This is a genomic window from Ningiella algicola (assembly GCF_028401415.2).
GTDB lineage: Bacteria > Pseudomonadota > Gammaproteobacteria > Enterobacterales > Alteromonadaceae > Glaciecola.
The window spans coordinates 3,466,200-3,523,870 of the sequence record NZ_CP171821.2; the positions used below are offsets into that span (position 1 = coordinate 3,466,200).

General features: G+C 45.5%; 49 protein-coding genes (2 of these 49 cut by a window edge). 26 read left to right on the forward strand and 23 right to left on the reverse strand.

Annotated elements, in window-relative coordinates; translation table 11 throughout:
- From PN836_RS15110 to uvrD, 3 genes are all read right to left on the reverse strand, one after another.
- Window positions 1-2,064: the 5' portion of an efflux RND transporter permease subunit gene (locus PN836_RS15110; RefSeq protein WP_395345683.1), read on the reverse strand. Its footprint begins 1,020 nt before the window's first position; only the first 2,064 of its 3,084 coding nucleotides appear in the window; the start codon lies at window positions 2,062-2,064; its stop codon lies beyond the left edge, outside the window.
- Between the two features lie 101 nt (window positions 2,065-2,165).
- Complete coding sequence (locus PN836_RS15115; RefSeq protein ID WP_395339751.1) at window positions 2,166-3,251, reverse strand: efflux RND transporter periplasmic adaptor subunit; 1,086 nt, start codon at window positions 3,249-3,251, stop codon at window positions 2,166-2,168.
- Between the two features lie 95 nt (window positions 3,252-3,346).
- Window positions 3,347-5,515 (reverse strand): DNA helicase II, encoded by a 2,169-nt coding sequence (uvrD, locus tag PN836_RS15120; RefSeq protein WP_395339753.1) that lies wholly within the window; start codon window positions 5,513-5,515, stop codon window positions 3,347-3,349.
- Window positions 5,516-5,683: 168 nt separating this feature from the next.
- On the opposite strand from uvrD, the gene PN836_RS15125 reads away from it, so the two are divergent.
- Genes PN836_RS15125 through PN836_RS15135 form a run of 3 tightly spaced genes read left to right on the forward strand, consistent with a single transcriptional unit; the run spans window position 5,684 to window position 7,206 of the window.
- Window positions 5,684-6,010 (forward strand): hypothetical protein, encoded by a 327-nt coding sequence (locus tag PN836_RS15125; protein ID WP_395339755.1) that lies wholly within the window; start codon window positions 5,684-5,686, stop codon window positions 6,008-6,010.
- A gap of 7 nt (window positions 6,011-6,017) precedes the next feature.
- Window positions 6,018-6,842 carry a serine O-acetyltransferase gene (gene cysE / locus PN836_RS15130; protein WP_395339756.1) on the forward strand — a complete coding sequence of 275 codons (825 nt, stop codon included), beginning with the start codon at window positions 6,018-6,020 and terminating at the stop codon, window positions 6,840-6,842.
- A gap of 4 nt (window positions 6,843-6,846) precedes the next feature.
- Window positions 6,847-7,206, forward strand: coding sequence for a DUF2750 domain-containing protein (locus tag PN836_RS15135; protein ID WP_395339758.1), 360 nt, complete (start codon window positions 6,847-6,849; stop codon window positions 7,204-7,206).
- Window positions 7,207-7,258: 52 nt separating this feature from the next.
- Here PN836_RS15135 and PN836_RS15140 read toward each other — a convergent pair whose 3' ends face one another.
- Window positions 7,259-8,278 carry a helix-turn-helix domain-containing protein gene (locus PN836_RS15140; RefSeq protein WP_395339760.1) on the reverse strand — a complete coding sequence of 340 codons (1,020 nt, stop codon included), beginning with the start codon at window positions 8,276-8,278 and terminating at the stop codon, window positions 7,259-7,261.
- A gap of 243 nt (window positions 8,279-8,521) precedes the next feature.
- On the opposite strand from PN836_RS15140, the gene PN836_RS15145 reads away from it, so the two are divergent.
- The 4 genes from PN836_RS15145 (at window position 8,522) to PN836_RS15160 (ending at window position 14,051) form a co-directional block, all read left to right on the forward strand.
- Complete coding sequence (locus PN836_RS15145) at window positions 8,522-10,702, forward strand: TonB-dependent receptor (protein ID WP_395339763.1); 2,181 nt, start codon at window positions 8,522-8,524, stop codon at window positions 10,700-10,702.
- A 15-nt stretch (window positions 10,703-10,717) separates the two neighbouring features.
- The gene (locus PN836_RS15150) at window positions 10,718-11,563 is read left to right on the forward strand and encodes an alpha/beta fold hydrolase (protein ID WP_395339765.1); all 846 of its coding nucleotides are present in this window, start codon (window positions 10,718-10,720) and stop codon (window positions 11,561-11,563) included.
- Window positions 11,556-12,722, forward strand: coding sequence for a M20 metallopeptidase family protein (locus PN836_RS15155; protein WP_395339767.1), 1,167 nt, complete (start codon window positions 11,556-11,558; stop codon window positions 12,720-12,722). The genes PN836_RS15150 and PN836_RS15155 overlap by 8 nt, the downstream gene beginning before the upstream one ends.
- A 105-nt stretch (window positions 12,723-12,827) precedes the next feature.
- A complete protein-coding gene (locus PN836_RS15160; RefSeq protein ID WP_395345686.1) occupies window positions 12,828-14,051 on the forward strand; it encodes a DEAD/DEAH box helicase in 1,224 nt (407 codons plus the stop codon).
- Between the two features lie 14 nt (window positions 14,052-14,065).
- Here PN836_RS15160 and PN836_RS15165 read toward each other — a convergent pair whose 3' ends face one another.
- The 9 genes from PN836_RS15165 to lptM all read right to left on the reverse strand — a co-directional run bounded on the left by PN836_RS15165 (window position 14,066) and on the right by lptM (window position 22,974).
- Complete coding sequence (locus tag PN836_RS15165) at window positions 14,066-15,946, reverse strand: M14 family zinc carboxypeptidase (protein WP_395339770.1); 1,881 nt, start codon at window positions 15,944-15,946, stop codon at window positions 14,066-14,068.
- The gene (locus PN836_RS15170; protein WP_395339772.1) at window positions 15,943-16,920 is read right to left on the reverse strand and encodes a hypothetical protein; all 978 of its coding nucleotides are present in this window, start codon (window positions 16,918-16,920) and stop codon (window positions 15,943-15,945) included. The genes PN836_RS15165 and PN836_RS15170 overlap by 4 nt, the downstream gene beginning before the upstream one ends.
- A gap of 261 nt (window positions 16,921-17,181) precedes the next feature.
- The gene (yghU, locus tag PN836_RS15175) at window positions 17,182-18,030 is read right to left on the reverse strand and encodes a glutathione-dependent disulfide-bond oxidoreductase (RefSeq protein ID WP_395339774.1); all 849 of its coding nucleotides are present in this window, start codon (window positions 18,028-18,030) and stop codon (window positions 17,182-17,184) included.
- Between the two features lie 10 nt (window positions 18,031-18,040).
- Entirely contained in the window at window positions 18,041-18,766 is a 726-nt protein-coding gene (locus PN836_RS15180; RefSeq protein WP_395339777.1) for an HAD-IA family hydrolase, read from the reverse strand.
- On the reverse strand, window positions 18,763-19,713 hold the full coding sequence (locus PN836_RS15185) for a tyrosine-type recombinase/integrase (RefSeq protein ID WP_395345689.1): 951 nt from the start codon (window positions 19,711-19,713) through the stop codon (window positions 18,763-18,765). Before PN836_RS15185 ends, PN836_RS15180 begins: the two co-directional genes overlap by 4 nt.
- Window positions 19,714-19,798: 85 nt before the next feature.
- On the reverse strand, window positions 19,799-20,569 hold the full coding sequence (locus PN836_RS15190) for a DUF484 family protein (RefSeq protein WP_395339780.1): 771 nt from the start codon (window positions 20,567-20,569) through the stop codon (window positions 19,799-19,801).
- A complete protein-coding gene (dapF, locus tag PN836_RS15195) occupies window positions 20,566-21,426 on the reverse strand; it encodes a diaminopimelate epimerase (RefSeq protein ID WP_395345692.1) in 861 nt (286 codons plus the stop codon). The genes PN836_RS15190 and dapF overlap by 4 nt, the downstream gene beginning before the upstream one ends.
- 154 nt (window positions 21,427-21,580) lie before the next feature.
- Window positions 21,581-22,840 (reverse strand): diaminopimelate decarboxylase, encoded by a 1,260-nt coding sequence (gene lysA / locus PN836_RS15200; RefSeq protein ID WP_395339782.1) that lies wholly within the window; start codon window positions 22,838-22,840, stop codon window positions 21,581-21,583.
- A 2-nt stretch (window positions 22,841-22,842) separates the two neighbouring features.
- Entirely contained in the window at window positions 22,843-22,974 is a 132-nt protein-coding gene (lptM, locus tag PN836_RS15205) for an LPS translocon maturation chaperone LptM (RefSeq protein WP_395339785.1), read from the reverse strand.
- 251 nt (window positions 22,975-23,225) lie between these two features.
- Between lptM and rraA the strand changes: the two genes are divergently transcribed.
- Window positions 23,226-23,714: a ribonuclease E activity regulator RraA gene (gene rraA / locus PN836_RS15210; protein ID WP_395339787.1), complete on the forward strand. Its 489-nt coding sequence runs from the start codon at window positions 23,226-23,228 to the stop codon at window positions 23,712-23,714.
- 6 nt (window positions 23,715-23,720) lie between these two features.
- Here the strand turns inward: rraA and PN836_RS15215 are convergent, their stop codons facing one another.
- The 3 genes from PN836_RS15215 to PN836_RS15225 form a co-directional block, all read right to left on the reverse strand.
- Window positions 23,721-24,521, reverse strand: coding sequence for a S1/P1 nuclease (locus tag PN836_RS15215; RefSeq protein ID WP_395339790.1), 801 nt, complete (start codon window positions 24,519-24,521; stop codon window positions 23,721-23,723).
- A gap of 154 nt (window positions 24,522-24,675) precedes the next feature.
- Window positions 24,676-25,470, reverse strand: a complete 795-nt coding sequence (locus tag PN836_RS15220; RefSeq protein ID WP_395339793.1) for a GntR family transcriptional regulator — start codon at window positions 25,468-25,470, stop codon at window positions 24,676-24,678.
- Between the two features lie 14 nt (window positions 25,471-25,484).
- Complete coding sequence (locus PN836_RS15225) at window positions 25,485-28,190, reverse strand: TonB-dependent receptor plug domain-containing protein (RefSeq protein ID WP_395339795.1); 2,706 nt, start codon at window positions 28,188-28,190, stop codon at window positions 25,485-25,487.
- 242 nt (window positions 28,191-28,432) lie between these two features.
- Between PN836_RS15225 and PN836_RS15230 the strand changes: the two genes are divergently transcribed.
- Together PN836_RS15230 and nagB-II are read left to right on the forward strand one after the other, a co-directional pair.
- Window positions 28,433-29,656, forward strand: coding sequence for an anhydro-N-acetylmuramic acid kinase (locus PN836_RS15230; protein WP_395339797.1), 1,224 nt, complete (start codon window positions 28,433-28,435; stop codon window positions 29,654-29,656).
- The gene (gene nagB-II / locus PN836_RS15235) at window positions 29,653-30,657 is read left to right on the forward strand and encodes a glucosamine-6-phosphate deaminase NagB-II (protein ID WP_395339800.1); all 1,005 of its coding nucleotides are present in this window, start codon (window positions 29,653-29,655) and stop codon (window positions 30,655-30,657) included. The genes PN836_RS15230 and nagB-II overlap by 4 nt, the downstream gene beginning before the upstream one ends.
- Before the next feature lie 23 nt (window positions 30,658-30,680).
- Here the strand turns inward: nagB-II and PN836_RS15240 are convergent, their stop codons facing one another.
- Complete coding sequence (locus tag PN836_RS15240; RefSeq protein ID WP_395339802.1) at window positions 30,681-31,313, reverse strand: flavin prenyltransferase UbiX; 633 nt, start codon at window positions 31,311-31,313, stop codon at window positions 30,681-30,683.
- 38 nt (window positions 31,314-31,351) lie between these two features.
- Entirely contained in the window at window positions 31,352-32,722 is a 1,371-nt protein-coding gene (gene mpl / locus PN836_RS15245) for a UDP-N-acetylmuramate:L-alanyl-gamma-D-glutamyl-meso-diaminopimelate ligase (RefSeq protein WP_395339804.1), read from the reverse strand.
- A 430-nt stretch (window positions 32,723-33,152) separates the two neighbouring features.
- On the opposite strand from mpl, the gene PN836_RS15250 reads away from it, so the two are divergent.
- The 4 genes from PN836_RS15250 to PN836_RS15265 all read left to right on the forward strand — a co-directional run bounded on the left by PN836_RS15250 (window position 33,153) and on the right by PN836_RS15265 (window position 37,109).
- The gene (locus PN836_RS15250; RefSeq protein WP_395339807.1) at window positions 33,153-34,121 is read left to right on the forward strand and encodes a class 1 fructose-bisphosphatase; all 969 of its coding nucleotides are present in this window, start codon (window positions 33,153-33,155) and stop codon (window positions 34,119-34,121) included.
- Between the two features lie 158 nt (window positions 34,122-34,279).
- A complete protein-coding gene (gene ppa, locus PN836_RS15255) occupies window positions 34,280-34,816 on the forward strand; it encodes an inorganic diphosphatase (RefSeq protein WP_395339809.1) in 537 nt (178 codons plus the stop codon).
- A 145-nt stretch (window positions 34,817-34,961) separates the two neighbouring features.
- A complete protein-coding gene (locus PN836_RS15260) occupies window positions 34,962-35,423 on the forward strand; it encodes a DUF3299 domain-containing protein (RefSeq protein ID WP_395345695.1) in 462 nt (153 codons plus the stop codon).
- A gap of 54 nt (window positions 35,424-35,477) precedes the next feature.
- On the forward strand, window positions 35,478-37,109 hold the full coding sequence (locus PN836_RS15265; RefSeq protein WP_395339811.1) for a methyl-accepting chemotaxis protein: 1,632 nt from the start codon (window positions 35,478-35,480) through the stop codon (window positions 37,107-37,109).
- Window positions 37,110-37,212: 103 nt separating this feature from the next.
- Here PN836_RS15265 and PN836_RS15270 read toward each other — a convergent pair whose 3' ends face one another.
- The 3 genes from PN836_RS15270 to uvrA all read right to left on the reverse strand — a co-directional run bounded on the left by PN836_RS15270 (window position 37,213) and on the right by uvrA (window position 43,373).
- A complete protein-coding gene (locus PN836_RS15270) occupies window positions 37,213-40,056 on the reverse strand; it encodes a DUF5060 domain-containing protein (protein WP_395339814.1) in 2,844 nt (947 codons plus the stop codon).
- An 80-nt stretch (window positions 40,057-40,136) separates the two neighbouring features.
- Window positions 40,137-40,526, reverse strand: coding sequence for an acyl-CoA thioesterase (locus tag PN836_RS15275; protein ID WP_395345698.1), 390 nt, complete (start codon window positions 40,524-40,526; stop codon window positions 40,137-40,139).
- A 15-nt stretch (window positions 40,527-40,541) separates the two neighbouring features.
- Window positions 40,542-43,373: an excinuclease ABC subunit UvrA gene (gene uvrA, locus PN836_RS15280; RefSeq protein WP_395339816.1), complete on the reverse strand. Its 2,832-nt coding sequence runs from the start codon at window positions 43,371-43,373 to the stop codon at window positions 40,542-40,544.
- 236 nt (window positions 43,374-43,609) lie between these two features.
- On the opposite strand from uvrA, the gene PN836_RS15285 reads away from it, so the two are divergent.
- The 6 genes from PN836_RS15285 (at window position 43,610) to PN836_RS15310 (ending at window position 49,750) form a co-directional block, all read left to right on the forward strand.
- Window positions 43,610-45,031 carry an MFS transporter gene (locus PN836_RS15285; RefSeq protein ID WP_395339818.1) on the forward strand — a complete coding sequence of 474 codons (1,422 nt, stop codon included), beginning with the start codon at window positions 43,610-43,612 and terminating at the stop codon, window positions 45,029-45,031.
- Window positions 45,032-45,182: 151 nt separating this feature from the next.
- Entirely contained in the window at window positions 45,183-47,129 is a 1,947-nt protein-coding gene (locus tag PN836_RS15290) for a putative bifunctional diguanylate cyclase/phosphodiesterase (RefSeq protein WP_395339821.1), read from the forward strand.
- Window positions 47,130-47,334: 205 nt separating this feature from the next.
- Complete coding sequence (gene ssb / locus PN836_RS15295) at window positions 47,335-47,871, forward strand: single-stranded DNA-binding protein (RefSeq protein ID WP_395339824.1); 537 nt, start codon at window positions 47,335-47,337, stop codon at window positions 47,869-47,871.
- A 140-nt stretch (window positions 47,872-48,011) separates the two neighbouring features.
- On the forward strand, window positions 48,012-48,338 hold the full coding sequence (locus PN836_RS15300) for a hypothetical protein (protein WP_395339826.1): 327 nt from the start codon (window positions 48,012-48,014) through the stop codon (window positions 48,336-48,338).
- Window positions 48,339-48,405: 67 nt separating this feature from the next.
- Complete coding sequence (locus tag PN836_RS15305; RefSeq protein ID WP_395339829.1) at window positions 48,406-49,086, forward strand: hypothetical protein; 681 nt, start codon at window positions 48,406-48,408, stop codon at window positions 49,084-49,086.
- Between the two features lie 7 nt (window positions 49,087-49,093).
- Window positions 49,094-49,750 carry a hypothetical protein gene (locus PN836_RS15310; RefSeq protein WP_395339831.1) on the forward strand — a complete coding sequence of 219 codons (657 nt, stop codon included), beginning with the start codon at window positions 49,094-49,096 and terminating at the stop codon, window positions 49,748-49,750.
- Here PN836_RS15310 and PN836_RS15315 read toward each other — a convergent pair whose 3' ends face one another.
- Window positions 49,751-50,422 (reverse strand): tetratricopeptide repeat protein, encoded by a 672-nt coding sequence (locus tag PN836_RS15315; protein ID WP_395339834.1) that lies wholly within the window; start codon window positions 50,420-50,422, stop codon window positions 49,751-49,753.
- A 176-nt stretch (window positions 50,423-50,598) separates the two neighbouring features.
- Entirely contained in the window at window positions 50,599-52,473 is a 1,875-nt protein-coding gene (locus PN836_RS15320) for a glycoside hydrolase family 9 protein (RefSeq protein WP_395339837.1), read from the reverse strand.
- A gap of 586 nt (window positions 52,474-53,059) precedes the next feature.
- Between PN836_RS15320 and PN836_RS15325 the strand changes: the two genes are divergently transcribed.
- The 6 genes in view from PN836_RS15325 to PN836_RS15350 are tightly spaced (at most 3 nt apart) and all read left to right on the forward strand, a layout consistent with a single transcriptional unit that may run on beyond the window.
- The gene (locus PN836_RS15325; protein WP_395339839.1) at window positions 53,060-54,034 is read left to right on the forward strand and encodes a biogenesis protein MshI; all 975 of its coding nucleotides are present in this window, start codon (window positions 53,060-53,062) and stop codon (window positions 54,032-54,034) included.
- Window positions 54,024-54,662, forward strand: a complete 639-nt coding sequence (locus tag PN836_RS15330) for a PilN domain-containing protein (protein ID WP_395339846.1) — start codon at window positions 54,024-54,026, stop codon at window positions 54,660-54,662. Before PN836_RS15325 ends, PN836_RS15330 begins: the two co-directional genes overlap by 11 nt.
- On the forward strand, window positions 54,646-55,329 hold the full coding sequence (gene pilO, locus PN836_RS15335; protein WP_395339849.1) for a type 4a pilus biogenesis protein PilO: 684 nt from the start codon (window positions 54,646-54,648) through the stop codon (window positions 55,327-55,329). Before PN836_RS15330 ends, pilO begins: the two co-directional genes overlap by 17 nt.
- Complete coding sequence (locus PN836_RS15340; protein WP_395339850.1) at window positions 55,319-55,726, forward strand: hypothetical protein; 408 nt, start codon at window positions 55,319-55,321, stop codon at window positions 55,724-55,726. Before pilO ends, PN836_RS15340 begins: the two co-directional genes overlap by 11 nt.
- A complete protein-coding gene (gene mshL / locus PN836_RS15345; RefSeq protein ID WP_395339852.1) occupies window positions 55,723-57,456 on the forward strand; it encodes a pilus (MSHA type) biogenesis protein MshL in 1,734 nt (577 codons plus the stop codon). Before PN836_RS15340 ends, mshL begins: the two co-directional genes overlap by 4 nt.
- A 3-nt stretch (window positions 57,457-57,459) precedes the next feature.
- Window positions 57,460-57,671, forward strand: partial view of an ExeA family protein gene (locus PN836_RS15350; RefSeq protein ID WP_395339853.1) — the 5' end (the start) only. 751 nt of this gene lie beyond the right edge of the window; 212 of the gene's 963 nt are visible here — the first part of the coding sequence; the start codon lies at window positions 57,460-57,462; its stop codon lies off the right edge, out of view.

Consider the following 57,671-nt stretch of genomic DNA (forward strand, 5'->3'; position numbering starts at 1 on the left):
GGCAAATAGAAAGCGTCCTGAACTACTCGCGCTGGCCACGATTTCGTCAGCGTATTGTTTCATCACTGCATAGTCATCAGTGCTTTGTACGACCATTTCTACAGAGAAATTGCCTGCGGTTGGCAAGGCCGAATCGAGCACAGGAAAGGCCTTTACTCCGCTTACAGCGCCGAGGCTGCCGAATGCTTGCCAATACATCTCTTGAACGTTTTGACTGCGTTCGCTCAAAGGCACAAAGTCAACACCAGAAAATCCACCAGTGGGCGTCATGATTTGCCACATGAAGGTAGCACCTTCAAGCTGCTTCATTGTGCTTACCACGTCATCCATATAGTCCAAAGTGTAGTCTATCGATGCATCAGGCGCAGATTCAACAATGACTGAAATGCCCGATTGATCTTCAGTAGGCGCCAGCTCTTTAAGAGATAACATATAAAATGGCCCGCTTAGCAGAGATAAAAACACTGCAGAAAACAGAACTTGATATCGATACTCGATGGTTTTTAATAAGACCTTGCCATATTTTTGCTGCAATACCTCAAAGATACGATTCACTTTGCGTGTGATCTTACCTTCTTTACCGCCTCTAGGGCAGGCATATGCGCTCATAATAGGTGACAGCGTGACGGCCACAACACCCGATATCAACACTGCAATAGCTAGAGTGAAAGCAAACTCCTTAAATAGAGCGCCGGTGAGCCCGGAGAGTAAACCAATAGGTGCATATACCGCCGCCAGCGTTACCGTCATACTGATAATGGGTGACAAAAGTTGTCTGGAGCTGGCCAATGCCGCCTGCATGCGTCCCATCCCGGAGCGCATATAACGTGCTACGTTTTCGACCACGACAATAGCGTCGTCAACCACTAAGCCAACGGATAAGACGATTGCTAATATAGTGAGCAGGTTGAGCGAAAATCCCGCAAGCGAGATCGCTGCAATGGCGCCAAGAATTGAGATAGGTATGGTCACTAGCGGGACTAATGCTGTGCGAAATGAGCCCATCATCGACAACACAACAATGCCGACCAATACGACTGTTTCAATAAGCGTGATAAAAATTTCTTTGAGTGCATCACGCATATATATCGTGCCGTCATATCCATCTGTGATGCTCAAGCCTTTGGGGAGGGTGCTGTTGATTTCATCAATCATCACATACAGCGCATCGCCAATCGCTATTTCGTTGGCACCAGGAAGCGGCCACACTGAAATGTACAACACAATGTCCTCGTCGAGGCGTGCGGTGACCACACCCTCTTCCTCGCCCAGCTCGATGTCGGCAATATCCGCTAAGCTTATTTGTACACCGTCGACTTCTCTCACCACCAAGTTTTCGAATTCTTGCACGTTAGTTAAGTTAGTGTCGGTGAGCAAAGCGATGCGCTGCTGGTCGTTTTCGCTACTGCCAAATGTACCAATGAGGTTATTAGCTCTTAACGCGGCAGATACGTCAGTCGCGGCGATATCAAATGCAGCCATTTTTTTGGGGTCAAGCCAAACGCGCATGGCGGGATTGCGACTTCCCTCCAAACCAATTCGTTGAACACCCGGAATCGACGCCATTGTAGGTGTAACATTTCGGCGTAAGTAATCGCTCACTTCCAAGCGCGACATATCAGCAGCTTCTTCGTCATAATTAACGGTTAAATAGAAGATGGCGAAAGGTCTATCGGCACGCACTACTTGGATGGCCGGATCTTCCGCCCCTTCAGGCAGCTCAAAACGAATTTGATCAATGCGCGCTGAAAGCTCGGCAAGCGCTGAAGAGCTGTCTTCATTAAGACGCAGCCATACTGTCACGGTGCTAAGGCCTGGTGTGGTATTGGAATCCACATAATCAACCCCCGGAACTGATGACGCCGCGCGCTCAATTGGTTCGGTAATAAACCCCTGTATGGTTTCGGCTGATGCACCGACATACGGGGTGGTAATTTGAATTGAAGCACTGCTGATTTGTGGAAACTGCAACACGGGTATACTCATGAATGCACGCACACCTAAAAGGACAATTGCAAGCGACAATACGATTGCAATGATGGGGCGTTTCGAAAAGATATCCATTACAGAGGGAGTATTAATCAAGCGAGAACCAGACTCGCTCTCACTCAGAGACGGTTCAGTCACTGAAGACGTTTTGTGGATAGAGTTGTCGGTATTACTCATTATTGACGCGCCTGTGCAGTATTGACGAGCAAGCCTTCAGTGAGTTTTGCTGAGCCTACTGTAGCTACGATGTCGCCGTCTTCGATTCCGCTGGATATCATCGCTGTGTCTCGTTCCCGCGCAACATACCGTACAGGTTTTCTGAGCGCTCGGTAGTTACCTGCATCGTCTTGCTGGAGCACGAAAACATAGCTGCCAAAGGTATCAAAGCGTAAGGCTTCATTGGGAAGTGCAATGACTTGCTGGGGATCAGCTATGGGCATTATCACTGACACTAAGGAGCCAGGTTTAAGTTTGGCTTGCACGTTATCAAGTGCTGCGCGCACCAAAACCGACCGTGAAGTACTCGAGATTTGCTGATTTACGGCAATTACTGAGGCGATTTGTGCTTCTTGCAATAGCTCGGGTGACTGAACACTTATCTTACTGCCAATGTTGATGTCGGCATGCCATTGAGGGATAGAAAAATCAATCCACACTTGTGACAAATCACCCACTAGGTAAGTGATAATTGAATTTGCAGATATGTAAGTGCCAACTTCCCATTGATGTATGCTGGTCTTGCCGCTGAATGGCGCAAGTATTGTTTTTCGGTCTATTGTTGCCTGTAGTGCTTTTGCTCTGGCTCGATTCACCGCCAGCTGCGAATTCGCTCGGTCTAACTGGTCGACAGATGAGGCGCGAACTTCCAATAAATCACTGAAGCGTTTAACGTCAAGCTTGGTTAATTCAATTTCTGCCTCAATTGCTTCAAGCTCTGCTAGTTCGGGGGCTATGTCAAACTGAATCAATAAATCACCTTGATTCACGTCTGCGCCTGACTCGAACGCCACTTTACTGATGATACCTTCAAACTCATTACGAAGCTCAACGGAGCGAGTAGCGCGCACCTCACCAATCACTTCGATATTCTTCTGCCAGCTTGAATAGCTTGCTTCTATCACTTCTACGGTTTCGCTTGGCTCAGGGAAAGACTCACCAAATGCAATGGCCGCTTTAATCTGAGTAAACTTTACAAAGCCAAGCGCCGCTACTATTGCGATGAGTGTTATCAAGGTGATTAGCCAGCGTTTAAATTGAAGCATTGAATATCCCGGTGTTTAGGAGTCGATGATTGACATTGTTACTGAAGGCATAGCTAAAGCGATTACACTCAGCTCTCGCATTACGCATGTTTAATTTATAGCTTTTGTAATTTAGCATAGGCGAGTACTAGCCATTTGCTACCAAAATCATCAAAATTAACCTGCACTCGAGCATGGTCGCCAGATCCCTCGTAATTTAAGACAGTCCCCTCTCCGAATTTCTTATGCGCGACTCTCTCGCCAAGCGTAAATCCACTGTCAACAAAACTTTCATGAGAAGTCGCAGCACTAAAGCGATTGTGAATAGGCTGACTCACCTGTGAACGTAAGCGAATTTCTTCCATATATTCACTTGGAATTTCTTTTACAAAGCGAGAAATAGTGTGGTACTTGTCTTGTCCATAAAGTCTGCGCGTTTCCGCGTAGGTGATAACTAACTGCTGCATGGCCCGCGTCATGCCAACGTAGGCCAATCGTCGTTCTTCTTCTAAACGCCCTGGCTCATCGTTGCTCATGTTGCTGGGAAACATGCCCTCTTCCACGCCAGCGAGCACAACAAGTGGAAACTCCAAGCCTTTTGCAGTGTGGATGGTCATCATTTGCACTGCGTCTTGATTGACATCAGCTTGCGCCTCTCCAGCCTCTAATGACGCGTGAGCTAAAAACGCGGCGAGCGGCGTCATTTCTTCAGCATCTTCGGGCGGCTCGAACTGCTTACAGGCCGTTACCAATTCCTGTAAGTTTTCGACTCTAGCCTGGGCCTTTTCACCCTTTTCTGCCTGATACATGGCGTATAGGCCCGAGCCTTTTATGATTTCGTCTGCCATTTTCTCAATTGGCATGCCAGCTACTTTTTCGCTCAGATCTTTAATCATGTCGATAAATCCACTCAAAGCATTGGCGGCTCGCCCTGATAAGTGTTTTGCAGACAGCATTGCTAAACTTGCATCCCACATGGATAAGTTTTGTTCGCGAGCAAAGCCTCTGATGTTCGCCAAGGTTTTTTCGCCCATGCCGCGTGTTGGCGTATTCACGACTCGTTCGAAAGCTGCATCGTCTATGGCATTATTGACCAAGCGCATATAAGCCAGTGCATCTTTTATTTCTTGGCGTTCGAAGAATCGCAAACCACCGTAGATACGATAGGGTAGGGCTTCATGCAGCAGCGCCTCTTCAAGCACACGAGACTGTGCATTGTTGCGGTACAATATCGCGCAATCTTTTAACGCTGCACCGTCTTCAAAAAACTGCTTGATACGCGACACAATAAATCGAGCCTCATCCATCTCGTTGAATCCGGCATATAGGGCAATTTTGTTGCCTTCAGTACCGTCGGTCCACAAGTCTTTACCTAATCGGCCCTGATTGTTGGCAATGACTGCGTTAGCCGCTTTGAGGATATTGCTGGTGGAGCGATAATTTTGCTCCAAGCGTATGGTGTGCGCTGATGGAAAGTCTTTCAGGAAATGCGATATATTCTCTACATTAGCGCCACGCCATCCATAAATAGACTGGTCGTCATCCCCAACAATCATTATGGTGTTTTCAGGACTTTTTAAAAGCTTAAGCCAAGCGTATTGAATGTTGTTTGTGTCTTGGAATTCATCAACCAGAATCGCTCTAAAGCGCTGTTGGTAATGGCGCCTTAAAGATTCCCCATCGCGAAGTATCTCGAAGGCTAATAGTAAAAGCTCCGCAAAGTCCACCAAACCAGAGCGTTTGCAGGTTTGCTCGTAGGCAGCATAAATTTCCTTCATTTTTTGCTGGGTCGGATCGTTATAAGTCTCAACATGCTCGGCTCGCAAGCCTTCGTCTTTATTGCCGTTAATAAACCACTGTATTTGTTTAGGCGGCCAGTGCTTTTCATCTAAATTCATCGCTTTTAATAAGCGCTTAATTAAGCGGTATTGATCGTCTGAGTCTAAAATACTGAAGTTTTGCGGCAAGCCTGCATCTTCATAGTGGAGGCGTAGCAATCGATGTGCTAAACCATGAAATGTGCCAATCCACATCGCATTCATAGGCGCATTCATTAAATGCTCCACCCGCCCCCGCATTTCTCGCGCGGCTTTGTTGGTAAATGTTACGGCCAGAATGCTGAATGGCGCAAGTGCCTCTACTTCCATCAACCAAGCAATTCGATGCACAAGTACGCGCGTTTTGCCGCTGCCTGCTCCCGCAAGCACAAGCATATTTCCATTTTCGGCGGCAACCGACTCGCGTTGCTTGTCGTTTAGCTTATCAAGTAGTCTTGATACATCCATTCACTGTGTCCTATCAAATACAAATTTGTCTTGAATTGAACCGTTCCTAGGTCTATCGAGTTAACACTATGAGAAACGGCTGTTTATTCATGCAATTGTAGCAATTTTTTAATACAATGGCTGGGTTTTTATACAGTTAATATACACAGTAAAAAGGATGCTTAAGCAATGAAGCTATTGTTCACTCGCAACGAAACGCCAGAGAAAGTGGTGATCGTGTTCAAGCCCTACTCTATGTACGTTCTGTTGGTAGTATTGCTCATGCTCATGGCTGTTAGCTTTATTGATGCGCTTGCTTCATATGAGTATCTCGCGAATTATTTAATGCCAGTAGCGGCGCTTGTTGTCGTTGCTCGCATTATTTTTATGCACAAGGTGAACAAAGAAATCCAGCAAGCCATTCGAGATGAAAGGGTCGAAATAAGCGGGGGCAAGCTAAGCGCGAAAAATCCGCTGACCTTTGTTATAATTAAGCTTAAAGCACAGGAAACCTAGATCACCAATGACGCGTATTCATACACACACCAGCATTGATAGCAGCCAAGACTTCTGGTTTGCATTAAAAGAAGAGGCAAAGGCAGTTTCTCAACGAGAGCCATTACTTTCAAGTTACCTGCACGCCTGCGTACTGTCTCACCATAATCTTGAGACCTCGCTCAGCTTTATTTTGTCAAATAAAATCAGTGATGATGTGATGCCTGCAATCGCAGTGAGCGAAATGTTTGATGAAGCCTATTTACTTAATCCCTCCATGATAGACGCCGCCATGTTGGATGCGATGGCAATCGTGCAGCGAGATCCTGCGGTTTCCACCTACCTTCCGGTACTCATTCACTTCAAAGGATTTCAAGCGCTACAGGTTCATCGCTTAGCCCACTACTTGTGGCAAAAAGGTCGCAAAGAATTGGCGCTGTTTATGCAAAGTCGAAACTCCGAGGTGTTTTCTGTTGATATCCATCCTGCCGCGGTCATTGGCAAAGGCGTTATGTTTGACCATGCTACTGGTATCGTTATTGGTGAAACGGCGGTTGTTGAAGATAACGTGTCTATTTTGCAAGAGGTGACGCTTGGCGGAACGGGCAACGAATCGGGCGACCGGCATCCAAAGGTGCGACAAGGCGTGATGATTGGCTCGGGTGCTAAGATTTTGGGTAATATCGAAATTGGTCGTGGTTCAAGAATCGGTGCGGGTAGTGTAGTGCTCAATGACGTACCCCAGTGCACGACCGTTGTTGGTGTGCCTGCAAAAGTGGTTGGGATTACCGATTGTGATAGACCGTGTGATTCAATGCAGCAGAATGTTTTGGCCAACTCACCGCCAGGTTAGATAGATGCAAAGTAACGAACTAGTGATGCAAATGAGTGCTGATAAGCGCTATCGATACCTTGTTGATCAAGCAAAACAAAATGAGACGTTGTGGATATTGACCGACGATGATGGTTGCGTAATGCTAAATGCGGAAGATGAAGACTGTGTACCGGTTTGGCCGGCAAAAGACTTTGCAAATTACTGGGCAACCGGCGAGTGGGAACATTGCAGAGCCCAAGCAATATCGCTAGAGGATTGGTTGGAGCGCTGGACGCCAGGCTTAGAGGAAGATGACCTTCTATTGGTTGCTTTTCCCAATCCAAATGAGCAAGGGCTGGTGATTGAGCCTGACATGTTCGACGAGGACTTACGTAGCGTCTAGTACTTGTATAGTTGTGGGTGGTATTCGTTAAGTATTTTTATTGCATGCCTGCCTACGTATTCGCGCGTATTTGACTCGGTGAACAACCAAACTTCTTTTTTATTGCAGTGGAAAAGTTACATTGATATTTAAAGCCCACTAAATTAGCGACTTCTTGAATCGATATGTTCGATTGTGACAACATTTGATAACCTAACTCTAGCTTTTTATCCTGCACTAAATCGGAAATTCCTAGGCCATAGACTTCTTTGAAACCATAGAAGAGCTTATTTCGATTAACGCCCACGTCTTTGGCTAGCTCTGCTACAGTAGGAGGAGATTGAAAGTGTTCCAATAATATACTGTGAGCTCGTTTGATAGCCGCTTGGTCAAACTCATTGAGCTTGACATGTCTTTCTTGCAATCTCAGCTTTTGAATTTCATTGATTGATTTACATAGTATTTCCAAGCATTTTGCCTTCATCAGAGCGATACGCATTGGACCTTTAAGCTCATTGTGAATTAAGTCATTTGTCATTTTGTTCAATTCTTGAGAAAAGTGAAAGAAACGATGAAAGCTATCAATTGAATAAGCGTTTAGAGCAGCCTGCAGCAATTCAGGCATGTTATCTATGTTTAAGTTAGTAATTTCCTCAATCAAGGATGGCTTACAACACAATGTTGCCCAAATTGATTTTGTATCTTGTTTTAACTCTTCTGCAATTTCAGCATGGGGAGGATTGTTGATAATCCGCCAAGATGGCGACAAGGCCTGTATGCTGCTATCTTGTGAAATGGACATGTCTACGTTAATCGAAAGGCTAAAGTTAAACCTGATCCAGTCGTAATCTCTCAGAATGATCGTTTGATCTTGATGCCACTCACAGTCCATCACAATCAAACATAGATCGCTTTTGAGCTGATAAAACTCTATCCGCCCAGATAAAATATCGTTCGCAAATTGATAGATATCGGCGCTTCCAAAATCACTTGTAAAGCGCCATTGAGAATCGCGATGAGGATCAAACAATTGCGTGATCACACTATTTATATTAGACCACTCAAAGCGATTTATTACAGTGTTTTGCGACATGAATTACTTTTCGAAAATGATAGTTTAACAGGCATTCAAAATAACAATCATCTTAGATTACCATATACTAGGGTCTGTTGATCTTTGCTCTATGGATTTTATTAAGCACTGCAAAGCACGATGGCTATCCAGGTGCAAGATTAAAAAATGCAAATTGCAAAACAAAGAATGTGTTCATAAAAAGCATGTAGAGAATTTTACCTGCACACTTGGTGCAATTAACCAACCGATATAGGTACTCGCATGAAGTTCTCGATTATTGCTTTAGCAGTCAGTGTCTCACTTTTAAGCAACCTTACAACAATGGCTGTAGCACAACAAAGCAATCCAAATGCCTCAGCGTCAGACGAACGTCAGATTGAGCTGATTGAAATTACGGCAAGAAAAAAAACCGAAACCGCTCAGTCAGCGCCCATTTCTGTATCAGTGTTAGGCGGATTAGATCTTGAGCGTGCAGGTATTGATAACTTTGACTCAGTATTGGCGACTGTGCCAAATGCCAGTCAATCGGGTGGAATAGCCGGAGGCTTGCAAGGCCTCATTAGTATTCGCGGAATTTCAACTTTAGTTCGTTTTGTCGGGTTAGAAACTGGCGTTGGTTATTATGTCGATGGAATTTACGTTGGACGCCCAGAGAACTTCAATCAAGACTTAGTCGACATCGACCGTATCGAAGTCCTTAGAGGACCTCAAGGTGCAGTATTTGGAAAAAATACCATCGCTGGCGCGATTAACATTATTACGCGCACGCCTGACGAAAACAATCAGGCATATGTGGAAGCGCAGTACGGTAATTACAATCATATGCGACTCAAAGCGGGGATAAGTGGGGAGCTAACTGAGAATCTATTTGGGTCCCTATCAGGGAGTATTTTTAAACGCGATGGAATTATAGAGAACAGTTTCCCGGGTGGTGATGACTTAGATGATGCGGACTTAACGACCTTACGCACAAAGATAAAATACCAAGCTTCAGATGCCGTAGAGCTAGTTTTCGCAGCAGATTTACTTAAAGACAGGAGCAACCCTGCCTTTTTCGAAGTCCGTGATGCTGCGTTTTTAGATGATCCCAGTGAATCAACGCCATTTACGGTCAACAGCGACCAGCCGAACTTTTTAGATAGAGATATATGGGGAGCATCACTTAGCGTAAACGTTGAATTGTCGTCTGGTACTTGGGAAACCGTTTTAGCGATGCGAGATACCTCATTTGATGCCGGTATTGATGACGACAAGCTTCCCGTTCGTTTTTTTGTTGATGAGTTTTCAAGCGACACAGATTTTCAATCTCTCGAATCGCGATACAGCAGTCAAATAGGAGATACACAGTATCAAGTGGGTGTGTATCTCTTTACACAAGATGCCGATAACATTTCAAATTTCGCGCTTGGTGACTTTTTGACAGGTGTGCCGGGTGTGGAGCCTCCAATTGACTTAACGAGTTCAGTTGATACTGACAGTTACGCCCTCTTTTTTAATACGGATACCCAGCTCTCTGATGCACTATCACTAGAGATTGGAGGGCGCTACGTGTCCGAAGATAAATCGGCTTTCCACTTACAAGAGGACCAAACTGGGATATTTGGCACAACGGATTTCTCAGCAGATAGAAGCGACAGTGATTTTTCACCGATAGTATCTCTGTCCTACAGTTTATCTGACAACGCGATTGCCTATACCCGTTATGCTGAGGGTTTCAAAAGTGCGGGTTTTAATACCGACTTTATTTCAGCGGGTGCAAATTTGGAAGTGGAGCCGGAAACTGCCACTTCTGTAGAGGCCGGCCTGAAAACTTTCTTCTTTAATCGTGCTATTAATCTGAACGTGGCTGCTTTCCAAACTGATTATGAGAACTTGCAGCTTGCACAAATTGTCGGTGCCGGGGTATCTCTAAATAATGCGGCTGAAGCAGATATTCGTGGGATTGAACTCGACTTTACAGCATTAGTGGGGGATTACTTTGATGTATATGGCAATATGGGCTATCTCGACGCTACCTACGATGATTTTCCAGGTTGCCCTGCTCCAGGCGCGATTGAAATTACGCCACAAGAGAACTGTGCCGGTAACTTCTTGAATATTGCGCCAGAATGGACCGCAGGCTTTGGTGCTCAAATGGTTTATCCACTAGCGGGCTTGGAAATGGATTTAGTATTACGTGCAGATTACAACTATCGCTCCGAAGTGTTCTTTGAACCACAAAATGAAACCCGCTTGTCAGGTGACTCTCGTAGCATAATGAACCTTCGAGTCGGGCTGATGGACGACGTCGGTTCTTGGGAAGTGTTTGCCTGGGTCAATAATCTGTTTGACGAGGAGTATGTAAACTTTGCAGACGATCGAAGCGGGATATTCGTGCCCACAACAGAGGCCTTCGGCGCACCACGAATGTATGGCGTAACTGTGCGAATGCGATTCGAATAGAGGGAGGCCACAGTTATGTTTGAGCATACTAACGCAATTGAAAAAGATGGGTTGAAAATTGCCTACGGACTGAGCGGCAACAATGATTTAAGTGTCAAACACACACTAGTATTTATTCATGGCAACACGGCTAGCAAAGACGCTTTTGTACATCAAATAGAGGCCTTAAGTGAACAGTATCAAGTATTGGCGATTGATTTGCCGGGGCATGGTCAATCGGGGAATGCGACAGACCCCCTACGCCAGTATACGATCAGCGAATATGCGAAATCTTGCGCTTATGTTCTCGAGCAACTTGCTATCTCATCGCCAGTCATCGTGGGATGGTCACTGGGCGGGCATATTTGCATAGAAATGCTTGCCCAAGGCTTCAAAGCATCGGGGCTGATGATTACCGGCACGCCGCCTATTGCCCCTGGACTTAGTGATATACCTTCAGCATTTTTACAAAATGAAGTGATGGCGCTTACAGGAAAAGCTGAATTTACAGACGAAGATGCGCAGCTATATCTTAGCGCGCTGTACGGGGAATGTATCAGCCCATCGTTAGTAGCGGCCGCTCAAAGAACCGATCCACAAGCCAGGAATGCAATGACAGCAAACTGGGCGCAAGGCGATGATGGGGCCGACCAAAAGGCATTTGTCGCGACTTGGAACAAACCTATTGCTATTGTTCATGGCCACGACGAACAATTTGTTAATTTATCATATTTGGAGGCTTTGCCAATTAGAACGCTATTCGAAGGAAGGATTTACATAGTCAATGACGCAGGACATGCCGTTTTCTTGCAACAGCCGAGCGTGTTTAATCAGTATCTGTCTAACTTCGCAGCGCATTGCTTTGGAAGCAGCAATGACTAATACACTGATCAAACAAACTGCTGAACAAATGGTGCAATTGCGACAGCGCATTCATCAGTATCCAGAGCTTGCTTATCAAGAGTTTCAGACGGCCAACTTAGTAGCGCAGGAACTAAGATCATACGGCTTGCATGTCACCACAGGTATTGCAGAAACAGGCGTGGCGGCGTTGTTAAAGAAATCAGATGGCCCTACAGTTGCATTTCGAGCGGATATGGATGCTTTACCTATAGTTGAGTCAAATGCGCTCGCTTATTGCTCTTCTCACGCAGGAGTGATGCATGCCTGTGGGCACGACGGTCACACGGCTATGCTGCTTGGGGCGGCTAAGGTACTCTCACAAATGGATAGCTTTGCGGGGAATATTTTGTTCATATTTCAGCCCGCAGAAGAGAATGAAGGCGGCGCGAAATCAATGCTTGATGCCGGCCTCTTTGAGCAGTTCCCAGTAGATTCTATTTATGGTTTGCACAACATTCCTGGAGTGCCCTTGGGCACCGTTATGGCGCAGCCGGGCCCAGTTTCAGCGGCCTTTGATATTTTCGATATTGCTATTGAGGGAAGAGGTGGTCACGGCGCTATTCCCGATTTAGCCGCAGATCCTATTGTCGCAGCAAGCGCATTGATCCAGTCATTCAATACCATTGTGTCTCGCAAAGTGAGTCCACTGGACAGTGCTGTAGTATCTATCGGCAAATTAAGCGCGGGTGATACTTACAACGTAATCCCCGAACGTGCCGACATAAAAGGTTCATGTCGCTCATTCAATCAAAATGTTCAAACTTTACTAAAGCAGCAAATCCTGAATATGTGTCGGCATGTCGGGCAAGCGTATGGGGTGAACATAAGTTGCAAGTACGAAGAAAAGTATCCTGCTGTAATCAACGATGAAAACGCAACCAAAGTATTGCAAGAAGCGGTGCACGAATGGTTGCCTAAAACCAGTATGATTACTGAGTTCAAGCCCTTTATGGGGTCAGAAGACTTTTCTTATTTTCTCAATGCAAAATCAGGATGTTACTTTGGACTTGGCAATGGCGAAGATAGCGCAGCATTGCATACCCCTCAATATAACTTTAACGATGCGCTTTTAGAAAAGGGTATTGACCTTTGGGTAGCCATCGCAAAACAGTGTTTTTCTCCGACAATTAATCCTTAAGAATATGAGTCGAAGGTGGATCTAGTGCGCATTGTTTGCTCAATTGACTAGCTTGCTGTACTCTGCGCGCTTTACAGCAAATACAAGTGGTTATTCCCTATCATTATCACATTTTCGCAGCTTGGCCTTCACTCTGATTTACTCAAAGCAATAGCTGATCAAAATTATCAAAGCCCTACGCCTATTCAACAACAAGCTATTCCGGTGCTGCTTACTGGAAAAGACGTACTGGCAGCGGCACAAACCGGAACAGGGAAAACGGCCGCCTTTACCTTGCCCCTTATTCAAAAGCTACATACTGAAAAGCTGCCTTGCAAAGGTGGCAGATGCAAAGTACTTATTCTTACGCCAACACGCGAGCTGGCGGCCCAAGTGGCCAACAATGTTGAAACCTATAGTAAATATACCAGGCTTAAATCTGTAGTGGCATTTGGTGGAGTAGGTATTAATCCACAAATGATAAAGCTAAAACGCGGTTGCGACTTTTTGATTGCAACGCCTGGCCGATTGCTGGATTTGTATCAACAAAACGCCGTTCGTTTTGACGATATTCAAACCTTTGTGCTTGATGAAGCTGATCGTATGCTGGATATGGGCTTTATCCATGACATTAAACGAATCATCAAACTTTTGCCGAACAAACGTCAGAATTTACTCTTCTCAGCGACATTTTCCGATCCAATCAGAAAGCTTGCCGCAAATATTGTGCATGAGCCTGTAGAGATTTCGGTTGCGGCTAAAAACACGACCTCTAGTAGCGTAAATCATAGCGTTGTGCATGTATTAAAGGGCAATAAGAGCAAGTTGTTAGCGGAGCTCATCAATATTGAGAAGTGGCAGCAAGTATTGGTATTCTCTCGCACAAAACATGGCGCCAACCGCATCGCTAAACAGCTCAATGCACGAGATATCAGTGCAGCGGCAATTCATGGAAATAAGAGCCAAGGGGCGCGCACCAAAGCATTAGCTGAGTTCAAATCGGGTAAGGTACGCGTGCTAGTGGCTACCGATATTGCGGCCAGAGGCATCGACATCAAACAATTGCCTCAAGTCGTTAATTTCGATTTACCCAATGTGGCTGAAGACTATGTGCATCGAATTGGCAGAACAGGCCGTGCTGGTGAAACCGGTCAAGCAATATCCTTTGTAACAGAAGAAGACATTGATTTAGTGGCCGGGATCCAAAACCTGATCAAACAAGTCATTGAAGTCAAACACATCAAAGGCTTCTCTCTTAGCAGTCCACTAAAAACACCTGATCTAAAGGCGGTCAAGGCAAAACGGCCAAAGAAGCCAAAAAATCGAAGGTCTACTGCGAATCACAGATAAAGCGTCTGTGTACTTCAAAATATGTAAAGTTTGGCTATCCGTTTGATACCAAAACGCCTTCGGTATGCGCCAATAGAAAAAACAACACATAAAAACACAATATTGATTGACCCACCACCGCCAGTTTCTGGCGATGCTGGCGCGTTAGGGCTTGGCGGTGGAGCTGGTGGAGATATTGGTGTGAATAACTCACTGCCATCATCAATAAGTCGCAAAGCTTTGCTTGTGCCTCCGGTATCGCTAGCATCATTTCCATTACTATCTTCGAAACCCGTCCATGCGCCGTCTAACCAGTCCACATTGGTAGATGAATCTGCATCCAGAGCTTGACCGGTAAAATCCTGAGTATCAACAGCAAGTGCGAGTAAAGAATGGCTTGACCAGTCAAAGTCCGCAGGGAGAGTAAATGGTTGAATGAAGGTATCGGTTTTATAGTTTACATAGTCGCTTTGGACAGCCCATTCTCCTTGGGTAGCGTCCAGTGTATATAGCGCATCCTGTCCATTTATGATCCCTTCTAGCGATAACTGGATATCGAGAGCATCGCTGATATTAGAAAACCCCACTACTTGTTCACCGTTAAGCTGACGCATGGGCTTATTAAAGCGAACAAGCATTTGGTATTGTGTGTTGCCTACAATCGGACTGTTTGATGCAATATCTAAGACGCGTTGTTCACCTTGTTTTGTAAAATCGCCTTGAAACACAGTTGCTTGGTCGCTCATGCGAATAACTTCCAAGCCCACAACAGCAGGTGGAAATGCCGCTGCATACAAGCCCGCCACCGTGGCTCTGCTTATTTCGCCCCGCATCCTATCGACTTCTGAATTAGGTAGGACGAACCCGCCATGAGAAACACCTGTTCCGCCATATTGGGCGTTTGAGCTAGCAGGCTCAATCTCTAGTGTAAATGACATAGCTTGGTATTGATTGGCAAAGAATTCATCGGTGGAACCTATGCCTGAACCTGCTGCTCGCTGACTGTAGGCATATTTGTAACTATTGGCTGCGCGCATAATGCTACCAAGGATTTGGCTTAATCGATTTCGCCTTGCATTACTGGTTGATGGAGCAATGTAGACTTGCGTAAACGAATGGGTGTCTATGTAAAACCGTAGTCTATCTTCATTTGAGACAAGGGCAGCCTGCTGAAGCGCGAGCGTCTCAGGTTCAGACGCGGCAGCTGTGCCATGATAAACAAGACTTGATTCACTGCTTGAACTGCTATTGCTTGTAGCCCAGTAAGGGTTTAGGTTACGATTGAGATCGATGCCATTTAGATTATCGAAAGCGCTTTCTAAGTCCTGGTCAACATTGCGCATGTTTTTCCGTCTCATGCGCCCGTCTCTTGGGGTTTGTACAGATGCGGTTACCTGCTCAGCAAAGCGCTGTGTCTGTATAAATCCGTCAATATTAAGCACTGGAATAAGCACCAACTGACTGTTTTCTAAAATGAACTGGACGACGTGTTGATCTGTTTGCGCTTCATGTAAAAACTCCATCAAGCCCGTGATTGCTTCGGGAGTTTGCCATTCTCTCGCATGGATACCACTATTGATGAGCGCTGCGCCCTCTTTAAATCCCTCAGAGGTTTCGTCGTTATTGTCACCAAAACGGTAAGCATAAATCGGCAGTCCGTTTATGGTATCGCCTATCTGTATTTGTTGAACAAGCTCTGATGTTAGGGCTAGCTGCAGATGCCTTAAATTTAAACTGCTGTAAGTACGAAAACCGTCGACAGGGGTCAGTGAGTCAATAGGGAGGGGGACTTCATAGCCAAGAGGAATTTCAGTGGGGCCAGCTTCGGTGTTGGTATATTGGAAGGTTTGCCCCACGGCAGGTAGCGTGCTTAACAGTGTACAAATGAGAAAAGACCATCTATAAAAGCTGATCATTTGAGCGCCGCCTTTTGAAGTTGTTTGATTGCCAGTTTCGCGAATGGTGAATTGTCACGATTATAGCGCTCCTGCAAAGCGCGTCTGAACGCTTCGTTTTTGACGCGTTCAAGGGCCGCAACCGCGTGTAATTGATGCTTTTTGTTATCTAGCGCACTTAAGATAAGTGCTTGGGCTAGTTCATCATCCGAATAATGAGTGGCTAGCGATAATAAAGCTTGCGAACTGAGTTTTGGCTGCTCAATCGCCTGTGCGAGTTGCTCAACTGCTTCATAGTGTTCGCTCTTCAGTGGCAGTTTTTGCAAATATTGATACGTAAATTCGTCTGGTGGGCTCTTTAGAAAGTGAGCAAACAAATCTTGAGAATAATGCTTGGATAACAAAATACTTATCGCATGATTGTCCTCAAACTCATTCATTAACCCTTGCTCTATCAACTCAATTGCAATGGCGTTTGCTTCCGTTGGCTTCAGCGTCTTCAAAAATGCAATGACTGCGTCTGAGTGTGCGTCGTCAACACTCAACCACGCAGCCCAATTAAGGCTTTGATTTGCCCATTCACTTAGAACTTTTCGCTTTAGCTGAGACACCTGACGAGTGTAAATCGCACTACTGGCAGCAAGTGGAATATTAATAAAAGGTATGACTTTGCCGGGGTGCTCGGTATAACTGCCTTGAACCATTGTCTGATTATGCTGCATGTCGTTGAGCCATGTTTGATGATGAGTCTCTATTGTTGCCGTGTAGCTTAAGGTTCGTATCCATAAATCGGTCAATATGGCGCGATTAGTATCATCCAGTGCCCTCAGTGCAGCCTCTATTTCTTGTCTGGAGCGCATTTTCAGAATCAGCTCGGCGTTGGGATTAAGTGCTTGAATTCGCTCTCGCAGGTGACTCTCAGATAGGGTGATGCTGACATCAGCGCCTATTAAAACTGCATTGCCTTGGATGGCAAGAGCCGGGTGTATGCTCATATTGATGAGCAGCAAAAAAGCGGCGGCGACTGTTTTTTTTAAACCGCAGAGTCTATGTAATTGACAAAAGAACGTATGTCCGATTTTAAGCATGACTTTGCAAGACCATTGTGTAGCTCACAATGGCCTTAGCTTAACACAAAAAGAGGAGAGCGACCGACTCTCCCCTTTTACAGGACAATAGTGGTTTATAAGATTCAGAAGTGCTAAGGAGTGCGTTAGATATCCACAAAGCATATAAAAATGGCTTAAAACCGCGAACTACACAAGTCCCTCAAAATCCGTTTTCGAATGGCGCTCTTTTAATTGTTTGTCTTCTTCGCCCCATACTTTATTAACAAGCCGACCACGTTGGACTGCAGGGCGCTCAAGCAATTTTTGGGTCCAGCGCTGTAGGTGTTTATACTCTTTTACTTGCAAAAATTCGCCAGCTTCATACAAACTGCCATGAGCCAGTAAACCGTACCATGGGAATATGGCCATATCGGCAATGGAGTATTGGTTTCCGGCGATGTACTCGTGATTTTCTAGCTGTTTGTCGAGCACATCGAGCTGGCGTTTTACTTCCATGGCAAAGCGGTTGATTGGATATTCGTATTTTTCAGGTGCGTAAGCATAAAAATGCCCAAAGCCGCCGCCTAAAAATGGCGTGCTGCCCATTTGCCACATCAACCAATTAAGGGTTTCTGTTCGGTCATGGCCTTGTGCCGGTAAAAACTGCATAAACTTTTCCGCCAGGTGGATCAATATGGAGCCCGACTCGAACACTCTGAGCGGAATATCACCAGAAAAATCCATGAGTGCCGGAATTTTTGAATTCGGATTCACGCCCACGAAACCGCTTGAGAACTGCTCTCCCTCTTGAATGTTGACTAACCAAGCATCGTACTCGGCTTCATCAAACCCGGCCTCAAGTAGCTCTTCAAGCATAATGGTGACTTTTACGCCGTTTGGTGTTGCAAGGGAATATAGCTGAAATGGATGTTCACCCACTGGAAGTTCTTTTTCGTGAGTGCTACCTGAGATGGGGCGGTTAATATTTGCGAACTTGCCGCCGCTGCTTTTATCCCAGGTCCAAATGTTTGGTGGCGTATAAACGTCATTGCTCATTCTGCATTCCTCATTCTTTGGCGATTAGTGTTTTGATTTCTTTCAATGATGCTAGCTGCACATGAGGCAGGGTCAGTGCTTGTTCATTATTTAAATTCATTGGTCGGTCGAAGGCAAACCACGCTGTATTGAAACCTGCTCGAGTAGCGCCCCAGATATCTTTTTCTAAATTATCTCCAACATGCAGTATTTGACTGGGTTTTAGCTGTAATCTTTCACATGCTGCCTCAAACATATCTGGATAGGGCTTCATTCGCATGCCTTTGCCTGCATGCAAAACGTGATCGAAGTAAGTTTCAATGCCAATTTGTGCCAGGTTTACGTTTCCATTTGTAATAGCGACTAAGGGCACTTTCCGAGCAAGTCGCCGCAGTGCCTTATGCACGGATTTATCGAGTGAAAAGTCGCTTCGTTTAAAATAAAAGGTTTCAAAGCAATCGCTCACCGCCGCTGGGATTTGTTCGCTTGGCATATCCACACTTAAAAAAGCTTTGGTCAGTGTTGTGCTTCTAAGTGCCCCCATGTCATGCTTTAAGGCAGGCGACTCAGCTAGCGCCTCTCGTTTAAAATAAAACCAATCGTTACTGCTCAAATGTGCAGCCAGAGGATAGCGCGCCTTAATATGCGCGCGCAGGTGTTGCTCTGCCTCTACAATATATGGCCAATTCGCATAAAGGGTATCGTCTAAATCGAAAGTGACGGCAGATATTTTGTTGATGGTTTTGTAGACAATCATTTCTTTTTCGCCCGCGGATGGGCTTTATCGTAAACTTCAGAAAGATGTTGAAAGTTCAAATGCGTATACACTTGGGTGGTACTTAAATTAGCGTGCCCCAACAATTCTTGAACTCCTCTTAAGTCATTGCTCGACTCTAATACGTGAGTGGCAAAAGAATGGCGCAAGGTATGCGGACTTATTTGTTGGTATAGAGTTTGTTTTTTTGCCCAGTGGTCGAGGCGATTAGCGACTTGTCGATTCCCTAAGCGTCTTCGTTGCTTTGACAAAAATAGTGCCTGCTGCACGTCAGCGTTTTGCGCAGATGCTTGGTCGCCACTATTCATGTTTAAATGTGCTTCTCGGCGAGGTAAATACTTTGCTATGGCTTCAACGGCTTTGCGGCCAATGGGCAGCATTCGCTGCTTACTTCCTTTACCCATTACCTTTAGCATAAACTGCCTTGAAGCCAATGCAGGGTTATCACGAAGCGCATTTATTTCACTGACGTCCAGCATGTTTAGGCTTGTAAGCTCTGATAATCGAATACCACAACCGTAGAGTAGTTCGAACATAGCCTTGTCGCGCGTTGCAAAAAAATCATCGCCTTCAAAATCGAGTAGCGCGCCCATCTCGTCAACATTCAATTGCTTAGGTAGCGGTTTGTTTTCCTTGACCCCATGCACACTTTTGGCTGGATTATGTGTGATTTCCCCTATTTTGAGCAAATGTTCACAAAAGCTGCGAAGTACGGTTAGCTGTAAATTGATACTGCGCGCTGACAAGCCTCGTTTGTTGCCAAGTTGAAGCACCGTTTTACAATCATCTATCGTAATGGCTTGCCAGCCCTTCCATTTTCCCGCTTGTTTTAACATGCTTACAATCAAGGTTAATTGGCGACGATAGTTGGCGATGGTGTGGGGTGAAAGCTGGCGCTCAATTTCGCATTCGCGCAAAAAACTCGCCATCAAAGCGTCAATGACTTGTTCATTCTCCTTAGACACGCGCTGGGTATGATCTGATTTGGCGTCGTTAGTCATTAGACGCCTTTGCTTAAAGGAGTTTAGGCAAGTGGAAAGACAGAAAATCGCGCAAGTAGCTAAGCAAAGTAGTGTCCATATCAGGTGTAAAATGCAGCGGATCTTTGCTAGCAATCGCCAATAGCGCAATAGGTTTATCGTCGCCAATGGTCATCAACGCAACTGACTCAGCCACTTCATCTGGAAATAAGACATTCTTTTCGTTTTGCCCCAAGCGACCAAAATAAAAGTCTTTTCCGTTGAGTTTCTTGTCTAGCAGCGATCGTTGCTGAATCTCCGAAATGCGACCGTTATCGCTTTGAACGCTGCCAGCATTTTGTGAGAACGGATAAATATGTGCTTCACTTAAGCCCAAGGACTGACATAGCTCTTCATGTAAAACATTCTCCAGCGCACTAAAGTCGGTACACTTGATCAAGGCTAAGTTGAGTTTTGCATACGTTGAGTAAATCAGCTCATTACGCTTTGCATTGGCAATCAACTTATCTTGTTGTTTCTTTAAGGTTTTTATCTTGTCTCGGTACTGCTCAGACTGAAGTTGTGTCAGTGACACTACGCCTTTATTAGTATGATGAACGTGCAGCTCTGCAAGTACTTCTGGGTAGCTCAGAAAAAAATCAGGGTGATCTTGCAAATACACCGCCACGTCATGCGCAATGACCTCGCTGTTATTCGCTAAGGTCTGTTTGTTCTTGCTTGCGTTAACGCGCTTTTCATCAGAATTAGCTTCGTTCATATCATCAAACGCGAGTTGCGACGTTTCTGAGCTTACATTGTTTGTCATAAAGGAATTTGTCCATCATAAATATGTTCTGCCGGGCCAGTCATCTTAAGCACAGAGTCGCCGCCTTGCCATTTAATCGTTAGTTTTCCGCCGGGTAAGCTTACTTCGACCTCTCTTCCCAGTTTACCTTGGATTTGGCCAACTGCAACCGCGGCGCACGCACCGCTCCCACATGCTAGCGTCTCGCCAGTACCCCGTTCAAATACGCGCAGGCGAATTTCGCTATCATTAACAATTTGCATAAAGCCAACATTGACCCCCTCGGGAAAACGTTCATGTTGACCAATATACTGACCGACACTCTCTACATTTGTGGTTTCTATATCGTCTACTTCGATTACGCAGTGAGGATTTCCCATGGAAACCACGCCGCAAAAATAGGTGTGTTCATTGCTAGTTGTTCCAGCATTATTTGGTGAATAAGATTGCTCAATTGGATAAGGGCCGCGAATAATATAGGTGTTTTCCTGCTTATTCGCTTGAAAAGGTATTTGGGATGGGTCAAAAGCTGGCTTGCCCATATTTACCGTAACCAAATTATCTTTTTCTAAATATAAAACCATGCGACCGGCTTTGGTGCTCACCACGACTTTGTTGCGGTTAATTAAGCCCTTTTGTCGCACAAAACGCGCAAAACATCTGGCGCCGTTTCCGCACTGCGAAACCTCGCTGCCATCAGCATTAAATATGCGATAGTGGAAATCTTGATCTGGGTCGTAAGGCGGCTCGACCAATAATAGCTGATCAAAACCAACGCCAAAATTGCGATCTGCAAGCTTTTGAATTTTGTCTTTGGAGAAAAACACGTTTTGTGTCACGTTGTCTATGACCATAAAGTCATTCCCGAGCCCGTGCATTTTGGAAAAATTAAGCACGGGTTTTTTCGCATGGCGATTAGGCTGCTTACTATGAGAGTGCTGATTCGGCGCTCGGTGAGCTTGCGACTGATTATTCTTATTGTTCGATGCGTTCATCATTGTCCACTTGTTCTATTACTGCGACGTTGTTCCTTTATGGAATGATATGTTCGTCTTTGAACAAATCGGGTAATGTTTCACGTTCTCTCACTACCACTGTTTTTGCGCCATCTACCATGATTTCAGGAGGTCGACAGCGACTATTGTAATTACTCGCCATGACAAAACCATATGCACCAACGCTTTTTACCGCCAATAAATCGTTTTGCGCAATGCACAACTTGCGATCTTTGCCGATAAAATCTCCGGTTTCACATACCGGCCCTACCACATCATATACAGCTGCTTCTTTGTTGCTAAGCTGCTTTGAGCGACTGACTTCCTCTATTTTTTGCCAAGCGCTATAAAGCGCTGGACGAATAAGATCGTTCATCGCTGCATCCACTATCGCAAAATTCTTTTCTTCGCCCTGCTTTAAAAACTCAACTTTGGTGACCAATATACCCGCATTGGCTGCAATGGCTCTGCCGGGCTCCAATATTAGGCTTAGGTGCTCACGGCCTTTCATCTTCTCAGCCATTGCTGCTGCGTAATCGCGTGGATGAGGCGGATTTTCATTATCGTAAGTTACACCAAGACCGCCGCCTACATCCAAGTGCTCTATGTCAATTCCGAGCGTCGCAAGCTCATCAATTAAGTGTAAAAGTTTTTCCAGCGCATCAACAAACGGCGAAATGTCTGTTAACTGTGAGCCAATGTGGCAATCCATGCCCACAATCTTTAAGTGGCTAAGGGCTTTTGCTTTTTGATAGGTGCTAATGGCGTCTTCATGGGCAATACCAAATTTATTCGCTTTTAAACCGGTTGAGATGTAAGGGTGCGTTTTAGCATCTACATCTGGGTTTATTCTCAGCGATATCGAGGCTTGCATATCAAGGTCTGCAGCAACCTGATTAATTCGTTCGAGCTCGGGAATAGATTCCACGTTAAAGCACTTAATGCCCGTTTCTAAGGCGTATTTAATCTCTTCAGGCGTTTTGCCTACACCAGAGAATACTACTTTGGCTGGGTCACCACCGGCAGCGATTACGCGAGCAAGCTCTCCGCCCGAGACAATATCAAAACCAGACCCTAGTTTAGCCAGCACCGAAAGTACGCCTAAGTTAGAATTGGCTTTCACGGCGTAACATATCAGGTGTTTGTGCTTACTCATTGCATCATTAAAAGCGTGCCAATGACGCTCTAGCGTAGCGCGAGAATATATATAGACTGGCGTTCCATGTTCAGCAGCGATAGCGCTCACTGGCGCATCTTCTGCGAATAACTCTCCGTTTTTATAGTTAAAATAATCCATGTCTAGTCCTTATTTTCAGAACTAGTCTGCTCAGGAGGTGTTGATTCTTGCGCCTTATTTTGTTCGGCTTCTTGTTCGGGCAGGTATAAAGGACCACGCTGTCCACATGCGACTGTTCCAAGGAGCAGAAGCATCAGACAAGCCGACCTTAAATATGTCGATTTTTGGATGTTCACGGGCTTTTAAATATATAAACTTCTAATACCGCAACATTGCACTGCCAAGCTTAAAAATGCAAGTAGAATAGGCCTTTAAGCGCGTTTTGATTTTATATTGTGACGCGAATTAGCGCGTATTGCGCCGGTGGAAGATTTCACAAATGTTTACTCACTCAGGTTTTTCTACTAGGGTGATAGTGTTTACTCAATGTAAGAGCCAATCATTTATGGATATCAATACCTCAGAGCTTTGCGACATGTATGCCGATAGCATCGATGTGGTTGCCCCTATTTTTACCAATTATGGCGGTGCGTTTTCCTACGCAGGTGAAATCACAACCATCAAATGTTTTGAAGACAGAGGTCTTGTTGACAAAGTCCTTGCGAGCAGTGGCGTAGGCAAAGTTTTACTCATAGATGGGGGCGGCTCCACCCGAAGAGCGTTGCTTGACGCTGATAATGTGCAACTGGCGGTTGAAAATGGCTGGGAGGGGATTATTTGCTATGGGGCTATTCGTGAAGTAGATTTGATTGAGGAGTTTGATATTGGCGTACACGCCGTCAATGCAATTCCAGTAGCGGCTGAGAGTCGAGAAATTGGCGACCTTGATGTTGCCGTTAACTTCGCTGGGGTCACGTTTTTACCGGAAGATTTTGTTTATGCTGACGGCACGGGCATCATTCTCTCGCCCGAGCCGCTCGAAATTCCAGAGTAACGCAGCTCAATTAGCACTACCGGCATCATCAAACACGTCGTTTAAGTAAGCGGCAATGCGCACGCCGCCTTGTTGTAGGCGAAGCTTTACGGTTGGGATGTGATCGTATAGATAGCGCCATGATAGCTCATCACTTAGCGGATAGATTTCATCACGAATGTTGGCGCTTTCAGCAATATAAACAAGTGGGTCGGTAATCATCCATTCTTGCGCTTGTTCATCGCTTATTTTACTGCCTAACCAAGCACTCCATTCCGAATATGACAGTTGGCGTCTATCGATGAGTCCAGAATCCCATACACGATGCAAATTAGAGCCTTCTCTAAAAAACTGGACACGCACGTCATTTCCACCTCGGTCAGTGCCGTTGCCAGCATGTAAAGGCTGGTGTAAATCGCCGATAATATGAATGGCAAAGCGTAAAGAAAGCTGTTTGCTGGCAAGTGAGGCATCGGGGTCTTTGAGTGTTTTTGTGAATGCTTGTAATGCAATATATGCATCTCCTTTTTCGGGCGCGCCAACGTCTTGATAGCGTTTCCCTTCGGGCACGGTCACATAGTGATATGGACCCGCAACTTGTTGCCAAAACTCATCTGGATTCGAACGCATTTCATCCGCATAAGTAGACGCTTCGGCAAGTGTTTCATTGGGCAGTATTGATGCAATAGCTGCCTTAGCTTGCTCGCTAAGGTATTGCTGTGCAATTTCACCCGTCACACGATGTCCGGTTTGACCCCAAGCGAGCGCGCTTTGCGCCCAAGAGATGCTCATACATGCAGAAAGTATTATTGCAGTTTTCAAATACATAAAGTTTCACTGTTGTCTGTTAGATTCCAACTCTTATGATACAAACAAATCGCAGATGGGCTATACCTTTATGAAAATATTTCGTTTATATAAGAACAAGGCAATGAGATAAAATATGAATGTAAACATAATCGCAAAGGATAAGGATGCCAACTTACCAACCCGAACCAAAACTGTGCAGTTTAGATGTGAACACGTATTTGTCGCCTCGATAAACACTACGTGTGTACTCCAAAGGAGTATTGTCGTTTAGATAGGTGTAGCGCTCAATACGCAAAACGGGATCGCCTTCACGTATCGACAGCAGACTCGCTTCAGTTGGTGAGGCGATTGATGCAGTGATTTTTTGAGTGCCATGAACAGGCGCGTAACCTTGCTCATTTAAGGCATGATAAAGCGAGTCATTCACTGACGCTAAATCTGGCAAAAACTGGGCAGGGATTACGGCGTTTTCAATGCCCATAGGCATATTATCTGAGAGCCGCACCCGACCTAAACGACAAACCGCATCGCCACTTGCAATATGAAGTGCGCTCGCTTCGTCGTCAGTAGAGTCTGCATAAATTTTGACTAACCAAATTGAACTAGGATCGACGCCTAAATTCCGCATTTCGTCGGTAAAGCCGGTTATGTCTTCACCTTTATGCTCAATGCGCTCACTAATAAAGGTGCCTGCGCCTTGCCGCCGAAACAACAAACCCTCTTGAATCAGCAAATCTACCGCTTTTCGGATGGTTACGCGAGAAGCCCCCGTGCGCGCTTGCAGCAGTCGCTCCGACGGTATTGCCTCTCCGCTTTTCACTTGACCGCCCAATATAAGCTGACGCAACTTGCTAGCTAACTGTTGATATAACGGAGTGGAGCCTTGCCATTGCGCATTGAGCTGGTCTAGTAGGATATCTTTGATAGTGTCATCCTCTGCATAAAAACGGCGGTTTGAGATGTCCAAACCGCTGTTTTTGTTTAAGGTCTGAAGCGAAACGTCGCACCAATGGTGCGGCCAATGGTATCGTAATCACTAACAGTGCCGAAGAAGTTACCGCCAGCTTCAGGTAACGGAGGTTCTTCGTCGAGCAAGTTATCAATGCCAACCGTAATTTCGTAATTGTCACCAAATTGGTATGTGGCTGCAAGGTCGATATAACTTTGCGAACCAATACTGATGCTATCATCCAAGGCAGCATCTACATCACCAATGAAACGCCATCCTAGTTGTATATTCAATTCGCTGACCTCAAAATCAACCCATGCTCGGTGGCGATAGTCTGCTTGCAGTATGCTGGCGAAGTCACCCGTGCATGAAGTACCGAATGTTCCCTTACAGTCTAAGGCCGGCACGGTTGCATTGTTTTGTCGGCTTTGTGAATCGACAATATTACCCTGGTAGCTAAATTGTACGTTTCGAATACTATCACTGATGTCACCAAAACCGTATCTCAGGCCGATATCAAAGCCAGCCTGATCCAGCACTGCTAGGTTAAAATCGTTGACCAAGGTTTGACTGATTAAACCTGTGCTTGAGTCTCGCAACACTGCGCCACACAGAGGATTGCCTTCATTGGGGTCATCAATATAGCAACTCGTCAGAGCGGCTATAGGCTGAATTTGGCTAACGGCATCGGTAATTTCGATATCGTAATAGTCGATGGTCAAGTCTAAATCCTCGACAAATTCGGGTGTGTAAACAAGACCCATACTGAACGTTTCTGATTCTTCTGGTTGGATGGTGTCGTTGCCGCCAAAGGTATAAATGGCTTGTGATGTATCAAAAGGGGTGCCGGGAGCGGCTGCGCCAAGTCGCTGACATTGTGCGGTGTCACCGCGTCCGTCTAAACAAGGATCGCCATCAAATCGTCCTCCTAAACGAGGAATAAAAGATGAGCTAGTGGGATCGAACAAAGCCAATGAAAGCGCAACTTCCGGTCCTGCAAACTCACCAAGATTTGGCGCACGAATAGCGGTTTGTCGCGTTGCTCTGAAGCGCAAATCATCATTCAGCGCCCAGCTCAAACCAATTTTGTTAGTGCTTGCAGAGTCCACATTGGAGTAGTCTGAATGGCGGTATGCGCCTTCGACCGAAAGTTCTTTAATGAGCGGAAGATCTCTTAAAAGCGGAACAAGCAACTCACCATAAAACTCTTTTGAATCAAAACTGGCGTCTATTGCCGATATGCCGCCAAGTCCATAGGCGGTGCCGCTTACCAGAGCAGTGCCTGGCGTCTGAACCCCTTCCTCATCACGGTACTCGTAACCCACCGCAAAGCCAATTGGGCCAGCTGGAAGCTCGAAAAAGTCGGCAGAGTCGCCTGAAATCGTGAAATTCACAACCGATTGAATACGCTGACGGTCAGAGTGAATGATAGGGGAGCTAAGATCGCTAAAGTCAGTAGGCCCAAAAATGTTTCGAGTATTGGCTAAGCCCTGAAAGTCTTGACGAATCGCGTTGTTGTAAACGGTGGCGGTGCCGTCAGTGCGCCCGTATTGGCCGTATATGTCCCAGCCAATGAAGTCGGTAATGTCACCTCTAAAGCCCAGTTGAAATTGGATAGTATCTCTGACTGTGCGAGTTTCTTGTAAGCCAAATCCGAGATTTTTTTGCACGCCTAGCAGTGCATTTCCATCTGCATCAAAGGTAAGTAAGTTCGAAATTGCGTCGGTCACAAAAGGATTATTTTGCGAAATCGTTATTTGTTCATTTACCGATACGGGCGTTTGTCCAGTCGATCCAGCGCCTGTGACTCTCACTTGAGTAAACATGGCTCTTCCGTACATCTCAAGCCCATCATCTATTAGGTCGTAATTGAAAAACACATTACCGGTTAAACGTTCAAGGGGCTGAATCAAAAAACGCTCAGGTGTGATATTAGTGGTTTGTGTCGTGTCCGACAGCGCGCCGGTGTCGGTAAAGCTGAAGTTTCTATCGCTGGCAATATCGGTAAAGTTGCCGCCTAACCCAGCAACATTGGTTGGCGTACCCTGTGTAAAGTCGCGATCGCCCGCTAAAAGCTCGTTACGCTTGGTATAACCAATGTAGCCGGTAATGTTGCCGCGCCCGTTGTCTATATTGGTCCCCATGGTGGCGTCAATATTGAACACTTCACCACCACCGTCGCTAAACTCTATGCCTGCGGTCGTTTCAAAACCATCATATTCATCATCTAAAATGAAGTTGACGACGCCTGCTACTGCGTCTGCGCCATAAACGGCTGCCGCGCCGCCAGTCAGTACTTCGACCCGTTTAATTAAACCCGCAGGTATGGCGTTTACATCTACCGCATTTCGAAAGCTAAAAGGCACCACGCGAGAGCCATTGACTAACACCAATGTGCGGTTTTGACCCAGTCCTCTCAAATCAATAGTAGATGAGCCAAGCGAATCACCTACAGTGGCACCTGTGCTATTTGCCCCTGCTGCGGCTTGAGGGAGTTTTCTGACGATGTCCTCAATAGTGACTGCCTGATCCGTTTCTAATTGAATTTCATCAATGGTAAATACAGGGCTGGTAGCGCTTAATTCAGTGCGCGCTATTCGTGATCCAGTGATTTCAATGACCTCGGCTTGTTCATCGTCCGCTGCTTGCTGAGCAAAAGTGGGAGCACTGAGCATCACAGTGGCCGATAGTGCGATAATTAAGTGCTTTGTGATGGTATTGACTTGGAAAGGTTTCATAATCGTCCTTTGCTAACTATTGATGAAATGCATAATAGGTATTTAATTGGTATTAAAATTATATTTAAAAACTGAAGCTGTCAATGTAATAATGATTAAAAATTAATCAATATGAGCATAATAACGTCTAATTTAAGACTATCTAAGCCAAATGTATTGCTTTGGTATTTTAAATTGGTATTGTTGCGACTTGGTAATACAAGCTTTAGATTGTGATATGACTCCTTACTCACGTAGGCAAAATGCATAGAGATATACTTAAATTAAATGAAATTGCAGCTAAACCGAGCAGAATGGTTCTTGGCTTAATGAGCGGAACCTCGCTTGATGGCTTGGATATAGCGCTATGTGAAATCTCAGGACATGGCACGCAAACGAGTTGCGAGTTACTTAACTTTCTCACCCTCGAATACGAACAAGACTACCGCGACAAAGTAAAAGAAGTATTCGCCAAACAGCACGCCAGCATAGAACACTTGTGTTTAATGAATGCATGGATTGCTCGGCAGCATGCAAAGATGGTGAACGAGGCATTGGATCAGTTCACCGTTGATCGCGTAGACGTGGATTTCATTGCAAGTCACGGGCAGACAATTTATCACAGCCCACGCGTTCAGCATGGGTTGGAGGAGTTTCCTAATGCGACGCTACAAATTGGCGACGGTGATCATATTGCGCATTTGACGGGCATCATTACGCTTAGCGACTTTCGGCAAAAACATATCGCGGCCGGTGGGCAGGGTGCTCCACTGGTTATGTACGGTGATTACCTGCTATTTAAAAGCGACACAGAAAATAGAATACTCTTAAATTTAGGCGGTATCGCTAATTTAAGCTTGCTTCCCAAAGACAGTCGCGCATCCATTCTAAGTTCGGACCTTGGGCCGGGTAACACCATGATGGATGCATATGTACAACAGTATTTTGCACCCGCCACTTTTGATTCTGATGCGCAAATTGCAAGCAAAGGTAAGGTATCAGAACCGCTGCTTGCTGCTCTGCTCGACAATGTATTTTTTAACTTGGGGATGCCCAAAACGACCGGTCCTGAACTTTTTAATCTTCAGTATCTTGATTCCGCCATATCGAGCGCGAAGCTGCAATTGGGCAATAGTGAGCTAACTCATGAGGACGTAATGGCCACCTTATGTGAATTTACGGCAGTGTGCGTTGCAAATAGCATTTGTTCGCTTGCAGAAGACTTAAGAACAGTGTCGGTTTATTCCAGTGGTGGTGGCGTGCACAACCCTTTGTTAATGCAGCGCATTGAAACACTTGTTAAATCAGGTTTACCCGCAGTGAAATTTTCAAGCACTGCAGATTTATCGGTGCCTCCAGATGCCAAAGAGGCGGTACTTTTTGCCCTTCTCGCTAACGAAACCATAAGCGGTGAAGCTATAGACTTCCCTGCGTCTTCTACAAGTATGCCCAACATCAGCATGGGTAAAGTGAGCTTTCCTCGATGAGTGAATCACTTATGAGGATGGAGGCGCGCCAAACGCCAGATAGAATCGAAAAACAGCTTAGTGCTAATACAACACGCTTGACTGAAATTCACGCTCAAATAGCGGCTTTTGCCCCCTTATCGGTAATGATCATTGGACGTGGGTCGTCTGATCATGCCGGCGTATATGCAAAATACTTAATCGAAACAGAACTTGGACTGCCCGTTGCATCGGCCGCTCCTTCTGTTTGCACATTGTTTGGTAGGGCCTTAAAACTGCAAAAAACGCTCGTAATTTGCATATCACAGTCAGGTCGAAGTCCCGATATACTAAAGCAACTTGAGCTTGCAAAAACATCAGGTGCCTTGTGCTTAGCAATAGTGAATGATGAGGATTCACCGCTGGCGAATCTTGCTCAACTTGTTTTGCCCCTGCATGCTGGAAAAGAGCGAGCAGTTGCTGCAACAAAAAGCTATTTATGTACCTTAAGCGCCATCATCGCCTTGGTAGCCACATGGTCGCAATCACAAGACTTACTTAAAGGCTTGTCCAAGTTGCCCCAGTGCATGCGCCAAACGATTCAGGGAAGCGCTCAGCTGCTTAGTCAGCAATTGAGTCAGGTGAGCCATTGCATGGTATTAGGAAGAGGGTTTGGCTATGCCATATCTCGAGAAATCGCACTTAAATTTAAAGAGGTCTGTGGCATTCACGCTGAAGCTTATAGTAGCGCTGAATTTTTGCACGGTCCGGTTACCTTAGTGGCACAAAAAATGGTGCTGATTAATGTCGAGATTGAAGATGAGACTTCAAGTGCACACCAAGCGCATGTTGAGGAAGTAAAGTCTCAAGGCGGGGAAGTAATCAATCTGATTTCATCAAACGCATCACATGACCTACACCCAAGACTGCAAGCTTTGCTGGTTATGCAACGATTTTATTTAGATATAGAAGCTATTGCGCTAAGTTTTGGCTTTAATCCAGACGCGCCCGTTGGGCTGAGAAAGGTAACGAAAACGCTATGACAGGATTCAGGTTATACATTATTTTAGCGCGACTGATCGTAGCCCCAGCGCGAGACTAAAGCTTGGTCGACTCCAATATGGTCAAGAATTCGTGCTACCACAAAGTCGACTAAATCTTCAATGGATTTAGGATTATGATAAAACCCCGGCGCGGCAGGCATAATAGTCACACCTAAGTTTGAAAGTGTCAGCATATTCTGAAGATGTAAGCTTGACAGTGGCATCTCTCGTGGCACAAGAATCAATTGCCCCTTTTCTTTGATAACCACGTCTGCCGCCCGCTCAATCAGGTTGTCACATGCACCTACCGCCAGCGATGACAGTGTGCCTGTTGAACAGGGGCAAATAATCATTTGCTTGGGAGCAGCAGAGCCTGATGCAACGGGTGAAAACCATTCTTCTTTTCCACATACGGTGATTTGCGAGGGCTTGGCTTGGGCTAACTCGGCGAAAAACTCTTCAGCTTTATCAGGTTTAGCAGGCACTTTTAAATCCTCCTCTGTCGCAAACACCACTTTAGCCGCAGAGGATATAAGCAAAAAAACATGATAGTCGGCGCTCACTAACTCTTTTAATAGTTTAACAGCATAAGGCGCACCAGATGCACCTGTAATGGCAAGTGTGATTGACCGTTGTTTCGCTACCTGACTACTCATGCTTCATCGTATCCTAATTATTATATGGTTATCGCTTGTTACACGTTTGCTCGCTTTGACAGTTCATCGAGTAATTGTGAATGAATTGCATCGAAGCCACCATTGCTCATCACTAAAACGTGGTCGCCCGCATGCAGAGAGGGAATGACCTCATTGACGATAGCTTGCGTGCTTTGGTATAGCTTTACAGGCACTTTACTGTTATCCACAAGCTGTTGAAGCGACCAGTCTAGGTTTTTGGGTTCTAGCAAATGCACCTCATCAGCCACCAGCCAAGACTGAGCCAATTGATTTTTGTGCACTCCCATACGCATGGTGTTTGATCTGGGTTCTAAAATGGCCACTATTTTTTGATTACCCACCTTGTTGCGAAGCCCTTCAATCGTCGTTTTTATTGCAGTAGGATGGTGCGCAAAGTCGTCATATACCGTGACGCCTTTTTCTAAGCCTTTGACTTCCATGCGACGTTTCACGTTTTTAAATAACGATAGGGCACTGATCGCGTCCTCAAAATTCACCCCAGCATGGTGAGCAGCCGCAATTGCCATTAAGGCATTGTGCATATTGTGCTCACCAATCAGATTCCAATGAACCGTACCAATCGCCTTTCCTGCGTAAGATACAATAAACTCGCTACAGTCAGATTTGATTGGTTGCGACTGCCATAGGGCTTTATGCGCGTTGCCGATAAACTGTTGCTCGCTCCAGCAGCCCATCTCAAGCACAGACTCCATATTGGCTTCGGCCGCTTTGGATAAGACTAAGCCATTTGAAGGCACCGTGCGCACTAAATGATGAAACTGGCGCTTGATAGCGTCCAAATCATCAAAAATATCTGCGTGGTCGAACTCTAGGTTGTTTAAAATTAAGGTGCGCGGACGGTAATGGACGAACTTAGATCGCTTATCAAAAAATGCGCTATCGTACTCGTCAGCCTCAATTACAAAAAAGGGGCTCTTGCCAATGCGCGCCGAAATGCCGAAATTTTCAGGCACCCCACCGATCAAAAAACCAGGCTCTAATCCCGCATGCTCAAGAATCCAAGTAAGCATGCTTGTTGTGCTTGTTTTACCGTGAGTGCCAGCAACGGCAAGCACCCATCGGTCTTTTAGCAGGTGATCTAACAGCCATTGTGGACCGCTGGTATAGGGCAAATTTCTATCTAATACAAACTCAACCGCCGGATTACCGCGCGCCATTGCGTTTCCAATAATGACGATGTCAGGTGCGGGGTCAAACTGCGAAACGTCATACCCCTCCGACAGGCTAATGCCAAGTTGTTCTAACTGTGTGCTCATTGGCGGGTAAACGTTACGATCAGAGCCGGTAACGGTGTAGCCTAAACTTTTTGCAATGGCCGCAATGCCGCCCATAAAGGTGCCGCATATGCCTAATATGTGTACGTGCATAAACTGTCTATTTTAAAAAATGAATGAATCAGGTACTTTGCTAGTGTATCAGAAGCTTGCGCTCGCTTAATTGTTTTAGGGTACTGCGAAACAAAAATCATCCATATTACAGTCAAATCAGCTTGAAGGCTCGCATGAGCGCACATACTGGTATGCTGTTGAAATCCACTTGTGGAAAAATTTAATTGCTCTTACCCAATCGATAGGTGAGTTTCCGGAAAAAGACTGAATTTTAATTTTCAGTTAAATACTCACTAACATCACAGCTTATAATAATGCTGCAAAATCATTCAGCAAAGATCAACGCTCTAGTGTCAACAAAACTCTGTATAGCGAATATTCCGAGTATTTAGTTGAGCAATTCGTGCATGTCACTACAATAGGTGCTGCCGAGTATTTCGTATCAACACACAGTAAGGACATTTAACCGATGAAACGCCTCAACTCCCAACTGCAACATGACGGTGCGCCGCTTGAACTCATTTTGCTTATCCGTACTTTACTAGCGGCTTGTAAAGAAATCTCCTTCAGGGTGAGTCAGGGCGATTTAGCGGGCGTACTGGGCTCGACCTTGAGTGAAAATGTTCAAGGCGAAACACAAAAAAAATTGGATGTTATTTCCAATCAGATATTAAAAGATACCTTGCGCGAATCCGGGTATGTCAAAGCGATTTCTTCTGAAGAAGAAGAGGACGTGGTGCCATGTAGCCCTGACGGCAACTACTTGGTCAGCTTTGATCCCCTCGACGGTTCATCCAACACCGAAATTAATAGCCTAATTGGTACCATATTCTCGATTACGCATGCTCCGCAGTGGATGAAGCCGGAAGACCCATCCGCCTTTTTGCAACCAGGTACGCAGATGGTGGCAGCAGGTTACGTGCTATACGGCCCATCAACCATGTTGGCCATGACCACTGGTCGCGGGACACATTTGTATACCCTGGATAAAACGCATGGCGGATTTTTGGTTACACAAGCCAATGTTAACATTCCTGAGAAAACCAGTGAGTTTGCAATCAATACCTCTAATCAGCGTCATTGGGAGGAGCCTATTCAGCAATATGTATCAGATTTAATTGCTGGCAGTGAAGGGCCGCGTAAAAAAGACTACAACATGCGCTGGGTGGCTGCGATGGTAGGTGATATACATCGTGTGCTGTGTCGTGGCGGCATATTTATGTACCCTTTTGACAAACGGAACCCAAAAATACCGGGCAAGTTACGCTTGTTATATGAAGCCAATCCTATGGCATTTTTAATTGAGCAAGCCGGTGGATTAGCGTCGACAGGGGAAGGGCGCATCATGGAAGTGATGCCACATGAGATTCATCAACGCGTGCCAACACTATTGGGTTCAAAAGACGAAATAGAAGCGTGCTTAGCGTATTATGAATAGCCTAAACTAAAGCCAGGCAATATGCTAAGACATTTGTCGCAAGCAATTTACTTAGACGGCGTAGCACGCTAATGTGAAGCGCTTTATTGAAAGCGCGCGATTGACTATACTGAATGCTTTAGCCACTAATCAAAATTTACCAATTTAAAGGAAGCAACATGAGTTTGAACAATGTACCAGCGGGCAGTAATCTACCCGATGAAGTGTATGTGATTATTGAAATACCTGCGTTCTCGTCTCCCATCAAATATGAAGTAGACAAAGACACTGGTGCGCTGTTTGTTGACCGTTTTATGGGCACGTGCATGCAGTACCCGCTTAACTATGGCTACGTTAACAATACGCTGTCAGACGATGGCGACCCAGTTGATGTATTGGTGATGACTCCCCATCCTTTGCTAGCAGGCTCGGTCATAAAGTGCCGTCCGGTTGGTGTATTGAATATGACAGATGAATCTGGACAAGATGCAAAAGTCATTGCAGTACCCGTCGCTAAGTTATCTCAGTCATACAATGATGTTCAGGACATTGATGATGTGCCAGCTTTGCTTAAAGACCAAGTAGAACATTTCTTCGCTCACTACAAAGATTTGGAAAAGGGCAAGTGGGTTAAAATTGATGGCTGGGCCGGTATTGACGCTGCAAAAGCCGAAATTGTGTCAAGCGCAGAGCGCTATGAAAAGCACGCTGATTAAAAACAAATTCATCACAAACGTACAATAGAGTATCGATTTTTGGTAGATTGAACAGGTTCGCTTAGCGAGCCTGTTTTGTTTTTTCAGATTTGATAATCCCGCTACCGAGGAGCATCGCGTGAGGGTTTACGCCAAGTTCAATTGTTTGTTATTTGTTTTTTCGTTTTTGACGCTGCTAGCATTCACTAGTCAGGCAAAAGAGCCCAAAGAAATGTACTGGGAAGACTTAGTACCAGAAGGGTTTGTAGTGCCTCCTGCTGAGCTCAACCATAGTTTCAACATGACACAAGCACAACCTAACGCGCCACTGAAAGAAGAGCTCAATGGTGAGTTTGTCAAAATTCCTGGTTTTGTTGTCCCGCTTGAAGGTGATGCCGAGACCATCACAGAGTTTTTACTCGTTCCGTATTTTGGCGCGTGCGTGCATGTCCCCCCTCCGCCATCAAATCAAATAGTTTATGTAAAATTTTCCGAAGGTGTGCCGATAGATAACTTGTACGATGCAATTTGGGTCACTGGTACTTTGTCAACAGAAGGTTGGCAAGGCGACATTGCATCGGTTGGATATCGTTTGGCAGGGCTTGAAGTGAGTGCGTTTGAAGGTTAGTGCGCTCATTTGAGTTCTGGTTTCAAACTAGGGCTTATATTAAATGGGTACACTATGAAATTTTTCGCACGCTTTTTAGCACAACTCAGTATCGCACAGAAATTATTTGCGATCCCTGCGCTGGCAATTATCAGCTTTGTCATTTTTGTCGGTTTTACCGCGACGACCGCTAGCAACAACGTAAACTTGCTGGAAAACGCGCGGCAAATGCAGTTTCCAGCATTACTTGCGTCCAGAAATGCTCTAGTCAATATGGAAAATGTAAAATCGAGCTTGAGCGCTGCCGTAACCACAGGTGATGAAGAATCATTGGGTAAAGCGCAAGTTGAGGCTGACATAACCCTCAAAAATCTCCGCGCTATCCAATCGCTTGATAGCAGCCTGTCTGAAAAAGTGACTCCGATATTAGAGAATTTCTCTGCCTATTTTGATGTCGCTTTCAGTGTAAGTGAATCCATGGTGAACAACACCGCTGATTTTTCCAAGCTTGCCCAGCTTACCCAAGAAATGAATGATTATTTTGACACGGCCCAAATGCAACTTTCAGAGTTTAGCGACGCCCAGCTTAACGATTTTGAAGGTGCTATTGAAACATCAAATAACGCTGCACAGCGTCTAAGTCAAATTGGTATTGTTATGGGTTTAGTCACAGCATTTATACTCCTGGCTGTTGCTATCCCTATTGTTCGCAATCTGCGCTCAAGCATTTTAAATGTCGTTAATTCGCTTAAAGACATCGCTCAAGAAGATGGTGACTTGACTGTGCGGATCCGAACCGCTAACAAAGATGAAATTGGCGACTTGGTGCATTGGTTTAATCAGTTTGTTGAAAAATTACAGACCGTAGTAAAAGATATTGGTGCTGCTAGTCAACCCTTGGCCTCACTTGCTGATAATCTGAATCAAGTATCGACCGACGCGCGCTCTACCATTTCTGCTCAGCAAATGTCAGCGGCAGATGCGAAAGCGGCCGTTGATGATATGACGACAAGTGTTAATGCCGTTGCTGAAAGCGCGAACGAGGCCGCGCAAGCCGCTAGCGAAGCGTCTGGCGCAGCGGATGACGGTCAGCGTGTCGTTAACCAAACTGTCTCTAGTATTCAGTCACTAGCGGCTCGCGTAGATGAGACGGCCGTGGTCATCAAAAAGCTCGAAGAAGACAGTAATCAGGTAGGTGTAGTGCTTGACGTGATTAAAGGCATTGCTGAACAAACTAATCTACTTGCACTTAACGCCGCAATTGAAGCCGCGCGTGCAGGTGAGCAGGGTAGGGGATTTGCCGTAGTTGCCGATGAGGTGAGAACCTTGGCCTCTCGCACGCAGCAATCAACAGAAGAGATTCAATCAACGATTGAACAGCTACAAAATGCTGCCCGCTCTGCTGTAACTGTGATGGCAAAAGGCACGGAGCAAGCATCGTTGAGCGTTGATGAAGCTAATAAAGCGGGTAACAGTTTAGGTGCGATAACCGATACTATTAGTCGTATCACCTTAATGAACGATCAAATCGCGAAATCAACTGGCGAACAGCAATCCGTTGCTGCGTCCATCAGCCATAATGTAGTTGAAATCAATAACCGTACGGAAGATACTGCGTCTAGCTCAGAGAAACTTACGCATGTGAGCCACGAGCTTGAGCAACTGTCCGAAGACTTTAGCCAAATCATGCGTCAGTTCAAGTACTGATGCTTGTTTGAAGCTGATAATAAGAGCGCTAAGCGCCTACCATGTTGAAATTGCCCGCATTAAGCGGGCATTTTTTTAGATGCTGAATAGCAAGCAAGCTTGCCTAAGGAATGGGAAGAATACTTACTACCGCATCGCGTCCTGATAGTGCCTGTGGTTTAGATATGCTTAACACACCCTGTACATTCGCTTCAGTATTCTGTGTTGGTGTGCGTGTACCGGTAATTGGGTCCATCCACTGCACTTGATAAACATCCGAAGGCACATCAAACACAACCCTATCACTTGTGTCGAGTACATAAGCTATTCGTTGAGCATTAATGCTTGCTTCATAAAGCACGCCGCTTGACGCTTGCGCATGTGGCGTGAGGTCAGCTATCGATATTTGCTGACTATGCAGCGCGTTAAAATAGTCGGCAGCAATACGGGTAACGCGCCATAAGTTTTCTCGTACACGAAAATCTTCAGACGACAAATCATTATGAGGCTGATGTGCACCAAAATACCACTCTACACCCGTCGCGCCAGCTAGCAATGCACCCCACAATGCATGGCGTCGAATTTCGTCATGGTTTGGGTCATCTGCATCCACCATAGCGCCAATTTGCCAAGTGCCAATTTCGTCCATCGTGATTGGCCAACCTTGTCCGTCATTGACATTGTTTTCTTTTGATAATGCTCGCCACTTGAGGATTTCAGCAAACACGGTTTCGCGATTATCAACTTGAAATGAAATGGCATCTATATCGCTGTTAAAGACGGGAGGAAGGATCTGATCTTTGTCATATGAGCTTGGCAAAGTATGCAAAAACACGGGATTATTGTGCGGGTCATTTTTAGCAAAATACGCTGCCATAGCTATTCGCTGCTCGTCTGTTTGACCATTGGGTGACCATTGAGCAGGGCCATTTTCTTCGCCTAAATTCCAGATCAGGCCATTGTGATAACCGAAGCGAGCAATCAGTTCGCGATAGTACAATTTCCGCAAGCGTTCGGTATTGCCGCCATCCAATAAGAGCTCGTTTTCGGTCTCTTGCGTGACTACATGCAGTAACATACCCCTGCGCTGAAGGTGGGAAAACACCATATCCCATTGGTCGAGTTTGCTGATATCGAAACGTTCAAATTCATCATGTGTGGTATATGGCCACACGTCGCGACCGTCGCCATCGATATTCATTGACAGAAAATACTGTGATTGCATACCCATATCCGCTAGGTAATTAACTGCACCAATGATGCCTTTCCCTTTACCACTGCCATTTTGTGCTTGCCATATCGCATCGCCTTCTCGCCAATCTTGAAGGTGAGCTTCGAACTCATGAATGTAATCGGGCGCTTTTGCTTCGCCCTCTCTTGCTTGCTGTGAAGCGCGATAGGTGCCGTCAATTTCATGAAAAGACAAAAAGTTTTCAGGGCTGTTGCTGCCCACTTTTATCCAGTATTTATCAGTATGAGGGAAATAAAAGTAACCGTCTTTTAAATCAACCTGACCATTGGTGGCAAAAAAACCTGCATTGGGTTCACTCTCACCAATGATAAAGCTGCCTTCACTAGTGTTCACCACAGTTGACTCGTTAAGCAGCTCTTGGGATGCAAGCACAACGTCACTTCCTTCATACAGGCTAGCACGATACTGCCATGTGCCTTTGAGCTGAGGCGTAAACTTGGTGCGCCAAACTTGGCCAGAGTCGGCGCCGCTATTGGCTGCGTCACCATCGCCGGCAAAATAACCCTCAACCCTAACTACCGTTCCACTTTCATGAGTAAATTCGACTTCCATAAGGTAGTCAACGAAGGGATTAATTTCGTCAGACTCAGACACTTGTTTGCCGAGTATATTGACTTCAATGGCTCGCCCAAAAGCAATGACTATAGGACTTTGCTTTTGAGCATCAGATAATGAATATTGATCGACCAGACCTGACACTGAAATGTGTTCCAAGCTGTTAAGCTCAGGCGCGCCGCCGGCATTTCCGCTACCTGAAACGGTGATTAATGTGTCGTCGATAATGCCGAAGCCTGTGCCGTGACGGCCAAGATTTAAAGTGGGTGCACTTGTCCATGTTTGCGTGCGAGTATCAAACAAGTTGACCTCGTTGTGCGCTATTTTTTGTGCGGTAGACTCACCACCACCGATTAAAATGTGCTGACCCAATGCGATCGCCATATTGCCAGCGCGCGGAACAGCAATGTTCTTGTCTGCGGGCAGTGTTGACCATGTTTGAGTAACAAAATCGAAAACATCGACTTGGGCTTGAGTTAAAGACATGCCTTCGCCGGTTGCATGCGACGTTTGCCGTCCCGCCATTGCGTAGAGCTTGTTGTCGACTACCACCGCTTGAAAATGATCGCGCGCAGTGGGGGCATCTGCAAGCGCAACCCACTCACCCGTTTTAGGATTGTAACGGTCAAACCAAGGCACGCTTCCGCCCATATGACCATTGGTTAAGCCCCCGAGCATGTACAACTCACCATTATATTCGACTAAACCTGCCGCGCCGCGTTTTCGCGCTGCTGGAATAGGATGGCTCTTGCGAAGAGCATCCTCACTGGGGTTATAAATCAATACATGGTCCACAGCGTCTTCTTCTGGCCATTTCCCAGTAAGCGCGCCAATGATATAAATTTCATCCTGAAAGCTGACAGGCTGGAAGTGATGGAGCTCTTGGCTTGGCGTGAAGTGCTGTTGCCAAGTGTTGCTAGCAAGATCATAGTGCTCAATGGCCTGGTCGCGTCGTCCACCCATTAGCACAAGGGAATTATTGTGCGCCACTAAACCAGCTTCATGACGCACGCCATGATTGCTCTCGACCAATTTCCAAGCCAAGTCGTCTTCGCTTGGTGAGTCGGGGTTTGAGCATCCGGTCAACAGTACAAAGGCAAACGTAGATAACAGCAAGGCGGCGCTTTCAGCTGCCGCTTTTGGGCGGAATGTGTGTTTCACGATGGGCTTCCAGTATGTATTAACATGGTGTTAACACATTACTGGAAATGCCTAATTTTAAATAGGAACTTTTACGCGCGCTAGAGGCTAAAAGCGGCTAATTGCGCTTTTATGTCGTCCGGTATTTTCGCAGAACGCTGGCTTTGATAGTCAAAATGTACCAGAGTGGTAGTGCCTTTAGCTTTCAAATTCTCATCTTGCCAAAGCTCTTGGTAAACAACAAAAGAGCTGTTGCCGATTTTTTGTATGCCCGTTTTAACGCTTACCGCTGGCGCCATATAGATTTGCTGTAAAAAATCGACGTGGTAATTCGCCAAAATGAGCGGCCAATTGTCTAAGTCTAATTCCGGCGTAAACAGCTTAAAGATAGGGAAGCGAGCCGCTTCAAACCATCCTACAAGCACCGTGTTGCTAACGTGTTTAAGGGCGTCGGTTTCGTAAAATCTCACGTCGAAAGTCTCGACCAACATGTTTTCACTCATGATTTACGCTTTCTTCAATAGGCATTTCAAAAAGTGACCAGTGTGCGAGGTCTCCACGTCACACACATGCTCAGGTGTGCCTTCAGCGATAATTTGCCCACCACCGGAGCCGCCTTCAGGTCCTAAGTCTACAATCCAATCCGCCGTTTTAATCACATCTAAATTATGCTCAATGACGACAACGGTATTGCCATGATCTCTTAATCTGTGAAGTACCGCTAGCAGCTGTTTGATATCGTGAAAGTGCAGCCCAGTCGTCGGTTCATCCAAGATATATAGGGTTTGTCCGGTATCACGCTTTGAGAGTTCTTTCGCTAATTTAACGCGCTGCGCCTCACCGCCTGAAAGCGTGGTCGCAGACTGGCCGAGTCGAATATAAGACAAGCCGACATCCATCAAGGTTTGCAATTTACGCGAGATAGCGGGAATAGCATCAAAAAAGTCGCGTGCGTCTTCCACCGTCATCTCAAGCACTTCGTGGATGTTTTTATTTTTGTATCGAATTTCCAGAGTTTCGCGATTATAACGTTTTCCTGTGCACACATCACATGGCACATAAACGTCCGGTAAAAAGTGCATTTCCACTTTAATCATACCGTCGCCTTGGCAAGCTTCGCAGCGTCCACCTTTCACATTAAAGCTAAATCGACCAGGTTTGTAGCCACGCGAGCGGGCTTCCTGAGTACCAGCAAACATTTCACGTATTGGCGTAAAAATCCCAGCATAAGTGGCAGGGTTAGAGCGAGGTGTTCTGCCAATAGGGCTTTGATCAATATCTACGACTTTATCAAGGTGCTCCAAGCCGGTGCATTTCTTGTAGGGTGAAGGCTCATTCACTGTTGCACGATTAAGTTCTCGCTGGGCAATGCGGTAGAAGGTATCGTTAATCAACGTTGACTTACCTGAGCCTGATACGCCAGTGACGCAGGTCATCAATCCCGTAGGAATGGCGAGGTTCACCGATTGCAGGTTGTTTCCAGTAGCGCCTTCAAGTTTCAGCCACTTTCTTCCTTTTGTTGGCGTGCGCTTGCTGGGCACTGCAATGCCTTCTGTACCCGCTAAGTAGCGACCGGTCAGAGAAGCTTCACAGCTCTTAATGTCCTCAAGTGAGCCTTGTGCGATAATTTCGCCGCCATGTACGCCGGCACCGGGCCCAATATCGACGATGTAATCCGCTTCGCGAATAGCGTCTTCATCGTGCTCCACTACAATTACCGTGTTGCCAAGATCCCGAAGGTGTCTCAAGGTTTTTAACAGACGTTCGTTGTCACGTTGATGAAGACCGATGCTTGGCTCATCCAGCACATACATTACGCCGACTAAACCTGCGCCTATTTGGCTAGCAAGACGAATACGTTGAGCTTCGCCGCCTGAGAGCGTATCGGCGCTTCGCTCCATTGAAAGATAGTTAAGCCCGACATTTACTAAGAACTGCAAGCGGTCGTTGATCTCTTTTAGGATTTTGTCGGCTATTTTCGCTTTTTGCCCACTCAAATCTAAGTTGGCAAAAAAGTCTAAGGCATCAGAAATGGAGCGACGCGTAATGCTAGGTAAGTTCGTGCCGTTAATAAATACATTACGCGCTTCTAAACGCAGGCGAGCGCCGGAACATTCGCTGCAATGCTGGTGAGCCATATACTTACCCAGCTCTTCGCGCACCGTGTTTGATTCCGTCTCGCGATATCGACGTTCCATATTCGGGATAATCCCTTCAAAGGGGTGCTTGCGCTCCATAATATCGCCGCGTTCATTGATATATTTGAACCTAATTGATACGCCTTTTGAACCGTGAAGCACGATATTTTGGGCATTCTCATCTAGCGCTTTAAAGGGCGTTTTCAAATCAAATCCGTAATGGTCTGCCACCGACATCAGCATTTGAAAATAGTAATAACTGCGCTTATCCCAACCGCGTATAGCACCGCCTGACAGACTTAGTTCATCATTTCCAACCACACGATGGGGGTCGAAAAACTGCCGAGTCCCTAAACCATCGCACGTTTGGCAAGCGCCAGCCGGATTGTTGAACGAAAATATTCTTGGCTCAAGCTCGGTAATGCTGTATCCACAGTGAGGACAAGCAAAATTGGCAGAAAATACGATTTCTTCTTTGTCTGGCTCATCCATAAACGCCACTTTAGCGTTGCCAGAAGTGAGATTCAGCGCCGTTTCAAAAGACTCCGACAGTCTTAGCTGTAAATCGTCTCGCACTTTAAAACGGTCTACCACTACTTCTATGGTGTGCTTTTTGCGCAAGTCTAAGTCAGGAGGGTCTGATAAATCACACACCTCGCCATCAATCCGCGCACGAATAAAGCCTTGGGCAGACAAGCTTTCCAGCGTTTTGATATGCTCGCCTTTTCGCTCTTGAACCACGGGGGCTAAAAGCATCAATTTTGTCCCTTCTGGCATTTCAAGCACTTTGTCGACCATTTGGCTGATGGTTTGTGCATCAAGTGCCACGTCGTGTTCAGGACATTTTGGTGTGCCAACGCGCGCAAACAACAGCCTTAAATAATCATAGATTTCGGTAATTGTGCCCACGGTAGAGCGAGGGTTATGAGACGTAGACTTTTGTTCAATTGATATGGCAGGCGACAAGCCTTCAATATGATCCACATCTGGCTTTTCCATCATCGAAAGAAACTGACGCGCATAGGCCGATAAACTCTCAACGTATCGCCGCTGACCTTCAGCGTATAATGTGTCAAAGGCGAGTGAAGACTTGCCTGAGCCAGAGAGGCCAGTGATCACAACGAGTTTTTCTCGGGGCAGTTCTATATTGATATTCTTGAGGTTGTGCGTGCGAGCACCGCGAACTTCGATTTTATCCATATGAGTGTTTTGCTTATTTCAGTTGCTTATTATTGATTGATGAAAAGGCGAAGGGCGAATTATGCCACACTTCTTTGCTGACTTTGTTTGTATTAGTAAATACTTATTCTAAAGCGTAAAACTTAGTGCATGCTTCTACGCATCAATCTGCTTTTTGGTCTACTCAAAGGCGCTTAAAACCGATAAACTGCGCCCCGACATAACGACATCAAAAAACTTAGGTAACGAAACGCTTCATGTCTTCAGATAGGCTTACCAAACACGAGCTCACCGCTGCGGCTAGCCTTGCATCCGTATATGTACTGCGCATGCTGGGTTTATTTATGGTGATCCCCGTAATTGCCGTTGCTGCGGTAAACTTTGATGATTATTCACCGATGCTGGTGGGCTTAGCCGTGGGCGGTTATGGTCTTACTCAAGCTATTTTACAGATCCCCTTTGGTGTGCTTTCAGATAAATGGGGTCGAAAACCCGTTATTTATTTAGGTCTGTCTTTCTTTTGCATCGGCAGTTTAATTGCCGGCTTTGCAGATTCTATGCTGATGCTGACTATCGGTCGCATTTTACAAGGGGCAGGCGCTATTGCCGGTGCAATTATGGCCTTAGCAAGCGATGTGACTCGCGAAAGTCAACGCACCAAAGTGATGGCGATTATTGGTGTTTCTATAGGTTTTTCTTTTTACATTGCACTTTTACTTGGTCCTTTACTGGCCGCCAATATTGGCCTGCAGGGAATATTCTTACTCACTGCCGCGCTCAGCCTGAGCTGTTTTGTCATTATAAAATTTGGTGTGAATGAAGGGCTAAATTCGGTCGATGGCACGACCCGTGGCAAGCCGTCGAATGCTACGGGGGATTCGCTGCCCAAACTTGACCAGCTTGGCGGATTATTTAAGCATGCACAATTATGGCGCCTGAATATTTCGGTGTTGGTCCTGCATTTGCTCATAACCACTTTTTTCGTGCAAATCCCAGTATTGCTTGTTGGTATTGATATCCCTTTGGCAGAGCACTACAAGGCTTATTCTATCGTGCTTTTTGCATCTATTGCGGTGCTGGTGGGCTTCATGCACATCACCAAAAACCTGCCCATAAGCACTTCCTTTAAGTTGGCGCTGTTGTTTATGGCTGGCGGATTTTTTGTGCTAATCACGCAATCGCTAACATTCTTTGCTATTTGCGTCGCAGGTATTTTGTTTTTTGGCGGGTTTAACTTCTTAGAGGCAAAAATGCCGGCCATGGTTTCATCGCTTGCGCCTGCGGGTCAAAAGGGAAGCGCCATGGGTATTTATGCCAGCCATCAGTTTTTTGGTGCCTTTTTAGGTGGCGTTGTGTCGGGAATCCTCAATACGCATTTTAGTGCGCAAACAAGCTTCATATTTTGTTTGATGGTGATTTTCTTATGTGTATTAATTACCAAAGGACTTGCTAGTGCTGAGCGGCTCAGGCGAGTGACGCTTCCGTTTAAAAATACATTGCCCGACACCGAAACAGTCAGAACCAATATACATTCCAATCCAACCGACATAAGCAAGGCGCTTAGTGATTTACCGGGAGTGAAGGATGTCCATGCAGATGATGAGGATCAGGTGTTTTATCTAAAAGTAGATGCTAAACGATTCAACATTCAGCAAGCTAAGGACATATGTGAAGGTTGACAACAAATTCTCATAGTGACTCTTGATAATATAAGACTGCGAATATTTTGATTAAAGCACTTGCCCAACGTGGTCGATATTTATTGTTATTCTCACCCTAGTTGCATAGCAAATTGTTTTGGGCACTCATTGTGCTATAAAAGGATACGTTTTGACGCCCAGTTCCGTAATCGAGCCATCGAGTCAGTTGAAAAAAGACAATATAGACTTGCTGTATGGCAATTCCTTAGCGGGTATTTTAATTAGCTATATAGCAAGCTCAGGCATGGCCTTGGGGTTTGAGCAATCAATCAGTTTCAACAACAAGTACCAGTGGTTGTTATGCATGTCTCTCATTTTGGCCCTGCGGCTCATCGATTGGTACGTTTGGCGGCGACTCGGTAACAGTGCGTTGTTTGACCAACGATTTGCATTAATCCGGTTCAGAATTGGTGCGTTTACTACCGCAATCTTGTGGTCAATTTATGCGGTATTGTTTTATGAGCAAATGGACGTTATTCAGTTTTGTACGACGCTGATCATTCTTGCTGCGATGGCGGGCGGGGCAAGTACAGTGCTTGCTGCCGACAAACTTCTCTCAGCTTCCTATGCTAGTTTGCTGATCATACCTATCTCGGTTATTGGGATTATTTCTTCTGAGCATTACCAGAACATATTGGGCGCATTGGGGCTCTTCTTTGCTGTTGTCATGGTGGTTTCAGGACAAAAATCAGCGCGGTTTACCCATACGGCAATTCAAATGAAGCATCAAAACGAAGCCTTGGTGCTTAAACAAAGTCAGCTAGTGGACCAAATTAGGTCGCACAATCACGAGCTATCAGAAACGGTCGAACGGAGAACGCGCGAGGTCGTGGAGCTTTCAAATAAGGATCCCCTTACTGAGTTAGCGAATAGAACCTCCTTCGCACTGACCTTTTCAAAGCAGCTAAAAAGTATGCGGCAAAATCAGCAAGTGCTTGCACTGTTGTTTGTTGACTTGGATGGCTTTAAAGCCATCAATGACCAGTTCGGACATTCCATGGGCGATCGTGTTTTACAGGCTATAGCCTTAAGGTTGAGAGCGCGTTGTTCAAATACCGTAAAGCTATGTCGTTGGGGCGGAGATGAATTTGTTCTTACGCTTGAACGACAACATGAAGACCAAGCTGCATCTTTGGCAAGGCAAATAATTAGCGATATCGAGAAGCCAATTATGTTTGAGCAGCATATCCTTAACCTAAGCGCAACGATTGGTATATCGATGTATCCAGAGCATAGTGAGGACGCAGCCGAGTTGATATTGCTGGCAGACCAAGCGATGTATGAGCAAAAAAAACAAGACAAAGCTAACATCTGTGTATTTTCGAAGGCGCTTCATGAAAAGCTGCATCAAGAAGTCTTACTCAAAGCCGCTTTGTCCAGTGCGATAGAAAACGGTGAGCTGCATTTGGTGTATCAACCCATACATAATGCACATACAGGGGAGCCTGTTTTCTCCGAGGCTTTGCTTCGATGGGAATACCAACAAAACTTGATACCACCGGATCTATTTATTCCGATCGCGGAAAAGCATGGATTGATTAATAGCATTGGCGAATGGGTATTACTGATGGCATGTCGCGATGCGGCAAAATGGAGCGCTGAGACTGGAAAGGGCGTATCAGTCAATACCTCCGTCAAGCAACTGATGCGACCTGACATGGTTGATATTGTGTGTAGAGCATTGGAGGAGTCAAAATTACCTGCGCATTTGTTGTGTCTTGAAATTACTGAGTCGATTTTTGCTGAAGACATGGCGCATGTTTCTGCGCTCATCGATGCGCTTCATGATGTGGGGGTTTCACTTGCGATTGACGATTTTGGTACAGGCTTTTCCTCACTTGCCATGCTACAAAACTTATCCGTCGACACGATAAAAATTGACAAAAGTTTCGTTCATAACCTTGAGGGAAATGGTGAGGCGATTATTCAAGCGACCTTGCTTATTGCCAACGAGTTTGGTTTAGACGTGGTTGCTGAAGGCGTCGAAACTGAGCGACAAGCCCAGATGTTAAAAACAATGGGAATAACGAAACTACAAGGATTCTATCTTAGCAAACCCCAAAGGTTTCTATCATAAACGCTTGCACTTGCAGGGGCATTTGCCGCAAAACCATACCAAGATACAGTTCATACACTTCAAATACTTAATTACATTGTGGATATTCGCTTTGGTTTTTCATGAGCATTCGCGTAATGATTCACTAGCCTAAAGTGAGCAAAACGCGTTACACTTAATTGCATTATAGCAACGCACAAAAACTATAGATAAAAAAGGAAATCAAATGGCCTCAAGAGGTGTAAATAAAGTCATTTTAGTTGGCAATTTGGGCAACGATCCTGAAGTGCGGTACATGCCAAACGGAAATGCCGTTGCCAATTTGAGTATTGCCACAAGTGAAAGTTGGAAAGATCAGCAGGGTCAACAGCAAGAGCGCACTGAGTGGCATCGAATTACCATGTATCGCAGACTGGCAGAGATTGCTGGTGAGTATTTGAAGAAAGGCTCACAAATTTATATTGAAGGTAAACTTCAAACGCGCAAGTGGCAGGATCAACAAGGTAACGACAAGTACACGACTGAAGTGATTGCTGATCAAATGCAAATGCTGGGCGGCGGTCGTTCTGACGGTGCTCAAGGTGGACAAGGTGGGTATCAGCAGCGTCCTCAGCAAAATCAAAACAACCCTAACCAAGGCTATCAGCAGCCACCACCTGCGAATAATCAAGGTGGTCAAGGTAATCGTCCACCCCAGCAACCTCAACAGCCGCCGAAAATGGCAGAGCCTGATTTTGATTTTGATGATGATATTCCGTTCTAATTTCTGTCTCTGAGTGCAATCAGGAAGTGGAGCCAAAGGTCTGTGATTGTGGCAAAGTGATAGCCACGGTCATAAGAGTTAAAGATGACGAACAGGCCACGCCAAAAGATGGCCAAGACTAAAAGGAACAAGAGCAATAGATGAAAGCTACCACTCTAAAGCATATGGCGCTCGCATTGCTGGCATCCATATTCCTTACAACAATACCAGGTGCAGCTGATGCCGAGGAAAGCTATGCTTGCTTCGACGAAAAGATGGTCGTTATATTAGAGCTTATAGATGATGTTTGTAAGAAGGGCGATATCGTCATAACAGCAAGCCCATCACTATATTGTGATTACGATTCCCAGATAATAAAGCAAAATGAAGAAGGTACACGATTTACTTGCCGATATATAGGAGAGAAACGCAAGCTACGAGAAATCCCTTCGCTGGACGATTTAGTTGACAAAATGCATCCTAAATAAGCCCAAGTCCTTTTTTTAAAATACATTATCCTAATTAAGCTGATTTTCACTCATAACAGACTTAAACTTGAGAAAATGCGATATTATCAATGACCTTATGGTGAGTAATCAAAACAACTGGAGCGCAGCGCGTTTGCGACATACGATTTTTTTGCTCCTATCGCTGAGCTTGCTGGGTGGTTGCGCAGGATCTTTGCAGCTTGAAACATCAGTGGACATTCCGGCACCTTTGGTACAGCAATTACCCATAAATGTGGGTCTCTATATCCCTGAAGAGGCGCGTAATTATGTATATCTAGAAAACAGTGAAGAGCGACCAAACTGGTCAATTAGCATAGGCTCTTCAAAAGCTGAATTTTTCAGTAAACTTTTAACGCCCATGTTTACCACATTGGATTCACTTAATAGCCTCTCGCCAACAACGAATGAATATGACGCCATACTGATACCCAAGCTACAAGATATACAATTTGCACTGCCCAGCGAAACCGGACTGGCATTTTACGAAACTTGGATAAAGTATGAGCTTTTGCTTCAATCGCCTGGCGGAAACCTCATCGCACGTTTTCCCTCGACGGGCTTTGGCAGATTTGAGGGTGGGATGTTTGATAACAAAGCTGACAATTTACAAATGGCAACAAACAATGCCTTCCGTGATTTAGGGGCAGATATCGTATTTCATTTCAAGCGCAACGCCGATGTGCAAAAATGGCTTTCGACTTACCCCACCGATATTGGAATAAAGTGATGCCAATATGTTGATATATAAACTTGCATTTGTTCTTGGGTTAACTGTTTTACTTGCCGCTTGCGGCTCAACTAGTCCGAATGTGAGGAATAATGACCCAGTCTTACACCTACAATCTGAATCATCGATTGTGGTGCTGGGTCGACGTCATATTCTTCGTACTAAAACCGAACGGGATTACGTCAGTTGTGTAGGAGAGAGCTTGAGCGAGCGTTCGCCTCAAATTTCGGTTATTCCAGAGCAACACTTCACAGATGCACTTTATCCGTTTTTCGAGTCGAGCGTGGCACCTCTAAATGAAAAGAATTTGGGGGAAATGCTCAAACAGGCGGCCATTGCTGAAAAGCTTGATGAGTTAAATGTGCGCTATTTAGTTTGGATCCATGGCAACACACAACGAATAGATGAGTCTGGCGGCGTATCTTGCGCGGTAGGGCCTGGAGGCGGCGGTTGTTTTGGATTTGCTACTTGGGAAGATGAGGCAATATATGAGGCAGATGTGTGGGAACTCGATAAACTCTCTTCTTCCAGTACGGTCGTTAGTCAAGTCAAAGGCACGTCATATATGCCAGCCATTATTATTCCCATTCCCATTTTAGCTCGGGTGCAGTCTAGTGCGTGTGAAGATTTGTCTCGGCGAATATGGCACTCAATGACCTTTTGACTATTCGCCTTGCTCGTTTGCGATATTGTTTGAGCGAATGATTTTATTCGCTTTATTTGCCAGGTTACGAGCTTGTTTAGCGAGGCTTTCGCGATCCCCTAACAACTGCCGCTCAATCGCTTCAATTTTCCAATTTACAACACGATTTAAAATGTCGATTAGCTTGTTCTCATCGTCTTTATATACGCGGCGATGAAGCCAGTACAAATACTCATAATTACTATTCACATCGATCCAACTCTCAAGCAAACGATTGGTCGCAATAAGCTCTTCAACAATGGCAAATTGACTGGCGTCATAAAGGCCGTGGTTCATGCGGTGTACTTCTAAACTTCTTTCAAACGTATTTCGCGCTTTGACCTTATCACCTTGCTCTCGATAGATTTGGGCTAAGATGAATAAATGTGTACTTACATCGACATGATGTACGCCGTTTGCGGCCTCTATGTCACTTATTTTTTGCTCAAGATACTGCTGAGTTTCAAAAAGTTCCTGTTGATGAGTCGATGCCTGAAGCTTGTTAGGCGCTCGCTTTTCAAAGCTTAGGTTATTTGCGTCAGTTGCCAATGTATTACTAGGTGTTTGAGCGAGTGCAAAAAACGGCTTGCTTACGAGTATAAATACGCCAAAGGCTAAACATGCAGGCCTTAGAATGCACTTAGATACCTTCATACACAACCTCGTCTCATGCTGCGAGAGCATGGGTGTTTCGTTTAAGAAGTCAAAGTTTAGTGCTCAAAGCCCCGATTGACAAATAAACACGCTCTAGGGGTCTGTAAAAATGAAAAACCGCCCTGTGTAGCGGACGGTTTCTAAGATCCTTGCCTTAAGTCGGTACTAAGACGTGACTAATCAAAGCCGTTCCAACTGTCTAGCTTAGACTGTAAGGCAGAGTTTGAAAGCGGTTTGCCGCCATGTTTCTTATACATATAAATGAGCGGTGCCTGAATGGTAGAGTTATAGTCAACCGTTGGCTCGTTACCCGTCCAGTTGCCGTGATCATCCACAAAATCATAGTCGTTTTCGGTCACGCCGCCTAACAGAGCACCCCACAGCATGTTTTTGTTAACGCCGTCAAAATTAGCGCCGCCGCTGGCGCCCCGATGGTGAATCTGCGTACAGTTACTATTGGTATTGAAGCCGCATATGTAACTCATATTGACTGGATTAGAACCGAGTAAATAATCCACCTGCGATTTGATATGTGTATCCCACGAGCTGTTGTTTTTAGCCTTGGCATAAATTGACATGGTCATTAATGCAGGCGCAACGCTGCCGCTGGAGCCCCAATTATTGCTATCGTGAAGCACGTAGCCGCCCGAGGTGCGCTTGAGATCTGCGCCAGCATTTTTCCAAGTGTCAAAATAGGTTTTTACTTCACGCTCACGATCAGGGTAGTTTCCCCAAATCGATAGCAAGGTGCTGACCAGTTGCTCTTGATGCTCAAAGCCTGCTGCCCACATACTCAAATAGCTATCGTCCATAATCGTATTTGCATAGTTTCTATGACTTGTATTGCCGGTGGCAAGGTAAACGCCTAACGCGCCTAGTGCCAGTTCATCTTCATCGCCATTGGAGTTTTTATATACAGTCACTACGCCGTTGTTCTCGCCTAAACCGCGATTGTTTTTGGCAAACTCAAGTAATTTTTGAGATTGGTTTTTAAGCGTATTTGGGTAGCTACCCTCAAGCACTTTTGAACAAAAACCCATGGCAGCGGCAGCGAGCGCGGCATAGTCGCTTCCGTGCTTGTTTTTATCCACACGATAAACGGGGCGCCAGTGTGTGGTTTGCTCTAGCGTTAACCATTTTGGGTGATCAGTTGCGCTATCGGATAGCTGCACAACAAGTGACTGCGTATTGCCATTACTGTCGCGTTCATGCGCTTTGAGCAAGAAGTCGATACCGTGTTGCGCTTGCTTTTGAATTTCATCATATTGGCCAAGCTCTTTCAGTTCATCTTCAAAGAAATAGGCGGTTATACAGGTCGCCGCAATGGCAGAGAATTGTGCTTTGCCAAATAAAATATTATCGCCAGCATCTCCCCAACCACCCGATAAATCGCCGTCAGTATAGGAATTTTGTCGCCACGGAAGGCGCGTATCGGTTAATGTGCCAAACTGATTTGCGGCAAAAAACAGCGGCGTTAGCTGCAGCGCATGGCCGTAGTTATGAGTGGAGCTCTGATCTTTGGGATTGCCTTCATTGCCACCGTCATCGCCACCGCCATCATCACCCCCATCGCCAACAATGCTTCGAGTGAAGCGCATACTGCCCCAGTCCGCTCTATAGTTAGCCATTATTGTATCTGCCCAATTACTGTCGGCGGTGGCGTTGAGATATGTAGCCGTCCATACATTTTGCAGTCTTACCTGGTTATTGCCTGCGCTTTGTCTGCGCCACTTTTGGCTTCCCCAGGCTGCGTTGAGAGGGGCGGTTTTTACTTCTGCACCTGCGCCCTCGGCGGTTGCGGTGAGGTAGTGCCCGCTCCAAGTATTCTTATAACGATATATACCGTTGCCCAAGTTTTCTTCTTGCCATTGCTGAGAACTCCAAGTGGGCTGATCATCAGCGACTTTTACCAAACTCCAAGCGTCTTTGCTTGATGCAGTCAGATAACGCTGGCCCCAATTTTCCTGCAGGCGAACCGTGCCGGCAAAACTTTGCATAGATAGGCTAAGCAAAAATAGCAAAGCCGCCATGTTGATTAAATGCTGTTTCATTTTTCATCCTGTGTGTGTTGCAAACGCAATTTTTAAACTAAATGCGTTCACATTGAGTCTTGAATATATGATGCAGTGCATCGAGTGCGCATAAGTCAGAAGGTGCGGTAACAGCAAAAAGCAGATGCGTGCAGAAAAGAAAAGCGTGCGAGAGACTCGCTGCACAATGAAAGTCATCCGCAGGTATAAACCGCGTAAACTCATGTCTGTTTGCTGTCCCGTTAATTAGTGTGCTCTTTCCATGAGCCAGCTTTTTTACCATAGGTAAGATGGGCAAACATGTACAGGACAAAGCAAAAAAGTGTTACGGACTTGTTAAATTAATGAATCTAATAACCCGCACTTAGTTCCCCCCTAAACCATTCTCAGCGTCCGCCGATAAGCTGTAGAGAAGGCATAAAGGCTCTATTGTTCGAAGTTATTTCAACGCTGCTTTAGTTTTGGCAATTGTTTTGCATGTTGTCTGCCTAATAGCAGGCTTTGATGGTGCTTTTGTGGCTTTGCTTACGTCAATTTGACGCATTTTTGGCGGTGAGCTGATCACTCACAATATGGAAAAAATGCAAATAAAACAGAACTGAGAACTATGCGCATTAGTTGGAAACAGTATTTAAACCAGAAGTTTAGAAAGCCCAGCGCTTTTTATTCCGTCGGCATTGCATTCACGGCAGAGCAAGTGTTGCTGTGTGCCTTGCGAGAATCGGGCGATGGTCTTGAATGGGTCTTAGACGCAAGTTTTACCCATAAGTCTTGGGCTAATGATTTGGCCGAATATGTCAAACAGCATAAGCTGCAAGGCACTCCTTGTTATTTCACGCTGACATCTCACTGGTACAAAATGCATCAGTTAGACTCTCCTCAGGTACCTGAACAGGAACTGCATGGCGCACTTAAATGGCCACTGCAGGAAATTATTGGCAGCAATGTCGATATGACCTATGACTACACCCAAATGCCAGCGCAAGTAGCGGGGCAAAATAAAGTACTCGTAGTCGCTATCGCCGCTAAAGAAATCAAAAAATTAAGCCGAGCTATTTACAATGCTCAGCTTGATTTAAAGAGTATTACGGTCGAAGAGCTCGCGACTACGCAATTACTTGAACACAGCAATCAAGCCGTTATCACCTTGGTTCAAGAGCATGGCGAAGACGTAGTTCTGAACATCATAAAAGATAAAAAACTGTATTTTAGTAGACGACTCACGGGTTTAGATAACATCAGTAGCTTTACCATTGATGAGCTCAACATGGGTGTTATTGACTCACTTGCGGTGCAAATCCAGCGCTCGATGGATTACTTTGAAAGTCAGCTTCGCCAAGCCCCTGTTAAGCAAATTTTAGTTAAATTGGATACTAATCACGCTGAACATGTTTGCAATATGATTGCAGAGTCCATGGGTCTACCTTGTGACGTGCTTAGCCCACAACTTCAATGTGCACCTCAGCTAAATTTTAAAATGGCAAGTTTTAGCTGCTTGGGTGCAGCCCTTTCCCATGAGTCTTCATCGCACGCGGTGCAAAACGAGACAGGTCAAAGTCAGGAGCCTGCTCATGAAGTTTAATATCAATCTTTATCACAAAGCCTTTCACCCTAAGTTTGAGTGGCTTACCGGTGTGAATATGTTCGCTATATCGGCTTGCGTGCTTGCGCTTTGTTTGGCCGGATTTGCTGCATTATATAGTTGGCAAACCAGCCTTGAATCAGAAATGTCGAGGGTCACACAAAGTATTGCCACTGAGCAGCAAAGCATCAACGACCTGACCAATGCCTTACAAACCCGCACCGGCAATGCCGTCCTGGGCGCCAAGCTAGCGCAATTGCAACGCGAATTGGCCGCAAAAGATGCATTGCTCAGAAAAGTTCAAGACCTTGGGGATATGAAGCAAAGTGGCTTCTCCAATTTATTTGACGCCTTTGCAAATGCCAATTCTCAACACGTCTGGATTCGTTCATTTACTGTGGATGAGGATGCGCTATTGATTAACGGCAGCGTATCAAAACCCTCTGCCTTAACCCAATGGATTGCCGATTTAAGCGGAACGGTATTTTTTGAAGGCAAAGAGTTCGACGAAGCGGTGCTTGATAGGAACGAAGAAGACTTAACTTTTCAATTAAAGAGTGAAGCAGGCATCGCCGGTACAGGTGCACTTAAGCTTGCTTCTCAGGGGCGTCATGATGACTCAAAGTAAATCAACACGCCCGCAGCAAAGTAGTTTTAAGCTTGCCATCGAAAAATTTGATGCACTTGGCAATAGAGAGAAGCGTCTGGTTTTTTTTGCCTTACCTTGTGTGATGCTATTTTTAATGGTCATGCTAGTGCTTGAACCTCTTTATGTGCAAATCAAACGAGAGCAAGCACAAATCGTGAGTCAGCAGTTGCAATTGTTGAATTTGCAGGAAACTAGCGCTGCTTTAATTCAGAGCGTGCATCAAGATCCTGATGCAGCTACCAAGGGACAGATCCAAGCGATTGAAAACCAGCTTGCGCATGCAGATTCACTGTTTGACGATGAGCTTGGGCAACTCGTTTCGCCTAAAGCTATGCCCATGTTGTTAGAGCAGTTATTTGAACGCGCTCAAGGCTTAGAGTTAATGCAAATGGAGTCAATTGCGCCAACGCCGGTATTTGAGGATCAGGGACAGATAGAAGAAACAGCACTCTACCGACAAGGTATTCGGATTCGATTTCAAGGTGACTATTTTCAAACGCGCGACTTTTTTGCAGATGCTGAGCGTTTGAAATGGCAGCTCTATTGGAAGTCATTACGCTACAGCGTTGACACGCATCCTCTTGCTACCACTGAGCTTGAGGTATTTACATTAAGCACGAGCGAGGCATTCATCGGTGTTAACTAAAAGCAAAGCTGTTCTATTTACCCTATTTGTATTTTTCAGCCTTATGCTGGCTACCGTGTTTTTACAGGGGCTTGTTTTCGCCAAGCAAACACCAAGTAGTGTCAGCCAAGACCCAACAAGACCACCCAGTGTCATCGTGCAGCAGCTTCAGCCTTTGCAAAAAAATGTAGGCTTTAACTTAAGCGCAATATTTACGCGTGATGCAAGGCGTTACGCGGTGGTGAATGGCGAGGTGCTTGCCCAAGGCGACCAGATCATGGGGATGCAAGTGATGATGATTAACGACCAAGAAGTGACACTTGGACACTTGTCTAAAATCGACACAAGTTTGAGTAAGGATGACATCGTACTCAGCGTGCAGAACAACTCTTCAATGAGTAAGCAGGTAGTAAAATGAACAAGCAGTTTTTACGATTCAGTGTAAGTGGATTTGCCTGCGCCTTTGTACTGTTAGGCTGCAGCAATACTAATAAAAGTCATGTTGAGCAACATTTGGCAAATGAGATTGCTAACATAAGTACAGATGCGCCCGCTAAAGTCACTCCATCTGTGGTAAATGCTGACGACACGGCGGCCTTAACTCGGCTACCTGATTCAGTTTCGCAGACCTTGCTCAACCCATTGCAAGCAACCGCTGGCACCGACTTAATTGCGCAAGAAAAATATGACATTAATGCCCGTTCAGTAGATGCAGCCTCGTTTTTTGCAGGCCTGGTAAAAGATACGCCTTATTCGGTCGCTATACATCCGGAAGTTGACGGCAGTATTTCATTGGATTTGAAACAGGTATCTCTGGATAGCATTTTTTCTTTGGTATCCGACCTTTACGGCTACCATGTTGAGAAAAAAGGGACAATTTACCGCATCATGCCGACTGGTATGCGCACAGAAACCTTCCCCGTTAATTACCTGATAATGCAACGAAACGGCAACACTCAAACTAGCATCATCTCTGGTGGCGTGGCCCAAAATGGCGGCAATAACCAACAGGGTGGCGCGTTTGGCAATCAAGGTTTCAATAACTTTGCAGGCGCTGGCTTGCAGGGGAGTGCCGGATTAGGCAGCCAACAAGGCGGCAATATGATGGGTGGCAATGTAGGTAACAACGGCACCATGATAAGTACCAGCATCGAAACCAATTTTTGGGAAAACTTAGAAGAAAGCCTGCGCGCGATGATTTCAGATGACGGTGATTCCAATCGCACAGTGCTTGTGTCGCCTCAGGCCGGTTTGGTGACGGTACGCGCCTATCCAGACGAGCTTAAAACGATTCGCAAGTTTTTGAGCAGCACCGAAGAGAATTTGACGCGACAGGTAGTGATCGAAGCAAGAATTTTAGAGGTCGAGCTTGCAGATGAATACCAACAAGGGATCAATTGGAATCAAATTGTATCGAACATCGGTAGCACTGACCTCCAGTTTTCAACAACTGCTGGCATATTGGGTAATTCTATATCGGCTGCGCTTGGCGGCGTAACATCGCTTTCATTTAACAATGAAGACTTTGGTGGTGTAGTTGATTTATTATCCACCCAAGGCGATGTACAAGTACTGTCCAGCCCCAGAGTGACAGCAATCAACAATCAAAAAGCAGTGATAAAAGTCGGTGATGATGAGTATTTTGTGACCGACATCTCAAGTCAAAACACCATTACTGCAAATGCGACATCGGTTGTTCCCGATATTGAGCTAACGCCATTCTTCTCAGGCATCGCCCTTGATGTTACCCCACAGATTGACCAAAACGGCTCTATTTTGCTGCATATTCATCCGTCGGTGATTGAGACGGAAGAGCAAGAAAAAGTCGTTACCCTGAACGAAGAACGCATTGTGTTGCCCTTGGCTCAAAGCACGATTCGAGAGTCCGATACCATCATTAAAGCGCAATCGGGTGAAGTGGTCGTGATTGGCGGCCTGATGCAAACCATCAAAAGCACCGAAGTCAGCAAAACACCACTGCTAGGCGACATTCCGGGCCTGGGCAATCTGTTTAAAAACAAGCGTGACCGAGAAATCAAAAAAGAACTTATCATTTTATTAAAACCTACCGTGGTGGGCGAAGGCACTTGGCAAAATCAGTTAGAGCAAAGTCGCTCTACTATGGCAGATTGGTTATACGTGGAGTAAGGCATGTACTTGTATCACTTTGGGATCAGGGAATTACCGTTTACCTTGACGCCAAACACGCAATTCTTTTTTGGTTTACCGTCGCACAAAGAGGCGATTGAAGTCCTCAGCACCGCCCTAAGTGCCGGTGAAGGCTTCATTAAAGTGACGGGCGAAGTGGGCACAGGTAAAACGCTCATTTGTCGTAAGCTATTGAATGAACTTGATGAGCATTT

What these genes read in the sequence shown, in the direction of transcription:
- PN836_RS15240 (WP_395339802.1), bottom strand. Translation starts at nt 31,313, where the DNA reads ATGAGTAGTCAGGTAGCGAAACAACGGTCAATCACACTTGCCATTACA.
- PN836_RS15215 (WP_395339790.1), bottom strand. Translation starts at nt 24,521, where the DNA reads ATGTATTTGAAAACTGCAATAATACTTTCTGCATGTATGAGCATCTCT.
- PN836_RS15275 (WP_395345698.1), bottom strand. Translation starts at nt 40,526, where the DNA reads ATGTTGGTCGAGACTTTCGACGTGAGATTTTACGAAACCGACGCCCTT.
- PN836_RS15180 (WP_395339777.1), bottom strand. Translation starts at nt 18,766, where the DNA reads ATGATTGTCTACAAAACCATCAACAAAATATCTGCCGTCACTTTCGAT.
- PN836_RS15145 (WP_395339763.1), top strand. Translation starts at nt 8,522, where the DNA reads ATGAAGTTCTCGATTATTGCTTTAGCAGTCAGTGTCTCACTTTTAAGC.
- PN836_RS15150 (WP_395339765.1), top strand. Translation starts at nt 10,718, where the DNA reads ATGTTTGAGCATACTAACGCAATTGAAAAAGATGGGTTGAAAATTGCC.
- rraA (WP_395339787.1), top strand. Translation starts at nt 23,226, where the DNA reads ATGGATATCAATACCTCAGAGCTTTGCGACATGTATGCCGATAGCATC.
- dapF (WP_395345692.1), bottom strand. Translation starts at nt 21,426, where the DNA reads ATGCACGGGCTCGGGAATGACTTTATGGTCATAGACAACGTGACACAA.
- PN836_RS15310 (WP_395339831.1), top strand. Translation starts at nt 49,094, where the DNA reads ATGTTGATATATAAACTTGCATTTGTTCTTGGGTTAACTGTTTTACTT.
- PN836_RS15225 (WP_395339795.1), bottom strand. Translation starts at nt 28,190, where the DNA reads ATGAAACCTTTCCAAGTCAATACCATCACAAAGCACTTAATTATCGCA.
- PN836_RS15265 (WP_395339811.1), top strand. Translation starts at nt 35,478, where the DNA reads ATGAAATTTTTCGCACGCTTTTTAGCACAACTCAGTATCGCACAGAAA.
- ppa (WP_395339809.1), top strand. Translation starts at nt 34,280, where the DNA reads ATGAGTTTGAACAATGTACCAGCGGGCAGTAATCTACCCGATGAAGTG.
- PN836_RS15125 (WP_395339755.1), top strand. Translation starts at nt 5,684, where the DNA reads ATGAAGCTATTGTTCACTCGCAACGAAACGCCAGAGAAAGTGGTGATC.
- PN836_RS15315 (WP_395339834.1), bottom strand. Translation starts at nt 50,422, where the DNA reads ATGAAGGTATCTAAGTGCATTCTAAGGCCTGCATGTTTAGCCTTTGGC.
- PN836_RS15185 (WP_395345689.1), bottom strand. Translation starts at nt 19,713, where the DNA reads ATGGCGAGTTTTTTGCGCGAATGCGAAATTGAGCGCCAGCTTTCACCC.
- PN836_RS15190 (WP_395339780.1), bottom strand. Translation starts at nt 20,569, where the DNA reads ATGACAAACAATGTAAGCTCAGAAACGTCGCAACTCGCGTTTGATGAT.
- PN836_RS15115 (WP_395339751.1), bottom strand. Translation starts at nt 3,251, where the DNA reads ATGCTTCAATTTAAACGCTGGCTAATCACCTTGATAACACTCATCGCA.
- PN836_RS15285 (WP_395339818.1), top strand. Translation starts at nt 43,610, where the DNA reads ATGTCTTCAGATAGGCTTACCAAACACGAGCTCACCGCTGCGGCTAGC.
- PN836_RS15135 (WP_395339758.1), top strand. Translation starts at nt 6,847, where the DNA reads ATGCAAAGTAACGAACTAGTGATGCAAATGAGTGCTGATAAGCGCTAT.
- ssb (WP_395339824.1), top strand. Translation starts at nt 47,335, where the DNA reads ATGGCCTCAAGAGGTGTAAATAAAGTCATTTTAGTTGGCAATTTGGGC.
- uvrD (WP_395339753.1), bottom strand. Translation starts at nt 5,515, where the DNA reads ATGGATGTATCAAGACTACTTGATAAGCTAAACGACAAGCAACGCGAG.
- PN836_RS15330 (WP_395339846.1), top strand. Translation starts at nt 54,024, where the DNA reads ATGAAGTTTAATATCAATCTTTATCACAAAGCCTTTCACCCTAAGTTT.
- pilO (WP_395339849.1), top strand. Translation starts at nt 54,646, where the DNA reads ATGATGACTCAAAGTAAATCAACACGCCCGCAGCAAAGTAGTTTTAAG.
- lysA (WP_395339782.1), bottom strand. Translation starts at nt 22,840, where the DNA reads ATGGATTATTTTAACTATAAAAACGGAGAGTTATTCGCAGAAGATGCG.
- PN836_RS15155 (WP_395339767.1), top strand. Translation starts at nt 11,556, where the DNA reads ATGACTAATACACTGATCAAACAAACTGCTGAACAAATGGTGCAATTG.
- PN836_RS15165 (WP_395339770.1), bottom strand. Translation starts at nt 15,946, where the DNA reads ATGATCAGCTTTTATAGATGGTCTTTTCTCATTTGTACACTGTTAAGC.
- PN836_RS15300 (WP_395339826.1), top strand. Translation starts at nt 48,012, where the DNA reads ATGAAAGCTACCACTCTAAAGCATATGGCGCTCGCATTGCTGGCATCC.
- PN836_RS15320 (WP_395339837.1), bottom strand. Translation starts at nt 52,473, where the DNA reads ATGAAACAGCATTTAATCAACATGGCGGCTTTGCTATTTTTGCTTAGC.
- nagB-II (WP_395339800.1), top strand. Translation starts at nt 29,653, where the DNA reads ATGAGTGAATCACTTATGAGGATGGAGGCGCGCCAAACGCCAGATAGA.
- PN836_RS15170 (WP_395339772.1), bottom strand. Translation starts at nt 16,920, where the DNA reads ATGAGCATACACCCGGCTCTTGCCATCCAAGGCAATGCAGTTTTAATA.
- PN836_RS15230 (WP_395339797.1), top strand. Translation starts at nt 28,433, where the DNA reads ATGCATAGAGATATACTTAAATTAAATGAAATTGCAGCTAAACCGAGC.
- uvrA (WP_395339816.1), bottom strand. Translation starts at nt 43,373, where the DNA reads ATGGATAAAATCGAAGTTCGCGGTGCTCGCACGCACAACCTCAAGAAT.
- PN836_RS15250 (WP_395339807.1), top strand. Translation starts at nt 33,153, where the DNA reads ATGAAACGCCTCAACTCCCAACTGCAACATGACGGTGCGCCGCTTGAA.
- PN836_RS15325 (WP_395339839.1), top strand. Translation starts at nt 53,060, where the DNA reads ATGCGCATTAGTTGGAAACAGTATTTAAACCAGAAGTTTAGAAAGCCC.
- lptM (WP_395339785.1), bottom strand. Translation starts at nt 22,974, where the DNA reads ATGCTTCTGCTCCTTGGAACAGTCGCATGTGGACAGCGTGGTCCTTTA.
- mpl (WP_395339804.1), bottom strand. Translation starts at nt 32,722, where the DNA reads ATGCACGTACACATATTAGGCATATGCGGCACCTTTATGGGCGGCATT.
- PN836_RS15140 (WP_395339760.1), bottom strand. Translation starts at nt 8,278, where the DNA reads ATGTCGCAAAACACTGTAATAAATCGCTTTGAGTGGTCTAATATAAAT.
- mshL (WP_395339852.1), top strand. Translation starts at nt 55,723, where the DNA reads ATGAACAAGCAGTTTTTACGATTCAGTGTAAGTGGATTTGCCTGCGCC.
- cysE (WP_395339756.1), top strand. Translation starts at nt 6,018, where the DNA reads ATGACGCGTATTCATACACACACCAGCATTGATAGCAGCCAAGACTTC.
- yghU (WP_395339774.1), bottom strand. Translation starts at nt 18,030, where the DNA reads ATGAGCAATGACGTTTATACGCCACCAAACATTTGGACCTGGGATAAA.